Below are 55,191 nucleotides of genomic sequence, written 5' to 3' on the forward strand. Positions count from 1 at the left end.
CTCGGGCCACGGCAGGGTGCTCCTCGTCCGTGCAGGTAGGCGATACCTTTCGAGGGTAACCGAGCCGGCGCTGGCGGGGCCGAGGAGCCCCCGACGCCCCTCGGCCCCGCCGGCCGGTGTTCAGCGGACCGGTGTCACCGGACTGGTGTCACCGGACGACCTGGACCACCTCGCCCGGCTGCAGCTCGGCGAAGAACGTCTTCGCGGCCTCGTGCCGCAACCGCACGCAGCCGTGCGACTCCCGGCTGATGTCGCCCTCGTGGAAGGCGATGCCGTTCTTGGTGAAGAACACGGCGTAGGGCATCGGCGCGTCGTAGGCCTTGCTCCAGTGGTCCTTGTTCTTCCAGGTCACGGCGAAGGTGCCGGGCGGGGTTCGGTAGCCGGGCTTGCCGGCCGACATCGGCACCGGCCCGTAGGTGACCTTCCCGTCGGACATCAACCAGGCGCGCTTGGCGCTGAGGTCGACGCAGGCCGCCGCCTTCGGGCCACACGGCGCCCCGGTGGTCTCCGCCGAGGCCGCCGGTGCGGCGGCGAGACCGGCCGCGGCGATCGCGACCGCGCCGGCGAGCACTCCTGCCGCCCTGCCGGTCTTCGTGCTGGTGTTGCTGCGCAGCGTCCCCATGAGGGCCTCCCATCCGCCCGCGGGTCGCGGGCTCGTGTTCGGAGCTGCCACGTGGGTCACACCCGGAAGACGGACGTTGACGCGGGGCCGTTGCGTGCGGCGGGGAAGTTGGGGCGATCGGGGGACAAATGGGCGTACCACTTCCCCGTAATGCCGTAATCGAGCAGGATGGACACCGGAAGATGTTGGCGCTGTGCCAATAGGACTGTCAACGAGGTGCTGTATCGACACCGGGAGGCGGCGTGGCCGATCGGGAGAGCTGGGACTACGTCATCGTCGGCGCGGGCAGCGCCGGGTGCGTCTTGGCGAACCGGCTGAGCGAGGACCCCGCGGCGCGGGTGCTGCTGCTGGAGGCGGGCGGCGAGGACACCGCCGACGAGTTCCGCATCCCGGCGGCGTTCCCCGCGCTGTTCCGCACGCAGTGGGACTGGTGCTACGAGACCGTGCCGCAGAAGCACCTGGACCGGCCGGCGTACTGGCCACGCGGCAAGGTCCTCGGCGGGTGCTCGTCGATCAACGCCATGATCTACATTCGCGGAAACCGGGCCGACTACGACGGCTGGCGCGATGCGCACGGCGCGACCGGCTGGGGATTCGCCGACGTGCTGCCGTACTTCGCGCGTGCCGAGGGCAACACCCGCCTGGGTGAGCCGCTGCACGGCACGTCCGGGCCGCTGCGGGTGGAGGACCGGGTGTTCACCCACGAGCTGTCCCACGCCTGGGTGGAGTCGGCCGGCGCGTGGGGGATGAAGCGCACCGAGGACTTCAACGGCGAGTCGCAGGAGGGTGCCGGGTACTACCAGGTGACCTGCCGGAACGGCCGCCGGTGGTCCACCGCGGACGCCTACCTGCGGCCGGCGCTCGACCGGCCGAACCTCACCGTGCGCACGCGAGCCCAGGCCACCCGGGTGGTGCTGCGCGGGACACGAGCGGACGGCGTGTCCTACCTGGACGCCGGCGAGGAGCGCACCGTGCACGCCGACGCCGAGGTGCTGCTGTGCGGCGGCGCGATCAACTCGCCGCAGCTGCTGATGCTCTCCGGCATCGGACCGGCCGAGCACCTGCGGGAGCACGGGATCGACGTCGTGGCGCACCTGCCGGGTGTCGGTGACAACCTGCACGACCACCCGGCCGCGCCGGTGATCTGGTCGACCAGGGACACCAGCGACCTGGTCGACTCGGCGACCCCGTTCGGGATGCTGCGGTGGAAGGCCACCCGGCGCGGGCCACTGGCCTCCAACGTGGGCGAGGCCGGCGGCTTCCTGTCCACACGGGATGGTCTACCAGCGCCGGACATGCAGTTCCACGTGGCGCCGACTCTGTTCTATGACAACGGGTTCCGGGAGCCGTCGGTGCCGGGGTTCACCTCGGCGACGACGCTGGTGGACGTCGCCAGCCGGGGGCGGCTGCGGCTGCGGTCGGCGCATCCGCTGTGGCGGCCGGAGATCGACCCCGCGTACTACACCGACCCGGTGGACCTGGACGCGACGCTGGCCGGGCTGCGGATGCTGATGGAGATCGGCCGGAGCGGGCCGCTGGCGCGCTACCTCGACCGGCCGTTCCTGCCCGACCGGACCGACCTCGACTGGTCCGATCCCGACAGCGAGGCACTGACCGAGCACGTCCGGCGGCACACGCAGACGCTGTACCACCCGGTGGGAACGTGCGCGATGGGCAGCGGTGAGCAGGCGGTGGTGGACCCGGACCTGCGGGTGCGCGGCGTGGAGGGGCTGCGCGTGGTGGACGCCTCGGTGATGCCCGTGGTGCCGCGCGGCAACACCAACGCCCCGACGATCATGGTCGCGGAGAAGGCCGCCGACCTGATCCGCGGCCGAGCACCGGCCAAGACCGCCTGACACGACAGCAACTGTCGTGTCAGCGCGATATGCGCGCGTGTCGGCGCCGTACGACGCGGACACCCGTGCAGGGAACGCGGACACGGGTGCACGGAGCGCGGACACGGGTGCGGGGTCAGCGTTTGCCGTGGAGGATGGCGGTGAGCTTGGCGACCAGTGCGTCGGTCTTCTCGGTGCGGGAGAAGGTGGTGAGCTTCAGCGGCGCGGCGAAGCGCTGCCGGGCGATCGCCTTCGGCCGGGCGAACTCGCGCAGCCCCTCCGGGCCGTGGATGCGGCCGAAGCCGGAGTCGCCGACGCCACCGAAGGGCAGCGACGCGATCCCGGCGAACGACAGCGGCGCGTTGATCGCCGTCTGCCCGGTGCGCAGCCGGCGGGCCAGCTCCATCGCGCGCCGCTTGGCGAACACCGTCGAGCCGAGCCCGTAGGTGGAGTCGTTGGCCTTCTCGACCGCCTCGTCCATGTCCGCGACCTTGCCGATGGTGACCGTCGGGCCGAAGGTCTCCTCGCGTACGGCGACCGAGTCCTCCGGCACGTCGACCAGCACGGTCGGCTGGACGTACCGGTCGCCGACCGCGTTCTTCCCGCCGACCAGCGCGCGGCCGCCGCGGGTGAGCGCGTCGGTGATGTGCCGCCGGATGACGTCGAGCTGCGCGGGCATGGTCACCGGCCCGTAGTGCGCGCCGGGGTGCGAGCCGGGCCGCACCTCCTCGGCCCTGGCCACCACCTTCGCCACGAACTCGTCGTAGACCTTCTCGTGCACGTACACCCGCTCCACCCCGACACAGGTCTGGCCGGAGTTGGAGAACGCGCCCCACACCGTGGCGTCGGCGGCGGCCTCCAGGTCGGCGTCCTCGTCGACCAGCACCGGGTCCTTGCCGCCGCCCTCGATGAGCACCGGGGTGAGGGTCTCGGCGGCCGCGGCCATGATCTTCTTGCCGGTGGCCGCCGAGCCGGTGAAGGCGATCTTGTCCACGCCGGAGCGGACGAGCGCGGCGCCGGTCGCGCCGAACCCGGTGACCAGCTGCAGCACCGGATGCTCGGGCACCACCTCGCGGAAGGCGTCGACCAGCCACCTGCCCACGCCCGGGGTGTACTCGCTGGGCTTGAACACCACGGCGTTGCCGGCGGCCAGCGCGTAGCTCACCGAGCCGAGCGGGGTGTACACCGGGTAGTTCCACGGCCCGATCACCCCGACCACGCCGAGCGGCTGGTACTCGACCGTCGCCACCTGGTTGGACAGCAGCAGGCCGGGCGAGCGGCGCTGCGAGCCGAGCACCTTGCGGGCGTGCTTGGCCGCCCACGCGATGTGCTCGATGGCCAGCACCGCTTCCAGCTGGGCGTCGGCGTGCGGCTTGCCGGTCTCCTCGTGCACGACCTGGCACAGCTGGGCCAGCCGGCGGGCCAGCACGCCCTTCCACCGGCGCAGCCGTTCGGCCCTGCCGGCGAAGCCGAGGTCGTTCCACCAGCCCGCCGCCGTGCGTGCCCGCGCGACGGCCGCCTCGACGTCCTCGGCGGTGTGCACCGGATAGGTGCCCACGACCTCGTCGGTGGCCGGATTCAGCGAGTCGAAGGTCTCCCGGGCCTCCGCCTGGCGCTCGGTGGGCTGCTGGGTCTGCGCGGTGGTCATGGGCACGCTCCCTCGGCTCGGCTGCTGCGACCAAGACTAGACCAAGCCTAGAGCGCTGCTGGCGATCTGCCAACAGCGTCGGCGGGCCTTCTTCTCCCAGCGAGCAGGGCGCAGACGAATGCCGCGCTGCCCGCGCCGAGCGCCGGGCCCGCCCACAGCGGCAGCAGGCCTACGCTCAGTGAGCCGAGCGCGAACCCGGTGCCCTGGACCACGAACGCGACCGAGAAGCCCTCCGCCCGCCGGCATTCCGGCAGGAGTGCCTGCAGCCGCACCGACGCGGTGGTGAGCAGCGGCCCGGTGCACCCGCCGACCAGCGCCACGCCGGCGAGCAGCCCCGGCCAGCCGAGGTCGACCGCGACCAGCAGTCCGCCGGTGACGAAGCAGCCGAGGAAGATCCTGGCCGCGCCGGCCGTCGGTCGGCCGCGCCAGGCGAACAGCGCCCCGCCGAGGACGCTCGCCCCGCACAGCACGGCGATCACCACGGCGGCGGCGCTCTCCGGGGCACCGAGCCGGAGCGCCAGCGGGAGCGCCGCGACCTCGATGGACGCGAGCAGGTGCCCGATGACGAACAGGCAGGCCAGCCACCCGAGCGCGGCGCGCAGCGGCAGCCGTGCCGGGGCCCCGGCCGGTGCCGGCGACGAGGTGCCGCGCACCCGCGGGACCAGTGCGGCGGCCAACAGGAACGCGACGGCCATGCCGGCCACCGGGGCCAGCGCGTGCGTGGACCCCAGCAGCACCACGACGGCGGGCCCGGCGAGCAGCACCCCCTCGAGGATCATCGCGTCGACCGCGACCGCCCTGGGCAGCAGCGCGCCGTCGACGGTGCCGGCGAGCAGGCTCCGGAAGCCGCCGGACAGCCCACCGGCCACCAGCCCCGGCACGATCACCAGCACCACCAGCACGGCCGGTGCGGCGCCCGCCGCCGCGGCCGTGGCCAGCGCCGCGATCGCACCGGCCGCGGCGACCAGCAGCAGCACGAGACCGCGGGCCGAACCGATCCGGTCGAGCAGCCGGCCGGCCGGCACCGCGCCGGCGATCTCGGCGACCACGAACACCGCCATCAGCACGCCGCCGAGCCGGTAGGACCCGGTGAGCGCGGTGGCCAGCAACGTGAACGCCAGTGGCGCCATCGCCGACGGCAGCCGGGCCGACTGGACACCGGCCGACCAGCGCCAGTACCCAACGTGCCGGAGGAGGGTCACCGGCCGGTCGGGGGAAGAAACGACTCCACGCATGGCCACCACGCTCGTGGCTCCGGCGGTGACCGCGACAATGATTCGGCCAGAACCGAATTCGCAGGCCAGGAGCGAAGCCAGCACACCCGAGGTCGGTCCAACCGCCCTACACGGGAGGCCGGGAGCGCCCTTCCTCAGAGGCCGGAAGCGGCCCTACCCAGCAGCCCGGAAGCACCCTTCCGCGCCAAGCCGGAAGCAACCAAGGAAAGGCCCTTCCAGGCCAAGCCGGGCCAGCAAGCCTGTCCAGCGGTCACGAAGACCCCTTCCACGCCAGCCGTGAAGGCGACCACCCACCCACCCACCCACCGCGGCCGCCCCTCAACAGGCACCCCATAGCCCCCACCTCCCCGAGGTGACCGCCGATTCCGAGCCGGACGGGTGATTCCGTGGCGACCACCCAAGCAAGACGACCCGTGGGTAGGAACCACCCGTCCGGAACCGTTTCTGAACCCAGCCACCTACGGACCCACCCCAAGCAGTGTCCCCACCATCCGACGCACCACGGACACCGACACGAACAGCAAACACACCGCCGCAGCCGACAAACACAGCGACGGGAACGGCGAACATGCTGGAGCGACACGTCACCAAGGCCCCCTTGGTGGCGCTGCTGGGGCGGGTGAGACGGGAGAGACGGGTGCGGAGGTCGGTCCGGGGTGAAGGGAGGTACACGTGATCGAGTTGGTGCTCACCGCGGCGGGTGCCCAGCGGGTGCGGTTCGCCGTGTCGCCGCTGGAGGAGGCGCTCGGCGCGGTGCGGGTCGCGCTCGGTGTGCGCGACCACCCCACCCACCTGCCGTGGCTGGCCGACCACGCCGGCCACACCGTTCACGACCTGGAGATCCCCGAGCTCGCCAGTGTCCTCGGCGCACCGCGCTACATCACCGACTTCCTCAGCCCACCCCCCGAGGGGCCGCGGACGACGGCGGAGGCCCAGTTCGCCGCGATCCGGCATACCCCGCCGGACCAGGTGGCCGCGGAGCTGGCGCTGGTCGACGCCGACCTCGGCCCGCTGCCCGACGACCCGGCCCGCGCCCGCGACCTGCTCGCCGACCAGCTGGAGCTGGCCTGGACCACCCTGGTGGCGCCGCACTGGCCGCGGATCCACCAGGTGCTGCTCGCCGACATCGAGCACCGCTCCACTCGGCTCGCGGAGGGCGGCCTGCGCGCGGCGCTCGCCGGCATCCACCCGCGGGTGCGGCCCGGCGAGCGGGCCGTGCTGGTGGACATCGCCGCGCGCGAACGGGTCGAGCTGGACGAGCGGGGCCTGTTGCTCCTGCCGAGTGTGTTCGCCTGGCCGCAGCTCGGGGTCATCACGATGCCGCCGTGGCAGCCGGCGCTGGTCTACCCGGCTCGGGGCGCCGCCGCGGTGTGGGAGTACGACCGGCCCGCCCCGGCCGCGCTGGCCGCCGTGGTCGGCCGCACCAAGGCGGCCCTGCTGGCCGCCTTGGTGCGGCCGAGCCGGCGACCACGACCGAGCTGGCCCACCGGCTGGGGCTCGCGGCCGGCACGGTGTCGGAGCACCTCACCGCGCTGCGCGCGGCGGGACTGCTGACCACCACCCGGAGGGGGCGTCGCGTGCGGTACTCCCGCACGCACCTTGGCGACGCCCTCACCGAGCAGTAGGCTGAGCGTCGACACCGCGTCACGCAGGGAGAACGCCGATGCGTATCGTCCATTTCGGACACTCGTGTGTGCTGCTCGAGACCGACGGCGCCCGGATCCTGGTCGATCCCGGCGCGTTCTCCTCCGGGTTCGAGGGCGAGCGCGACCTCGACGCCGTGCTGATCACCCACCAGCACTACGACCACATCGACGCCGAGAAGCTGCCCACGCTGCTCGCCGCCAACCCGGAAGCGCAGCTCATCACCGACCCCGGCTCCGCCGAGACGGTGGCCAAGCTCGGCCTGGCCGCCCGCACCGCCCAACCCGGCGACGCCTTCACCTTCGGCGGCACCAAGATCAACGCGGTGGGCGGTCAGCACGCCACCATCCACGCCGACATCCCGGTGGTGCCGAACGTGGGCTACCTCCTCGACGGCGGTGCCTTCTTCCACCCCGGCGACTCGTTCTTCGTCCCCGAGCAGGAGATCGACGTGCTCGGCCTGCCCACCGCCGCGCCCTGGCTGAAGGCCGCCGAGGCGGTCGACTACCTGCGCGCGGTCCGCCCGCGGCTGGCGGTGCCGATCCACGAGGCCGTGCTGGCCAACCCGGCCATGCACTACGGGCTGTTCACCAACCTCGCGCCGGAGGGCACCGAGGTCAGGGTGCTGCCGAAGAGCGAGCCGGCGTCGCCGTAGCCGGTACCGCCGAGTACGTCGCCCCGACCGCGCCGGCCTCCAGCGCGGCGTCCACCGCGTCCAGGAACGCCTGCCGCCGGCTCGGGTAGGCCAGGTCCGCCGCGTCGACGCCGAGCCGCACCAGCCCGCCGCGCCGGGCGGCCCGAGCGGCGACCAGCACCAGCGCGAAGCAGCGCACGGTCTCGGTGAGCTGTCGCGTGCTGCCGAACCCGTGCACCCTCGCCCGGTGCACCACCCCGGTCCGCAGGTCGCGCACCGCGGACAGGTCGGCGCACAGCGCGAACCCGTGCTCGCGCAGCGCCGCCAGGGTGCCCCGGGAGACCAGCCAGCGGGGCGGCGCGAAGCCGTCGGCGCGCAGGCCGGCCCGGTCCAGTACGGCGGTCGCGGCGATCAGCCGCAGCCGGGCCTCGTGCGCGGGCAACGCGGCGAACTCCGCCCTGCGCCCGAGCCGCACCGCCTGGTGGCTGGGGGCGACCCGGTGGTCGTACCCGTGCAGCAGCACGTCGTCGCCCCGGCCGGCGCGGGCGCGCATCCATCCGGTCGCCGGGTCGGCACCGTCGCGGGGGACGAACAGCATGGACAGTGGCACCGCCCGGCGATCCAGCTCGGCGGCGAGCTCGACACAGCGGGGCAGCGCCCGGTCGGTGATCCCGGACAGCGAGACGAGCAGGTGTGCGACCACCAGCCCAGTAGGACGGACGCGGGTGACCGGGCCCTTGCGCCGACGTGACGACCGGACGAAATTCGCCGACCGGACGCGGGCGGCGGGCAGCGCGGGTGGGGTGGCTCAGCCGGGCCAGTCGGCCAGCGAGCGGCCGGTGATCCGCTCGTACGCCTCGACGTAGCGGTCCCGGGTGGCGGCCACCACGTCGTCGGGCAGCGGGGGCGGCGGGGTGCCGGCGGACCGGTCCCAGCCGGAGTCGGGCCCGGTGAGCCAGTCCCGCACGTACTGCTTGTCGAACGACGGCTGCGGCCGGCCCGGCCGGTACTCGTCGGCCGGCCAGTAGCGGGACGAGTCGGGGGTGAGGACCTCGTCGGCCAGCACCAGCGTACCGGAGGGGTCGACACCGAACTCGAACTTCGTGTCGGCCAGGATGATCCCGCGGCCGGCGGCGTGCTCGGCGCCCCGCGCGTACACCCGCAGGGTGAGCTCACGCAGCCGCTCCGCGCGCTCCGCCCCGACGGTCGCGGCCACCTCGGCGAGGCTCACGTTCTCGTCGTGCGCGCCCAGCTCGGCCTTCGTCGCCGGGGTGAAGATCGGCTCCGGCAGCCGGTCCGCCTCGGCCAGCCCGGGCGGCAGCGCCACCCCGCAGACGGCGCCGGTGCGCCGGTAGTCGGCGAAACCGGAGCCGGCCAGGTAGCCGCGGGCCACGCACTCCACCGGCAGCATCTCCAGCCGGCGCACCAGCAGCGCCCGCCCGCGCACCTCGGCCGGGATGCGGGGATCGTCGGAGGCACCGTAGGCCACCAGGTGGTTCGGCAGCAGGTCGGCGAGCAGCTCGAACCAGAACACGCTCATCGCGGTGAGCACCCTGCCCTTGTCCGGGATCGGGGTGTCCAGCACGAAGTCGTAGGCGGAGATCCGGTCGGACGCGACGAGCAGCAGGTGGTCGTCGTCCACGGCGTAGAGCTCGCGCACCTTGCCGGCGGCGATCTGCGGGTAGTCGGCGAGTCGCACGCCGAGCACCCTACGGGCGCTCAGGAGCCGACCGCCGCCCGGGACGTCGCCGGGGCGTCGCTCTCCCCGGCCAGGGCGTTGACCCGCCGCTCCTCCCGCACCGAGCGGATCGCCGCGACCAGACCGGCGGCCCACAGCGCGACGATCGCCACGTAGCAGGTCACGGTGAGGGCCGTGCCCGCCTCGGCGGCGCGCAGCAGTGTGCGGGCGTTGGTGAACACGATCAGCCCGCCGGCGGCGGCGCCGAGCACCCGCGGCGGCATCCGGCGGACCAGCCACGCCGCGAGCGGCGCGGCCAGCACGCCGCCGATCATCAGCCCGGCCACGACCGTGTAGTTGAGCTGGTGCTGCTGGGACAGCGTGAAGAAGAAGCCGATGCTGGCGGCCAGCGCGACGATGAACTCCGCGGTGTCCACCGAGCCGACCACCTTGCGCGGCTCCAGCCGGCCCGACGACAGGAGCGTCGTGGTGGCCACCGGGCCCCAGCCCCCGCCGCCGCTGGCGTCGACGAACCCGGCGACCAGGCCGAGCGGGCCGAGGAACCGCGCGCCGGGCCGCTTGGTGGTGATCAACTTGCCCAGCTTGAGGAACGCGAACCGGATCAGCACGTACAGCCCGAGGACCAGCAGGACCGTGGTGATCCACACCGCCGCGGACGTGGTGGTCAGCGAGGTCAGCACGTACGCGCCGAGCACCGCGCCGGCCGCGCCGGGCAGGGCGAGGATGCCGACCGTGCGCCAGTCGATGTTGCGGAACCGCCAGTGCGACACCCCCGAGGCCAGCGAGGTCCCCACCTCGGCGAGGTGCACCGCGGCGGAGGCCACCGCGGGCGCGGTGCCCACGGCGACCAGCGTGGTGGTCGCGGTGACGCCGAACGCCATCCCGAGCGAGCCGTCGACGAGCTGGGCGAGGAAGCCGGCCAATCCGAAGAGCAGGAGCGTGTGCATGGGAGCTGACCTCGGGGGTCGGGCCGGCCGCGCGGCGATCGCGGCCACGGCGGTGGCTGGGTCGGGAGCCGGAAGGCCGCTGGAACGGTTACGTCAGCGGCTCAGAAAAGGCGGCACAGTGCCGAGTTGACCCGCAACAGGTCGACATGCCGGCGCTCGACGAGCGGCACGGGGTCGACGAGCAGGACGGGCCCGGTGACCAGCCTCGGGTCAGCGATCCGCGCTCTCGTCCGCACACCGATGATGCTTCCAGACGTCCAGCCCGTGATCCAGTCGTTCCCAGATGCTGAACGAGAGGGGCGTCACGCCCACTCGACGACCCGCACCTCGTCGCCGACGGCGATCCGGCCGGCGCGGAGGACGGCCAGCTTGGCGCCGAACGTCACCCCGCCCTCCGGAGCCCGCCGGTACGTGGCGAGGGTGCGCACCGGCTCCGGCCCGCTGCGCGTCCCGGTCTCCTGGTCCACGGTCGGCACCGCGCAGCGCACGCACTCCCGGGAGTAGGCCAGCTCGACGTCGCCGATCTCCGCGCGCCGGATCCGGTCCTCGGTGTGCGGCTCGTCCCAACCGCCGACGACGACGTTGGGCCGGAACCGGTCCACCGGCACGGGCTGCCCCCCGGCCGCGGCGATCCGCTCGTTGAGCAGGTCCAGCGACGACTCGCCGACGACGAGCAGCGCGTCGCTGTCGGCGAACCCGGCGGTGCCCGGGGTGGCGCCGGTGGTCTCCCGCTGGTGGTCGGGCGGCACGCGGACCAGCCGGGACGGCGCGCCGAGCAGGGCGCCGAACCACTCGGCCGCGGCGTCGCCCTGGTCGACGCCCTTGCCGTCCCAGCGGAACACCGACACCGCCCGCCGCGGGCCGTCCTCGGCGACGGGGAGGTCGAGGTCCGCGCGGCCGGGGGCGCGCAGGACCAGCCGGGTGCCGTCCTCGGTGAGGGTCGGCCGCACGGTGGCGAGGGCGGGGTGCCGGCGCTGGCTGCGGAACCCGCCGTCCTCGGCCACCACCATGAACCCGCGGTCGTTCCGGAGGCCGGCCGGGGTCACCTCGGCGGCGGGCACGGGTGTGCCGGCACACCCCTTGACCGGGTAGTAGACGAGCTGAGCGACGCGGGCGACCACGGCGTTCACCCTATCCGCCGGTGCCGGGGCGGCTCGAGCGCCGTGAACGCCGGAACGTCGAATCGCGGTCCCGAACGCCCATCTCGGCGTCTCGAACGTAGATCTCGGGGATTCAGAGGATCGGTGCGGGGACGTAGTCGGCGGCCTCGGGGAAGCGCTTGCGGATCTCCTCCACCCTGCGCACCACGGCGTCCACCTGGCGGCCGGCGGTGCCGGTGAACGACAGCCGGTCCGCGAGCAGCCGGTCGAGCGCGGCCCGGTCGAGCGGGATGCGGTCGTCGGCGGCGAGCCGGTCGAGCAGGTCGTTGTCGGCCTGCCCCCGTTCCCGCATCGCCAGGGCCACGGCCACCGCGTGCTCCTTGATCGCCTCGTGCGCGGTCTCCCGACCCACCCCGGCGCGCACCGCGGCCATCAGCACCTTGGTGGTGGCCAGGAACGGCAGGTAGCGGCCCAGCTCGCGGTCGACGACGGCGGGGAACGCGCCGAACTCGGCGAGCACCGTGAGGAACGTCTCGAGCAGCCCGTCCAGCGCGAAGAACGCGTCCGGCAGCGCGACCCTGCGGACCACCGAGTCGGACACGTCGCCCTCGTTCCACTGGTCGCCGGCCAGCTCGCCGACCATCGACAGGTGGCCGCGCAGCACCACGGCCAGCCCGTTGACCCGCTCGCAGGACCGGGTGTTCATCTTGTGCGGCATCGCCGACGACCCCACCTGGCCGGGCCGGAAGCCCTCGGTGACCAGCTCGTGCCCGGCCATCAGCCGGATCGTGGTGGCCAGGTTCGACGGCGCGGCGGCCACCTGGACGAGAGTGGACAGCACGTCGAAGTCGAGCGAGCGCGGGTACACCTGGCCGACGCTGGTGAGCACCCGGTCGAACCCGAGGTGCTCGGCGACCTTCGCCTCGAGCAGGTCCAGGGTGGACTCGTCGCCGAGCAGGTCGAGCATGTCCTGCGCGGTGCCGACCGGCCCCTTGACGCCGCGCAGCGGGTAGCGCGCGATCAGGTCCTCCAGCCGCTCGAACGCCACCAGCAGCTCGTCGGCCACGGTGGCGAACCGCTTGCCGAGCGTGGTGGCCTGCGCGGCGACGTTGTGCGAGCGGCCCGCCATCACCAGGTCGGCGTGCTCGGCGGCCAGCGCGGCGAGCCGGACCAGCACGGCCACCACCCGGCCGCGGACCAGCTCCAGCGAGCGGCGCACCTGGAGCTGCTCGACGTTCTCGGTGAGGTCGCGCGAGGTCATCCCCTTGTGCACGTGCTCGTGCCCGGCGAGGGCGTTGAACTCCTCGATGCGGGCCTTCACGTCGTGCCGGGTGACCCGCTCCCGCTCGGCGATCGCGGCCAGGTCGACCCGGTCGAGCACGCGCGCGTAGTCCTCGACCACCCCGTCCGGCACGGCCACGCCCAGCTCCCGCTGGGCCCGCAGCACCGCCAGCCACAGCTCGCGCTCCAGGCGGACCTTGTGCTCCGGGGACCACAGCTCGGCCAGCTCCGCCGACGCGTACCGGGCGGCGAGGACGTTCGGGATGCGCGGCTTCTCACTCACGCCGCGAGCCTAAACGGGCCGTCCGGGGTGGACCGGTGCGCACCCCGGTGCGGTGAATGCGGGGACCGATCTCGGGGTCGAACCTCGTCACTTCGGGTGCACCCCGCCCCCTTCTTGGCCGGCATTGTGTTACGGGCCGGCAAGGACGAGGGGACGGGGAGAACCAAGGGAACAACTTCTGGGGTGGAAAGATCCGGCGCTTCCGCTGGGGAAGGACGGGGGCGTCCGAAGCCGCGAGGCTCACCGGGGCGAGCCCCCAGTACGTACCCACCCAACCCGAGGGGGCCATCCCCGGCTTCCATTCTACCGGTGGGGCCTGACGATTCCGCCGGGAAGCGCTTTCACCAAGGGAGTTGTCCACATTCGCGGAGGGCTGTGGGCAAGTCCGCTACCGCAACGCGTCCCGCAGCATCCGGGCGGCGGCGGATCTCGGGTTGGGGTCGACCGCGATCAGTGCGTTGACCACGGCGCCGTCGACCAGGGCGATCAGCCGTTCCAGCTCGTCGGGGGTCAGCGGGGAGCCGGAGCGGGCGAAGATCTCCGTCAGCAGCTCGCGCAGCTCGGCGTTGAGCTCGCGCATCAGCGGGCGCAGGTAGGGGCGGCGGCCGGTGGCGACCAGCCGCTCGTAGCGCAGCAGCACGGCCTCCGCGTCGGCCTCCCGGTCCGGGTGCTGCGGGCCCAGCAGCGGCTCCAGCACGAGGTCCACCAGCGCGGCCACATCCCGGTCCCGGCTGGACAGGTCGGCCAGGCAACGCCGACCCTGTTCCAGCTCGGCCCGCGCCTGGTGCTCGACGGCCGCGGTGACCAGCTCGTCCAAGGAACTGAAGTAGTACGTGGTGGAGGCCAGCGGCAGCCCGGCGCGCTCGGCGACCGCCCGGTGCCGGACCGCGTCGAATCCGCCCTCACCGAGCAACTCGGCGGCGGCCTCGACCAGCGCGGCCCGCCGGCGCTCGCCCTTCGGCGTACTGGCTGACGTCATGACCAGCCATCCTGCCAGCCCAGCCGCCTCAGAACCTGGCGGCGAGGGCGCCGGCGACGCGCTCCAGCTCGCCGGCGAAGGGGGCAGCGGGGCTGTCCGGGGCGGGCACGCTGAGCACCACGACGGTGCCGCCGGCCGGGGTGCGGGCCTCCGCGATGCGGGTGCCCTCGGGCTGGCCGGCCAGCTGGATCGCGCTGCCCGGCGGGACCACGGTGACGGAGAGCTGCCCCTGCCGCGGCCCTTCGCTCGCCGGGAAGGCCGCCGACCGCCAACCAGGGGCACAGACCCGGCCCGGCTCCGGCTCGGCGGGGGCGGTGACCGGAAGCTCGTCAGCGAGGGCGATGGCGAGCTCCCGGTCACCTCGGTCGCACCCGAAGGTGCTGCCCTCCCGCGATCCTTCGCCCCCCTGCTTGGGCGAGGAATCGGGGAAGTCTGGCGCCGCCGTACCGGGTAGACGCTCGGGCGGCGGCTCGGGTTGCTCCGGCGCGCCGAACGCGGTTGCTTCCGACGGTCCGGTCACCACGTCGCTGGCGCCACCCGCGGCGTTGTCACCGGATCGATCCATGTTTACCAGAACACCGACCATCCCGCCGGCGAGCACGAACACGCTGGCCGCGCAGGCCGCGGCCAGCCGCGCCCGGCGGCGGGCGGCCAGCCGGCGGGACCGCGCGGCGACGTCGTCCGCGGTGAAGGTCGGCGGGGGCGGCTCGCCGGGCGCATCCCGGAACAGTGCGGCCAACCGCTGGTCACGCGAGTCATCCATGGGTCCGCACCTCCTTGAGCACCTCACGCAGGTTCGCCAGCCCCCGAGCGGTCTGGCTCTTCACGTTGCCTTCGCTGCACCCCAGCGCCTCGGCCACCCCGGCGACGTCGAGCCCCTCGAAGTACCGCAGCACCAGCACCGCCCGCTGCCGGGGCGGCACCTTGCGCAACCCGGCGAGCAGGTCGTGCCGGGTGGCCACCAAATCGTCGAGCCGGGCGCCGTCCGGTGCCGGCTCGGGTATCTCGTCCGTCTGTCGCTCCCTTCGCCACGGCCGGCGCGACTCGTCGATCGCCGCCCGCACCAGCGTCGTGCGCACGTAGGCGTCGAGGGCCGCCCGGTCGCGGATCCTCCGCCACCGTCGGTGCAGCGCGACGAACGCCGTCTGCGCGAGGTCGTCCGCGCGGTGCCAGTCACCGCAGAGCATGAACGCGGTCCGCCGCACGGCGTCGCGCCTGGCGGCGAAGTACTCCGCGAACTCCTGCTCGTCGCGCTGGTCCACGCGGTGGGCTCTCCGCTCGGTGGGTTGTCCGCGTCCGCTGGCCACGTTCCTCCCGCCTGCGCTCCTCCCTCGCCGGGGCTCGGTCGATGCTCGGCGGTCGTTCCGCGGCCCGCTCACAGAGACGGAACGGGTGGCTCCCAGGGTTGCACAGCGCCGCCGATCGGCACCCCCGAGCCGGCCGGCACAACCGTTGAACCGGGCGCGACCCGTGTGATGTGATCGAACCGTGACCTCCGGAGAGAGCTCGCCGATCGACTTCCGGTCCGACACCGTCACCCGGCCCGACAAGGCCATGCGGGCGGCGATGGCCGCGGCCGAGGTGGGTGACAACGTCATCGACACCGACCCGACCATGCGCCGGCTCGAGGAGCGGGCCGCGGCCGTGCTCGGCATGCCGGCCGCGCTGTGGACCCCGAGCGGCACGATGGCCAACATCATCGCGCTGAGCCTGCACCTGACCAGGGGCGACCGCTTCCTCGCCCCGCGGGAGGCGCACGTGCTGGCCAACGAGCTCGGGTCGGCGGCGTGGCTGGCCGGCGGCATGCCGGCGCCACTGGAGCACGACGCCGGACCCGGCCGGCCCTCCGCCGGCGCGCTGCGTGCCGCGATCGGCCCGGCCGACCCGCCCTACTACGTGCTGCGCACCACCCTGCTCTGCCTGGAGAACACGCACAACGCCGCGGGCGGCGCGGTGACCCCGCCCGACGAGCACGCCCAGCTGGTCGCCACGGCGAAGGACGCCGGCCTGCGGGTGCACCTCGACGGCGCCCGGTTGTGGCACGCCGCGGTGGCGCTCGACCTGCCGCCGGCCGCGTTGACCGTGGGCGTGGACACGGTGTCGGCCTGCTTCAGCAAGGCGCTGGGCGCGCCGGTCGGGTCGGTGCTCGCCGGCGGCGAGGAGCTGATCGAGCGGGCCCGACGGGTGCGGCAGATGCTCGGCGGCGGCGTGCGGCAGGGCGGGGTGCTCGCCGCGGCGTGCCTGCTCGCCCTCGACCGGATCGGCCAGCTGGGCCGGGACCACGACAACGCCGCGCGGCTGGCCGCCGGCCTGGTGGACCTGGGCTGGGCCGCCGTGCGCCCGGAGACCAACATCGTGCTGGCCGAGGTGCCGGACGTGCCCACCGCGTTGGCGTCGCTGCGGTCGATGGGCATCCTGGCGCTACCGATGGGTGACAAGGTGCGGTTCGTGACGCATCGCGACGTGCCGACCGAGGCCGTCGACGAGGCGCTGCGGCGGATCAAGGCGGGAGCGGAATGACCGGGAACGGCTGGCTGGTCTTCGACTACGGCGAGGTGATCTGCGGGCCGACCACGGCGCTGCCCGACCTGGCGGCCCGGCTCGGCGCGCCGCTGCCCGACGTCGAGCGGGCGTACTGGGCGCGCCGGAACGCCTACGACCGGGGCATGGACGACCTGGTGTACTGGCGAGCCATCGGCGACGCGGTCGGCGTGACCGTCGACCCCGCCACCGCGGCGGAGCTGACCGAGCTGGACGTCGCCGGGTGGTCGCACACCGACCCGGACACGCTCGACCTGCTCGACGAGCTGGCCGGCGCGGGGCGGCGGCTGGCGCTGCTGTCCAACGCGCCGGTGTCGTTCGCCCGGTTCGCCGAGCGGCAGGACTGGGCCCGGCACTTCCGGGAGCTCGTGTTCTCCGCCGACGTCGGGCTGGCCAAGCCGGACAGGGCGATCTTCGACCTGTTGGTGGACCGGATCGGTGCCGCCGCGCCCGACTGCCTGTTCCTCGACGACCGCCCGGAGAACGTGGCCGGCGCGCGGACCGCCGGGCTGCGGGCCGAACGGTGGCCGGGCGCCGCGTCGGCGCGGGCACTCGTTGGTCTGAACTGACTACCGAGCGTCGGCAACCGGGTGGGAATGCCTTAAGCTGACCGCGTCCGTTGCCGGCTGCTCTGGTGGGTGTCGATGTCGGAGACCGATGGGTTGTCCAGCGCCCGAGGGAGGGCGTTGCGGCACGACATGACCAAGCCCAGCGTCGCCCGGCTCTACGACGCGATGCTCGGCGGCAAGGACCACTACGAGGTCGACCGGCAGGTGGTCCGCCGGCTGGAGCAGATCGCCCCCGAGATCCGTGACCTGGTGCGGGAGCACCGGCAGTGGCAGCGGCGGGTGGTGCGGTTCCTCGCCCACCGGATCGGCATCGACCAGTTCCTCGACCTCGGCTCGGGCCTGCCGACCATCGAGAACACCCACCAGGTGGCCCAGCGCAACAACGGTGACGCGAGGGTGGTGTACGTCGACATCGACCCGGCGGTGCAGGCGCACGCGCGGGCGACGCTCGAGGAGAACGACCGCACCTACTTCCTCGCCGCCGACCTCACCCGACCGGCGGAACTTCTCGCCGATCCGGTGATCACCACGCACCTCGAGCTGGACCGGCCACTCGGGCTGCTGCAGTGCGCGACCCTGCACTACATCCCGGACCTCGCCGACGCCAGGGCCGTGTTGGCCGGCTACGTGGACGCGCTGGCGCCGGGGTCGTACGTGGTGCTGACCCACCAGTTCGACCCCGGCGACGGTGGACCGCGCGGCAAGCTCGCCGCGCAGCTGCGGCAGGTGTACGCCGAGACCGTGGGGGACAGCGTGTTCCGGAGCCGCGCGGACATCGAGTCGTTCTTCGACGGCCTCGACCTGGTCGAGCCGGGGCTGGCCTACCTGCACGAGTGGTGGCCGGATGGTCCCCGCTGGCGCCCGCTGACCGACGTCAACTTCACCATGCTCGGCGGGGTGGCCCGCAAACCCTGACCCGGGCGACTCGGGTTACTCGGTCACGAGCGCAGCCGCTTGGTCTCGTCCCTGCCCTTGATCGCGCCGTAGGCCGCGGTGCCCAGGAACAGCACGCCGCCGATCACCGCGAGCCAGAACAGGCCCTTGACCACGGCGCCGATCACGGTGAACGCGAGCCACACGACGATCAGTACGCCGACGATCTTCCAGAACATGTCGCTGCCTTTCTCTCGAGCGCTACCGCCAGGCTCCCAGGTCCGCGGCCGGAACGCCCGTGCCCGCGGGAAGGTTCAGGGAGAAATAGGGGTTACCCGGACCGATGTTCGGATTGGTCCGCTGCTCGGAGCCAGTGGCCAAGGCGGCGCACGCCCTCGTCGAGGTCGGCCGCGGCGCCGGCGAAGGAGAACCGGACGAAACGGCCACCGTCGACGGGGTCGAAGTCGATGCCCGGGGTGATGGCGAGGCCGGTGTCGGCGAGCAGGCGCTGGCACCAGCTGAGGCTGTCGCGGGTGTGCGCGGACACGTCGGCGTAGGCGTAGAAGGCGCCGTCGACCGGGGCGACCCTGTCGAGGCCGATGCCGCGCAGGCCCTCGACCAGGCGGTCGCGGTTGGCGCGGTAGTGCGCGACGTGGCCGTCCAGCTCGGCGTAGGACTCGGGGGTGAACGCGGCCACCGCGGCGTGCTGGGCCAGCGTCGGCGGGCAGATGTTGACGTTGCCGGTGAGCACGTCGACGGCGCGGTGCAGCCGGCGGGGGACGAGCATCCAACCGAGCCGCCAGCCGGTCATCGCGAAGTACTTGGAGAACGAGCCGAGGACGATCGCGTCGCGGGAGCTCTGCCAGGCGCAGCCGGCGCCGGTGTCGTAGGTGATGCCGTGGTAGATCTCGTCGCTGACGAGCTGGACGCCGCGAGCCGCGCACCAGCCGGCGATGGCGGCGAGCTCGCCCTGCGGGAGCACGGTGCCGGTGGGGTTGCTCGGGCTGGCCACGACGAGGCCGTCGAGCGGGCCGAGCTCGTCGAGCAGGTCGGTGGTCGGCTGGAAGCGGGTGGTCTCGTCGGTGGCGAACTCGACGACCTCACAGCCGAGGGCGGCGAGGAGGTTGCGGTAGGCCGGGTAGCCGGGGCGGGCCATGGCGACCCTGGCGCCGGGGTCGAACGCGGCGAGGAAGCCGAGCAGGAAGCCGCCGGAGGAGCCGGTGGTGACGATGACGTCCTGGTCGGTGACGTCGAGGCCGTACCAGCGCTCGTAGTGGCCGGCGATGGCGGCGCGCAGCTCGGGAATGCCGAGCTGGACGGTGTAGCCGAGGTCGCCGTCGCGCAGCGCCTTCTCCGCGGCCTCGAGCACCGGGCGGGGCGCGCGGGCGGTCGGCTGGCCCGCGCACAGCGCGACGACGTCGCCGTGGGTGTGCTGGCGGGCCTTCGCGGCCGAGAGCACGTCCATGACGTGGAAAGGGGCGACGTCGGCCCGTCGCGCCGGCCCGGGGAACGAGGCGTCCATGCGGTGCACTCTAGGCCGCCACCACCGCGCGCCGTGGCCAACGAGGTGCCGGCGAACGCAGTACTGTGGCAGTACTGTCACATAGCTGCCGTGAGGCGAGGAACGAACGACCATGGCCATGCCCTTGCACCGCACCGGGCGGCTGATGACGCTGGACGAGTTCATCGCGCTTCCGGAGGACAACTCCTACCGTTACGAGCTCCAGGAAGGCGTCCTCGTCGTGTCTCCTCGCGCCGTCCGGCGGCACCAGCGGGCCGTGCTGCGGCTGTCCCGTCAACTGCACGACCAGCTGCCGGCCGGGTGGGAGTGCCTGCCGGACATGGAGGTGGTGGTCCGCGCGGAAGACCCCGCCATCGTGCGGGTTCCCGACCTCGTGGTCACCCGGGTCGACGGCCCTGAGGCTCGGCTGACGGCGGCGGACGTGCTCCTCGCGGTCGAGGTCATCTCGCCAGGCTCGCGCAACGTCGACACCCGGCTCAAACCCTTCGAATACGCCGAGGCGGGTATCCCGCACTACTGGCTCGTCGACCTGGACCCACCCGCGCCGTCGATCACGGTCTTCCATAGTGGAGCGCCCGACGAAGGCTACGTGGAGGAACCGGCACTCGCCGGTGAACTGGTCACCTCCGTGCCGTTCAGCCTGCGGATCGACATCCCCGCGCTGGTGGCCACCAGGGCCGAACCGGGTCAGTAGCCCTGGTAGCCGCCGCCGGCGGCCATGGACTTCAGGCCGGGGTGCCCGTCGAAGCCACCGTATCGGGAGAAGGTGTACCGCACGCCGGCGATGATGTTGTCCACCGGGTTGTAGATGTCGTCGTGGCCCGGCAGCTTGTGCGCCTGGAACGTCGGGTCGATGCACTGCATCAACCCCTTGGACGGAATTCCCTTCGCGGCATTGGAATCCCAGAGGTTGATGGCGTGTGGATTCCCGCCGGATTCCTTCTCGATGATGGTCCAGATCTTCTGGATGTCGGCTTCGGTGACGGGGACGCCGTTGGCCTGCAGGATGCGAATGGCCTCGCGGATCCACTGCTCCACGTTGCCGGGCGGCGGGCCGCTGCTCGGCGGGCCACCGCTCGGGCCGAGGCCGCCCACCGCGCCGCCCCCACCCGGGGCACCGCCGCCACCACCACCGCCACCGCCTCCGCCTCCGCCGGAGACGGTCGGTGCCGCGCGGCCCTCGGAACCCACGTGGCTCACCGCGGCCGGCTCGGTGCCGCCGCCGGGCGGTTGGATCCCACAGAAGCCGTCGCCGTCGAGGTCGACCTTGATCCCGCCCATCAACTTGGTGAGCTCGGCTTCCGCCTGCTCCAGCAGCTGCTCGACCTTCTTCTCGACGCCGTCTCGGACCTCCTTGATCTTCCGGTCGGCCTCCGCGCGGATGGCCGCGGGGTCGGGGCCGGCGTCCGGGTTGGAGCGGCGGGCCTCCTCCGCCGCGGCGATGTCTCGCTTGGCCTGCTCGTCGATGCCCTTGGCCTCGGTGTAGGCGTCCGACAGCGCCTTGTCGACCGACTCCTTCAGCTCCCGCAGGCACTCGGCCACGCCGTCCATCGACGTGGCCGCCTCGAGCAACGCGTCCCGGACGTCGTCGCCGGCCTTGGTGTAGCGGTCCATGTAGCCGATGAACGCGTCGGCCGCCTCGCCCTGCCACTTGCCCCGGACGCCCTCGACCGCGTCGCGCACCGCCCTGCCGCGGTCGCCCGCGCTGGTGGCGGCGGTGCGGAACTCGCCGGCGGCCTCGGTCGCCACCCCGCTGTTGATCTTCTCGACTCGGCCGTACAGCCCGCCGAGCCGGTCGCCGCCCGGGCCGGGCAGCTTCGCGAGGTCGGCGATCGCGGTCGCCCCCGAGCTGTCGGTCACCGTGCACCCTCTCGTGGCGTCACCGCAGCGCCGTACTCGTGCTCCTGGTCCTCGAGCCGCTGCGCGATCCGGTCCAGCGCCCTGGCGGCCTCGTTGAGCAGCATCTCTCCCCGGCTGAACTGCTCGGACATCGAGCCGATGAACCCGCCGACGCCGGTGGACAGCTCCCGGGAGGCCGCCATCCCGCCGAACGCGGTGTCGTCGAGGTTCTTCGGAAGGCCGTCGGCGATCTGCCCCACGCCTCCCGCGTTGGCCTGCGCCGCCGACACCAGCGAGCGAATCGCGTCGATCTCGTACTTCGGCACGCCCGTCATCCCCTTCGCACAGCACGGCTGTCGCCGAGTGGGACGCCGCCGGTGTACCGGCGGTTCCCCCGCGGATACTGTACGACTTCACCCATCCCCGCGGCGGGGTTTCCGGCCGTGGATGAAGCTTTCCCCGAATCGCCGACCCCGGCCACGCTCGGTAACATCCGTCACCGGGAAACGGGGGATCCGATGAAGCCACTCGCACCGTCCGATGCCGGGTACATCGGTCGCTACCGGTTGCTCGCCACGCTCGGCGAGGGCGGTATGGGGCGCGTTCTGCTCGGGGTCGCGCCGGACGGGCGGCTGGTCGCGATCAAGCAGGTGCATCCGGGCTACGCGCACGACGGCACGTTCCGTGCCCGGTTCCGGCGCGAGGTGGAGGCGTCGCGGATGGTGGCGGGGGAGTACACCGCGGCGGTGGTGGACGCCGACCTGGACGCGGAGCTGCCGTGGCTGGCGTCGGTGTTCGTGGCCGGGCCGTCGCTGCGGCGGGCGGTGGCGGCCGCGGGATCGCTGCCGGTGGCGTCGGTGTGCGTGCTGGCCGCCGGACTCGCCGCGGCGCTCGCCGAGATCCACCGGGCGGGGCTCATCCATCGCGATCTCAAGCCGAGCAACGTGCTGCTGGCCGACGACGGGCCGCGGGTGATCGACTTCGGGATCGCCCGCGCCGTCGAGGGGCAGGTGGAGCTGACGATGGCCGGCACCGTGGTGGGGTCGCCCGGGTTCATGTCGCCGGAGCAGGCGGAGAGCCGGCCACTGTCGCCGGCCAGCGACGTGTTCTCGCTCGGCGCGCTGCTGGTCATGGCCGCCACCGGGCGGAGCCCGTTCGTCGGGGCGTCCACGCCGCAGACGCTGTACAACGTGGTGCACGTCCACCCGGACCTGCACCGCGTGCCGCCGGAGGTGCGGCACATCGCCGAGCCGTGCCTGGCCAAGAATCCGGCGCACCGGCCGACGCCGGGCCAGATCCTCCGGTTCCTCCGGACCCGCCGGCACGGTTACGCCGCGTGGCCGCCGGCGGTGCAGGCCCTCATCGACGGCGAGCAGGCGGCGGTGCACGACGCCCTCGGCGTGCGGTTGCCGCCGTACGTGCGGCGCTAGCCGCGCCGGGCGAGCTGGTCGAGCTCCTGGTAGGCGGCGAGGAAGTCGCCGATGTCGGCCTGCCGGCGGCGGCGGATCCGGGTCGCCTTGTAGCTCGCCAGGCCGGCGAGCAGGAGCAGCACCACCGGAATGCCGAGGATCACGTACGTGGAGCCCTCGTCCCACTCGGCCTTCCGCGTGGCGAAGAACGCGGCCAGCAGCACGCCGCCCACGATGGTGTAGAAGGTGGCCAGCAACACCTGCCGGTTGAACCGCTTCTCCCAGAACCGATGCCGCTCCCGCACCCGATTCCACTCCGCGCTGGACAGCGGATCGAACCCCCGCTCCCGCTGGATCTCCGCCGCCCGCGCCACCACGGCCGGCACCTTCCGTAACCGCGCCGGCGAATCCCCCTGCACGAACGAGATCCCCGGTCCCCGCAACACGGTCGTCCCCTGCCTGGTCAACCGCAGCCGCGGCCGGCTGCCGCCGTCCTCCAAGCCCGCGACCAGCCACCCTGCGGAGTTCACCGCCTGCTTGATCTCCGGCAGCTCGAGATCGGCGTACCGCTCGGTGTCCAGCAGGTAAGTCCCGTCCACGCCCAGGGTCGCACCGGCCAGCTCCTCGCGGAGGCGGAGGTGCGCGTCCGACCCCACGGCATCGGCCGGCGCGTACGTGAACCGCAGCAACCACTGCTTCCGACCGAGCTCCTCGCCGACATAACGCCACCCGTGCTTGCCCAGCGCCGCCCGCAACTCGCCGTCGGACAGCTCCTTGAACCGCATCCAGTCGATCTCCAGGTCGCGCCCACGCGCCGCCACCCGCACCCGCTCCAACCCCGCCAACTGCTTGCGCCGTCTTCTCTGCGGCACGCCGAGAAGGGTCCCGAAGAGCTTGACGAAGGGAGCGACCAGGAGCACGGCAATACCCAGGGTGGCCGGGATGATGAACCACAGGGCGATCTCTCGCGCGAGTTCCTCAGACATCGATCGACAGCTTCCGCTTCGGCTGCCGTGGGCGGGCGAACCGTGCCGTGGCAGCACCACCTCGGGTCCATCGGCCCCGGTAGGTGAACCCTTCGTCCTGGCCCAACTTCTTGATCATGTGCTCTGAGAGCGGGTAAGTGGACCACAACAGCACGTCGACCTCGTCTCCGTTCACGCTGCGCCCGTAGAGCTGCTTGCGCACCTGCTCCGCCGCCGCCTCCACGCTCTGAAACCTCGACCGCAGAAAGCTGATGGCGAGCCACGCCACGAGCGCGGCCATCACGACGCTCCCGACAAGTACGATCACTTCGCCGTTCCCTCCATCAGCCCAGACCGTCCAACCTCCGCGAGAGCGGGGAACCGCCCGGCGGGTCGAACGACACACTGTGAGCGAGGTCGTTCAGAATTCGCAAGTAACCGTCCCAGTCCGGCAGGTCCTGCGTGGAGACCGCGAGGATCGCGACGCGTCGGCGGTCGGGAAACGCGAACACGATCTGCGCCTGGCGCACCCGCTGTCGTCGGACGACGGGATAGCCGCCGGCCATTGGTGGCAGCTCAACGAGAACTTCTTCCCCGATGACCAGTGCCTCGCCGGCAGGGTACTCATTGAGCACGATCTCGCGTGGTTCGCCAGGTGAGGCCAGCCCACGAGCAACAGCCAGCAGCGGGCGATCGCCGTGCAGCTTCGCCTCCTTGACCAGGATACTGAATTGCCCTGCTGTCAACCGGGTCGGCTCGACTTCCGACCGAGCCACACAGTTGGCGACGTACACGGCGCCTTCGCGCAGCAGTTTGCCCAAGACCAACTCCTGCACGAGCACCATCCGCAAGCGTTGCTCGTCGCTCAGGCCGCGCAAACCCGTGGCGAGCGACTCGTAGGTGCGCCGTATCCGCTGCCCCGGCTCCTCCTCGAGTGGGATCTCCCGGAGCTGCTCGGGCACGGTGAACCGAAGCGGTATTCCGCTGGGTCGGGCCGCATCGTCCAGAACAGCCAGCCTGCTCACGGGATCATCTTCCCTTTCAGCACGTGGTCACTGATCCCGGAAATGGTGCCGAGAACGCCGCCGGCCACGGTGGTGGCATCCTTCGCCGCGGTGGCCTCCGGACCGCTGTCCGCCAACGCGATGCCCTGTGGGATCTGGAGGGACACATTCGCACCGCCTTCGAGCGCCTTCGCGACATTCGCGGTCATCGCCGACATCTCAGCGGTGTCGATCAGTGGGTTCGCGCCCATGGCCTTCTGCGCCACCCACTGTGCTGCCATGCTCGGTTTGGCCATGTCGTCTCCGAAGACCTTGGCGCCCGTGTAGATGGCCTCGCTGGCGGTCTCGGCCATCCCGGACAGCCCTACCCTGGTGACGTCGATCGTCTTCTCCGCTCCGGAAGCAACCCGCATCGCGGTAGCTACTCCGTCGGTCGCGGCGCCGAGGCCGGGCACGAGGCCCACGAGGTCACCGCCGAGCTCGGCCCAGGCCATGGGGTCGTCCCATTTGCCCTCGACGATCATCTCCGTGCCGTGGGCGGCCAGGGCCAGCGCGCCGGTGCCGAGGGCGATCGGGGCCATGATGGGGGTCAGCACCGGGATGAACGCCAGCACGCCGGCGATCGCCGAGACGATGCCGGCGATGTCGCCCAGGTTCTCCGCCAGCCACTCGCCCGCGTCGTTGACGAAGTCACCGATGTCGTCGAAGAGGCCGGAGTCCGGGGCGCCGCCGGCGGCCTCGTTCAGCGCCTCCGCGCAGATCCGCGCGTCGTCCTCCCAGCGGTGCCGCAGGTTCTCCGCCTCCCGGCGGAGGTCCTCCACATTGGCCCACGCGGCACCCGCGGCGCGGTTGGCGTCGGCCGCCGCCGTGGCGTTGGCCTGCGCCCGCCGCTCCGCCGCCTGAGCCGCGGCGGGATCGTTGGCGTCGTAGGCGATCGGCCGGTTGGCCACCGCGCTCGCCTGCCGGGCGGCCACGTCGGCCTGCTCGGCGGCGGCGATCGCCTTCCGCGCCCGCTCCTCCAGCTCACGGGCCCGCCGCTGGTGCGCCTCCAGCCGGTCGGCCCAGATGGACAGCGCACTGCCGGCCGACGTCATCGAGTCACGAGCGCCCTCGAGGAAGCCGGGCAGCTCACCGAGCTTCTCGACGAACGCGGTGGCCGCGTCGCCCGTCCAAACATCCCTTTTGTCCTGAATGGACCTGAGTACGTCGTACGCCTCGCCGGCGTACCGGCCGGTGCCGCTCAGCTCCGTGGCGATCTCCCGAACCCGACCGACGTCGCCGCGCGCCGGGTCGAAGCCGAGCGCCGGGAAGTCCGCGTCGCTCACCGAGCGTTCCCTTCCGCGACCAGCGCGTCGGCCATCTTCCGCAGGTTCTGCCGCAACGCCTCCTCCAACTCGGCGTAGGCGTTCTTCGCCTCGATCAACCCACCCTTGATTCCTTCGACCGCCTCGCGCAGCTCCTCCAGGCCGCCCGACCAGTCGTCCCGGAAGTCGGCGCACGCCTCGTCCAGCACGTCCGGTCCGAGGTCCTCCGGTCCGAGGTCAGCGAGTCGTTTCGTCGCCGTGTCGATGTTCTCCCCGGTGCGGTCCAGATCCTTGCCGAGCGCGTCCAATCCACCGATGTCCACAGTGAAGTCAGGCACGATCCTGCCCCTCCCCTTGGCATTCACTGCACGTCATCGGGACGGTACCAACCGGAGCCGGATCGAGGAGTCGGGTTCGCCGAACATCCGACGAAAGGCGGGCTCAGCGCTCGTCGAGCAGCTCCCACACCCGCTGGGCGAGCAGGTGGTTGTCCGCCGGGGTGATGGTCGCCCACTCGTCGCCGTCGGGGGAACGCTCCACGGCGAACAGGTACCGGCCCGCGTCGGTGTCGTGGAAGGCCACCACCCGCTCGGCCCGCCGGGTCTGCCCGCTTCGCGGCTGCCGCTCCACGCCGACCTGCCCGCGGGCCACCATGCCGACCAGCATCCCGGCCAGCTCCTGCGCCTGCCACAGCACGACGCCACGGTCCTCCAGGGCGGTGACCAGCGCTTTCGCGTCACCGCGGGCCTCGGCGTCGGCCGCGCGCAACACGCCGTACGGCACGCTCACCGACTGCCCCACCCCGGCCGGCAGCTCACCGGCCACGGACACCGCCGCCTCCGGCAGCGCGCTGTCCCGCGCCGGAATGAGCCACACCTCGTCCCCGTCCACGACGCCGAGCAGCGCCTCCCTGCCCACACTCACGGCGAGGCCCCTGATCTCCCGGTCGGCCCACACCCACACGTCGATCCCGACCAGCGGGTGGGCGAACAGGTTCAGCATGTCCACCACCTCGGCGGACGCCTTCCGCCCCCGGGCGAGGCCGCGGTCGGCCAGCGACCGCCACGCCCGCTCCACCAGCGCGGCCCGCTCGCTGTGCGTGACACCCGGGCTGAGCACGTCCAGCGCGGGATGTCGCTCGGGCAACCGCTCGACCTCCCAGAGCATGTCGAACTCGAGTGCGGACAGCACGAGGCTGCCGTGCGGTGCGCCCATCAACGGTGCCCGTCGGGGCGGCCCTCGCCGATCACGTCGGGGGCCACCTCCCGCTGGTCGGTGAACAGGTCCGCGTCGTCCACGCCGTACTTGCGGACGTGCCCGCCGTCGGGGTCGTCGTCCCGCGGCGCGGCCCGCTCCAGCACGCCACCCTGCCCGCCGTCGCGCTTCGGGTTGAGCTTCTCGGAGTTGCGCGCCAGCCGCGCCTCCTCCTCCGGCAGGTCACCGACCGGCAGCTGCTGTGGCGAGCGGGCCGCGAGCGGGGCGCTGCGCCCGACGCCGCGGCCGCGCCGCTCGCCCTCGCCGCTCAGCGCGCCGGCCACCCCGCCGGCACCCAGCGCGGTGACCCCCGCGCCGATGTCGGCGCCCAGGTTCCCCCCGGTCTTCGGCGCCGGTGGCGTGAACACGCTCCCGGAGCCCGGCCCCACGGCGGGGGCCTGCGGCGCCGACCCGAACGACCGGCCCTTGCCGAGGGCCGGCTCGCCACCACCACCGGGGGCGCCGACCTTGCCGACCAGCCCACCGGCCGCGGGCGGAGCCCCGGTACCGCCGCCGGCCCGCCCGCCGGGCTCACCACCACCGACCCGCCCGGCGGCCTCGCCGCCGGCCCGCGCGCCTGTCCCGATGCCGGCACCGCCGACCGGGGCCGCGCCGGCACCGGGACCAGGCGCGACCGCCCCGGGTCCGCCGGTCCCCGGCGCGGCCGGACCCGGTGTCGCGGCGCCGCCGGGGGTGGCCGTCGCCCCGCCACCCGACGGAGGCACCGCACCGGAGCCGGGCGCACCGGAAGGACCGGTCGACCGGGGCGCGGAGCTGGGCGTCGTGGCACGGGAGCCGGGCTCGGAACCGCTGTGCCGGGCCGGCGACGTGGCCGGCCGGACGGGCACCCCGAAGGCCGGGGTCGGCGCGTCGGCGACCGGGGCGCGGCCGGGCAGCGGCGGAGGCGGTGGCGTGGTCGACGCGGCCGGCTGGGCCGGTGCGCTCGCCGCCGTGGTGCCGGCGGGCCGATCCGTGGGCACCGGGCCGCCACCGGCGTTGACCACCTCGGGCAGCCGCGGCCCCTCGGTCATCCGCAGCGCCTCCGGCGGGGCGATCGGCTCGCTCCCGGCCAGGTGCTGCGCGCTCTCCGCAGCGTAGGCGTTGAGCGCGGCCAGCGCCTGCTGCCGGGCCTCCCGCCCGGCCCGCACCTTGCGGGCGTTGTCCGTCTCGTAGCCGATCAGGCTGAGCGCGGTGTCGGCGAGGTCGTAGCCGCCGGCCCCGTCCCGCAGCGTCTGCGCCTCGGGCAGCTTGTGCAACGTCCTGCTGAACGCGGCGGCCTGCGCGAAGAGCATCTCCGCGGCGTGGTCGACCCTCTCCTTGGCCACCGCGGAGAAGCCGGCCTCCCGGTTGACCGCCGCGCCGGCCCGCTCACCGGCCTCGCTCTGCCACTCCACCCCGAGCTTGGCCAGCTCCTCGCGGAGCGTGCGCTCGGTGTCGGCGAGCGCCTCGCCGACGGCCTTCAGCGCGTCGACGGCCGCGATGATCCCGCCGGTGCCCCGGCCCGCGCGGAAGCGGTCCACCTCGTCGGCGAGGCGGATGTTGTCGTAGCCGTCGAACCGGTGCTCACGGATCCGGTCGATCAGCGTCGCGATCTCGGTGCCGCTCACCATCGCGCCGTCCACGTCACTCACCGCTTCCTACTCGTGCTCCGTGCCCTTGTCCCTCAGCCCTTGTCCCTCAGCCCTCGCCCGCCAGCGTCGCCACCGCCATCGCCGCCGCCCGCTCGGCCCGCGCGCACAGCTGCCGCTGGTCGAACGCGCCGGCGCTGATCGGGTACGCCTGGGTGCGCAGCGTCTGCCCGTCCGCGACGCCGACCAGCACCTCGCAGTCCGCGGCCCGGCCGCCCGGGCGGTACCGGGTGACCGCGGGGAAGCCGACGACCTCGCCCGACTCGGTGGCCACCGTCGCGCTGGCCCGATCGCCGTCGAGCCACGCCCGCACGTCCGCGTCCCCGATGACCTCGACGACGTAGGAGTGGAACGGCTCGGCGCGGTCGGCGTCGAACGAGCACGCGGCGCCGTCCCGACGCGGCCGGCTGTTCACGCCCAACTCGTCGAGCTGCCGCTCAGTGAGCAGCGCGCACGGGTCCGCGCCGCGCACCGGCAACTCCCGCGGGCGAGGTGGCAGCTCGGCCGGCTGCCGGGCCCCCGGCGCCGGCACGGCACGCCCACCCTCCGGCCCCCCGCACCCGGCGAGGGCCGCGGCCAGCACCACGAGCAGCATCCCGTTAGCGGGAGGGCAACTGCCGGTCACCGAAGCTCTCCGCCTTCTCCCGCTCGCTGGCCGTGTACTGCTCGCTCGCCGCACGGAGCTGGGCGACCAGCTCCCGTAGGCCCTCGAGGTAGGCCCTGACCCTGCTCTCGTACGACTGCTCGCCGTCCACGGTGATCGCGTTCCACGCCTGGACCGCGTGCACGCTGACGATGTCCTCCGACGGCGGCTCGACGCGCAGCGCGCCGAGCTGGGCCCGCAGCCGGTCCTGCAGCGCGTTGGCCTGCTCCTCGATGACCTTGGCGACGTCGAGCACCCGGCCCGGGTCGACCTGGATGTCGCGGACGGCCGGCGCCTCCGGCACGGCACCGCCCAGCGGGAACGGGACCGGCGCGCTGGAGCCGCCGTGCTCGGCCTGCGACTCGGCGTTCTGGGACATGTGCGCACCCCCGGTTGCGGTTGGTAGCCGGGCGATCTCTCCCCGCAGGCTACCAACGTGCGGGTAACGACGGCCTGAGATTCGACGAAGAATGCCGCTCGCCGGTTCCCGGGTCAGTGCGGGATGGTGACCTCGCCGCGCACCGCGCGCAGCGCGATGTCCTTTCGGTGGTGCGCGCCGGGCAGGTGCACCCTGCCCAGCCGCTCGTACGCCTGCTCACGCGCGGCCGCCAGGTCGGGTCCGGTGCCGACCACGGACAGCACCCGCCCTCCGGACGAGACCACGGCGCCGTCGTCGCGCCGCCGGGTGCCGGCGTGCAGCACGCCCTCGGCGTCGGAGCCGGTGATGACGTCCCCGGTACGCGGCACGTTCGGGTAGCCGTCGGCGGCCAGCACCACGGTGACCGCGGCGCCCTCGGCCCACTCCAGCGGCGGGTGCTCGGCGAGCCGGCCGGTGGCGGCGGCGTGCAGCAGCCCGGCCAGCGGGGTGCGCAGCAGCGCCAGCACGGCCTGGGTCTCGGGATCGCCGAACCGGCAGTTGAACTCGATCACCTGCGGGCCGGCGGAGGTCAGCGCGATCCCGGCGTAGAGCAGGCCGGAGAACGGGGTGTCGCGGGCGGCGAGCTCGTCGACCACCGGCTGCACGATGGTCCGCACGATGTCGTCGACCAACCCGGGCGGCGCCCAGGGCAGCGGGGCGTAGGCGCCCATGCCGCCGGTGTTCGGCCCGGTGTCGCCGTCGCCGATCCGTTTGAAGTCCTGCGCCGGCAGCAGCGGCACCACCGTGGTGCCGTCCACCAGGCAGAACAGCGACGCCTCCGGACCGTCCAGGAAGGACTCCAGCAGTACCGGGTGGCCGCCGTCCAGCAGGGTCATGGCGTGTTTGCGGGCCAGCTCGACGTCCGCGGTGACGACGACGCCCTTGCCCGCGGCGAGGCCGTCGTCCTTGACCACCCAGGTGGGGCCGAACCGGCCGAGCGCGGCGTCGAGGTGGGCGGGGTTGTCCACCACCTCGCTGTGCGCGGTGGGGACCTTCGCGGCGGCCATCACGTCCTTGGCGAACGCCTTCGAGCCCTCGATCCTGGCGGCCTCGGCGGAAGGGCCGAAGCAGGCGATCCCGGCGGCCCGCACGGCGTCGGCGGCGCCCGCGACCAGCGGCACCTCCGGGCCGACGACCACCAGGTCGGCCTTCCAGCCGCGGGCCAGCTCGGCGACCGAGGCCGGGTCGGTGACGTCCACCGCGAGCTGCTCGGCCAGCGCCGCGATGCCGGCGTTGCCGGGCGCGCAACCCAGCGCGGTCAGCGCGGGGTCGGAGGACGCGGCGAGGACGAGGGCATGCTCACGGGCGCCGGAGCCGATAACCAGGACACGCACGCGCCAAGGGTAGCCCCGGAGAAGTTCCCGCCGAGTTTGCGGGCGGGTCACCGGAAGCGGTTACCGTGTCGCGGATCAGGTCCGCTCCTCGCCAGGAGGTATCGACAGTGCACAGACGGCTGACCGGGCTGACCCTGTCCGGGCTCACCGTGCTCGCCATGGCGGTGGTCGCCCCGGGTCCGGTCCACGCGCAGGAGAGCCCCACGGTCGCCGACCGGGGACACCGCGAGGCGGTGGTGATCGGGCACCGGGGCGCGTCCGGCTACCGGCCGGAGCACACCCTCGCCGCCTACGAGCTGGCGGCGCGGATGGGCGCCGACTACATCGAGCCGGACCTGGTGATCACCAAGGACGGTGTGCTGGTGGCGCGGCACGAGCCGGAGATCGGCGGCACCACCGACGTCGCCGACCGGCCGGAGTTCGCCGACCGCAAGACCACCAAGTCGGTGGACGGCGAGGAGGTCACCGGGTGGTTCGCCGAGGACTTCACCCTCGCCGAGCTGAAGACGCTGCGGGCGAAGGAGCGGATTCCGCAGCTGCGGCCGAACAACACGATCTACGACGGCCGGTACGAGGTGCCGACCCTGCAGGAGGTCATCGACCTGAGCCGGCGGCTGTCCCGGGAGCTGCGCCGGGACATCGGCATCTACCCGGAGACCAAGCACCCGACGTACTTCCGGCGGCAGGGGCTGCCGCTGGAGCCGGCGCTGGTGCGGACGCTGACCCGCAACGGGCTGAACCGGCCGGGCGCGAAGGTGTACGTGCAGTCGTTCGAGGTGGGCAATCTCGAGAAGTTGCGGCGGAGCCTGCGGGTGCCGTTGGTGCAGCTGATCGGCTCCAGCGGGGCGCCGTACGACTTCGTCGTGGGCGGTGACCCGCGAACCTACGACGACCTGGTGACCCCGGAGGGGCTCGCCGAGATCGCGACCTACGCGCGCGGCATCGGCCCGGCCAAGGACCGGATCATCCCGCGGGACGCCGGCGGGTACCTGACCGAGCCGACGTCGCTGGTGCGCGACGCCCACCGGCACCGGCTGGTCGTGCACCCGTGGACCTTCCGCGCGGAGAACGCGTTCCTGCCGGCGGACTTCCGCTCGTCGACGGAGCCGGGGGCGTGGGGGGACATCCTCGGCGAGCTCGAGGTGTTCCTGGCCACCGGCATCGACGGGGTGTTCGCCGACCATCCGGACATCGCGGTGGAGGCCCGCGCCGCGCGGCGCGCCCCCGTGGGGGCCGGCGCCCGAGGGTGAACCGGTCGCCGGGCGCTGCCGTACGGCGGTGGCGGCGCCCGGCACCCGGGCCCCGACGCCAGGCGCGCCCGACACCGGAGCCCGACACCGGAGCCCGGCGCCAGCACCCGGCGCCAGCACCCGGCGCCAGCCAGGACCCGACACCCCGGATCCCCGGATCCGGGGTCAGTGCCCGACACCAGGGGATGGACGAGTCCGCCGAATTGTCCACATCACCCATTGGTGATCCACAGATTTCGCGAGTGTCCTTCGCGAGACCCCCGCGCCGATAGACTGGACTCAGGGGCGCCGTACCCCGGGAGGGTGGGCCCCGCGCTGGTCCACGGTCCGCGCGAGTGGACCGTTCGCTCCGGTGTGGTCGTTCCGGCCGTGGTGCTCCGGGCCGGCTGAGTCTGAGCCTGCTGGAGGTGCCGTGGCTCGGTGACGCGCTCAGGGCCGTCCCGGGATGCCGTGGCTCGGTACGCGCTCCGGATCGTCTCGAGGTGCGGTGGCTCGGCGGGGAGATCCGGCGACGTCGTGCGAGACCGGCCGGCTACAGGAACTCGTGGCGGACGATGGTCTGCTCCCGGCCGGGGCCGACCCCGATCGCCGACACCCGCGCGCCGGACAGCTCCTCGATCCGCTCCACGTAGGCCCGCGCGTTGGCCGGCAGCTCGTCGAACGTGCGGCACTGGCTGATGTCCTCCCACCAGCCCGGCAGCTCCTCGTAGATCGGCGTGGCGTGGTGCACGTCGGTCTGCGTCATCGGCATGTCCTCGGTGCGGAAACCGTCCACTTCGTACGCCACGCACACCGGCACCCGCTCCAACCCGGACAGCACGTCCAGCTTGGTGAGGAAGTAGTCGGTGATGCCGTTGACCCGCACCGCGTAGCGGGCGATCACCGCGTCGAACCAGCCGGTCCGCCGGGAACGGCCGGTGGTGACACCGAACTCGCCGCCGGCCTTGCGCAGGTTCTCACCGGACTCGTCGTGCAGCTCCGTCGGGAACGGACCCGAGCCGACCCGGGTGGTGTAGGCCTTGAGGATGCCCAGCACGGTGGTGATCCGGCCCGGCCCGATCCCGGAGCCCACGGCGGCACCGCCGGAGGTGGGGTTGGACGACGTGACGAACGGGTACGTGCCGTGGTCGACGTCGAGCAGGGTGCCCTGGGAGCCCTCCAGCAGCACGGTCTCCCCGCGCTCCACCGCCTGGTTGAGCAGCAGCCGGGCGTCGGCGATCCGGTGCGCGAACCGCTCGCCCGCGGCGAGCACCTCGTCGGCCACCTGGTCGGGGTCCAGCGCCTTGCGGTTGTAGACCTTCACCAGGACCTGGTTCTTGAACTCCAGCGCCGCCTCGACCTTCTGCCGCAGGATCTTCTCGTCCAGCAGGTCCTGCACGCGCACGCCGACCCTGGCGATCTTGTCCTGGTAGCACGGGCCGATGCCGCGCCCGGTGGTGCCGATCTTCTTGGCGCCGAGGTAGCGCTCGGTCACTTTGTCGATGGCCACGTGGTACGGCATGATCAGGTGCGCGTCGGCGGAGATCAGCAACCGCTCGGTGTCGACGCCGCGCTGCTCCAGCCCGTCGAGCTCGTCGAGCAGCACGCCGGGATCCACCACCACGCCGTTGCCGATCACGTTCGTCACGCCGGGGGTGAGGATCCCCGACGGGATGAGGTGCAGGGCGAAGTCCTGCCCGTCGGGCAGCACCACGGTGTGCCCCGCGTTGTTGCCACCCTGGTATCGGACCACCCACTGCACGCGGTCGCCGAGCAGGTCGGTGGCCTTGCCCTTGCCTTCGTCTCCCCATTGGGCACCGATGAGCACAATGGCCGGCATGTGACACTCCAGGATGTTCGGCGACAAGTCGGGTACGGGCGTCCGGGAGGACAACCGCGGCGCTGGGAAATGCCGGTGCATGACTGTAACGGAGGCGGTCGGAGTGCGCGGACTGGTGCTGGCCTGCGGGCCGGACACACCCGAGCTGCCGGAGGTCGAGGGCGTGCGGGTCGAGCGGCTCCCGGCGCGGCCGGGCAAGACCGATGTGGACCCGCTGCTGACCGACGACGCCGCCGCGCACCTGGTGGTCGTGGGCACCGACGCCGATTTCGCGGCCGTGGTGCTCCGCCTGCTGCGCCGGGACCGGCTGGCCGACACCACCGTGGGCTACGTCCCGACCGAGCGGTCCTCGGCGGTGGCCGCGCTGTGGGGCCTTCCGGGTGACCCGCGCCACGCGCTGGCCCTCGCGCTCGGCGGCGAGGTGGACCCGGTCCCGCTGATCCGGGACGACGCCGGCGGGGTGCTCGTCGGCCGGGGTGTGCTCGGCCCGGTGCGCGGTGTGGCGTACTGCGACGACGAGGTCGCGCTGCGCGGCCTCGCCCGGCGGATCGAGGTGGAGCCCGACCCGCACTCGGCTGGCGGCGGCCCGGGGCTGGTGGTGCGGGTGAGCCGGGGGCTGCTGTTCCGGCGGCAGATCACGTACACGGGCCGGGCGGTGCAGCTCGGCTGCGTGCCGGTGACGCCGGTGTCCGACGGCGTGCCCTACCCGCGGCCGATGTCGCGCTGGACCTGGTACAAGCACACCGAGCCGCTCCGCCTCGTCCGCGGCCTGGCCTGACCCGACGCGCAGGGCCAACGCGGCGACGCGAGCGGCGAACACAGCGACGCGAGCGAACATGCGGGAGCGCCAGGCCACTGGGTCAGGTGAGGCGGGTGAGGATGTCGGCGCCGTGCTCGCGGAGGCGTTGGACGCCGCCGATGGTGAACTCGGTGAGCAGGTCGATCAGCGCCTCCCGGGGCGGCGGCTCGGCCTCCCACGCCTGGTTCACCAGCGCCTCGGCCATCGCCATGGACATCGTCACCAGCGCGACGTCGGTGCGGCCGGGCTCGATGCCGTGCTCCGCCCAACGCCGCCGGCTCGCCTCGGTGTAGAGCCGGGCCAGCCGGGCCCGCACCCGGCTCAGTGCCGGGTCGCCGGCGCGCTCGGCCTCCTGCAGCACGGGCAACGCCGCCGGGTGCTCGGCGACGAACTCGAACATCGCCGCGAAGTTGCTCCGCGCCCACGCCCGCAGATCCTCGGTGCCGTCCCGCGCCCGCGCCCCGATCCAGTCGACGGCGAGCTCCTCGACCTCCGCGACCACCGCGGCGAACAGCGCCGACTTGTCACCGAAGTGCTCGTACACGCTCTGCCGGGTTAGCCCCGCCGTACGAGCGATCTGCTCGACGGTCGCGGCCGTCGAGCCCTGGGTCGCGAACACCTCACGCGCCGCGACCAGCAGGGATGCTCGCTGCTCCTCCGCCGGAACCTTCCGGGGGCGCCCCGGCCCCCGACGGAAGTGGGTTGACATTGTGTGTCACCTCACTCGCATACTTTTCCGACACTGCTGTCGGAAACCTTCCCTCCCGAGGAGCGAGTATGCGCCCACCCGGTCGGCTTCGCCGGACCCTCGCCATCCTGCTCGCCGGCACGGCCAGTCTCGCCGTGCTGACCGCCACCACCACACCGGTCGCCGCCGAACCCGCGACCGAGGTCGCCAGCGCGGCCGACGACTTCTACGACCCGCCCTCACCGCTGCCCCCTGGCCGCAACGGCGACCTCATCAAGCACGAGCCGTCCGAGTTCTACCTGGACCCGCTCAAGCTGCTGCCCGCGCCGGCCGAGGTGCGGCGGATCATGTACCGCAGCACCGACACGCACGACCGGCCGATCCCGGTGACCGGGGTGGTGCTCACCCCGCACGTCCCGTGGATCGGCGCCGGGCCCCGCCCGATCATCGGCTACGCCCCGGGTACCCAGGGGATCGGCGACAACTGCGCGCCGTCCAAGGCACTGGCCGCGGGCCTCGAGTACGAGGGCCCGTTCATCGACGGCCTGCTCAAGCGCGGCTACGGCGTCGTGGTCACCGACTACGAGGGCCTGGGCACCCCGGGCATGCACACCTACGTCAACCGGGCGGCCGAGGGGCACGCGCTGCTCGACGCGGTGCGCGCGGCGCAGCGGCTGGCCGAGGCGAACCTGCCGGACGCCGGCCCGGTCGCGGTGGTCGGCTACTCGCAGGGCGGCGGCGCCTCGGCGTCGGCCGCCGAGCTGCACCCCGAGTACGCCCCCGAGCTGGAGCTGAAGGGCGCCTACGCCGGCGCCCCGCCGGCCGATCTCGCCGTCATGGCGAGGAACCTGGACGGCCACTACGCCGCCGGCTTCATCGGGTACGCGCTGCACAGCCTCGACTACGCCTACCCGGAGCTGAACATCATGGACCTGCTCAACGAGAAGGGCCGGCGGATGGCGGAGGAGATCATTCCCAAGTGCACGCCGCAGGCGATCATCGACTACGCGTTCACCAAGTCGACCACGCTGACCAAGGACGGCCGCCCGCTCGAGGCCTACCTCGACGAGGAGCCGTACGCGTCGCGGGTGGCCGAGCAGCGGATCGGCGAGCGCCGGCCCACCGTGCCGACGCTGGTGGTGCACAGCAAGCTGGACGACATCGTGCCCTACGACCAGGGCCGGCGGATGGCACTCGACTGGTGCGCCAAGGGCGTGACCGTGCAGCTGAGCAGCTCGCTGGTGCCGACCCACGTCGGCGGCGCGATCCGCGCCTTCCCGGAGATGTTCGCCTGGCTGGAGGGCCGGTTCGCCGGCCTGCCGGCGCCGAGCAACTGCGGAAAATTCTGAGCTGACCCGGGTGCGGCGCCCCGCGCGGGGCGCCGCACCCGGTCGGCTCACGTCAGCCCGGTGGCCTCCGCCGCCGCGGGGTCGGAGTCGGCGAGGAACTGCCGGCAACGCTCGTACTCCTCGGTCTCGCCGATCCGGCCGGCGGCCTTGCCGAGCACCGCGAGCGAGCGCAGGAACCCCTGGTTCGGCCGGTGCCGCCAGGGCACCGGCCCGTGGCCCTTCCACCCGGCGCGGCGCAGCTGGTCCAGACCACGGTGGTAGCCGGTGCGGGCGTAGGCGTAGGCGGCGACGATCTCGCCCGCGGCGAGGGCCCGCTCGGCCAGCGCCGCCCACGCCTCGCTGAAGTCGGGGTGCTCGGCGGCGACCTCGGCCGGGTCGGTCCCGGCGTCGAGGGCGGCCTGGGCGTCGGGTCGGTCGGGCAGGTGGGTCGGCGCGGGGCCACCCAGCAGGTTGGCGTCGGTCATGCGGCCATTACAGCAGCACGGCCAGCACGGTGCTCGCCCCCAGCAGCACGAGCGCGGCGACCAGCACGGCGGCGACCACACGTTTGGGCATCATCGCGGACACCTTGCCGCGCGCCGCCCCCGCGAGGCAACCCGCGACCCCTTACGGGTGAACCCTGGCTTTTCCTCCCCTTTTCCGGGATTCGGCCCACCGGGCGAGACATTCGGGAGAGGATGTCGCGGTGAGCCAGGTCGCGCCCCTTTCACCCGTTCCGCCCCAGCCGCCGACCGGGGCGCTCGACGACATCGACGTGCCGCGCGGTCCGGTCGCGAAGACCAGGCTGTTCTTCCGGCGGCACTGGGAGCGCGGGGAGCCGGGCCGGGAGACGCCGGAGTGGGTGGTGCGGTACTGCTACCGCACCTGGCTGGTGGCGTTGCTGTTCAAGGTGCTGGGCTCGTCGTGGGACATGTCGTGGCACTTCAAGTGGCTGCGCGACGACCTCGCCCCGCCGCACCTGCTGAACTCGGTCGGCACGGTCATGGTGTGCGTGCTGGTGGCGATCCACTCGTTCACCGGCATGGCCTGCGACCGCCGCTCGCTGCGGCTGATGCAGGCCGGCACCGTGATGTTCCTCGTCGCCGCGCCGCTGGACGTGATCAACCACCGGGTCAGCGGGCTGGACCTCACCGCGTGGAGCGCCACGCACGGCCTGCTCTACCTGGGCACCGCGATCATGATCCTCGGCGCGATCGACGGGTGGCGGAAGATCGCCCCGCCCGGCCCGGTACGCGCGTGGACACTCACCGCGCTGTGGATGTTCTTCCTGGAGAACGCGTTCTTCCCGAACGGGCAGCAGGAGTACGGCATCCTCGAGCTCCGCTCCTGGGAGCGCGGAGAGCCCTACGCCGAGCCGTCGCTGCTGGAGTTCGCCGCCCAGGACATCGGGCGCGCGGTGGACCGCGAGGCGGTGATCCACTTCGCGCTGCCGATCGGGGACTGGGTGTACCCGCTGTGGGGCATCGGCGTGATGGCGCTGATCCTCGGCGCGGCCCGGTACACGGTCGGCAGGGCGTGGACCGCGACGACGGTCGCCGCCGGCTACGTCGCGTACCGCGCGCTGATCTGGCCGCTGCTGACGTGGGCCGACTTCCCGACCTCGACCGTGCCGTTCTACCTGGTGTTCGTGGGCCTGGCGGTGGACGTCGCGTGGCGGGTCGGTCGCGGGCGGGCCACGGCAACCGCGGGGGCGGCGGCGGTGCTGGTCACCGCGTTCGGCTACGGCGCGCTGTGGACGCAGGCCCAGCTGCGGCCGTGGCTGCTCGGTGACGCGCCGACGGAGACCGCGCCCCCGGTGGCGTACTGGACGGCCGCCGTGGTGCTGGCCGGCACCGCGGCCCTCTGGACGGCCGCCGGCCCACTCAGCCGCCGCTGGTCAGCCCGAACGCCATGAAGGCCATCTTCATCGCACTGAACGCGATGAAGGTGGCCTTCATGGCACGGTACGGACCGGCTCAGCTCATCTTCGTGCCGGCGGACTTGAGGGCCTCGGCGGCCTCGACGACCCGCTTGGCCATCGAGCCCTCGGCGACCTTCATGTAGCTGCGCGGGTCGTAGACCTTCTTGTTGCCGACCTCGCCGTCGATCTTCAGCACGCCGTCGTAGTTCTTGAACATGTGGTCGGCGATCGGGCGAGTGAAGGCGTACTGCGTGTCGGTGTCGACGTTCATCTTCACCACGCCGTAGGACACCGCCTCGTGGATCTCCTCCAGCAGCGAGCCGGACCCGCCGTGGAAGACCAGCTGGAACGGCTTCGAGCCCTCGGGAAGGCCGAGCTTCTCCGTGGCGACCCGCTGCCCGCCCTTGAGCACCTCCGGGCGCAGCTTGACGTTGCCCGGCTTGTAGACGCCGTGCACGTTGCCGAACGTCGCGGCCAGCAGGTAGCGGCCCTTCTCGCCGGCACCGAGGGTCTCCACCGTGCGGACGAAGTCGCCCTCGGCGGTGTAGAGCTTCTCGTTGATGTCGTGGGCGACGCCGTCCTCCTCACCGCCGACGACGCCGATCTCCACCTCGAGGATGATCTTCGCGGCGGCCGCCCTGTCCAGCAGCTCGGCGGCGATCTCCAGGTTCTCCTCGAGGTCGATCGCCGAGCCGTCCCACATGTGCGACTGGAACAGCGGGTTCTCGCCGCGGTTCACCCGCTCCTGGGACAGCGCGATCAGCGGCCGGACGAAGCCGTCGAGCTTGTCCTTCGGGCAGTGGTCGGTGTGCAGCGCCACGTTGATCGGGTACTTCTCCGCCACGACGTGCGCGAACTCCGCCAGCGCGCGGGCCCCGGTGACCATGTCCTTGACCTTCTGCCCCGACGCGAACTCGGCGCCGCCGGTGGAGAACTGGATGATCCCGTCGCTCTCCGCCTCGGCGAAGCCGCGCAGCGCGGCGTTCAACGTCTCCGACGAGGTCACGTTGATGGCCGGGTACGCGAACTCGCCTTCCTTGGCCCGGTCCAGCATTTCCGCGTAGACCTCGGGGGTGGCGATGGGCATCGGTGCTCCTCCTTGCGGAAGCGGGCGGAAAACGGCCTTCGCCCGGCATCCTACGAGGCCGGGCGAAGGCACACATGCTCGCTACGGGGAGGCCGGGAACGGTCAGGAACCCAGCAACACCTCCGCCAGCGCGCGGTACCCGGGGAGCGGGTCGCCGCCCCCGGCGCCGACCACCACCTGGACGGCCACGTGGTCGGCGCCGGCGTCCAGGTGGGCCCGCACCCCGGCGGCGACGGTCGCCGCGTCGCCGTGCACCACCAGGTCGTCGACCAGCCGGTCGCTGCCGCCATCGGCGAGGTCGGCGTCGCTGTAGCCCAGCCAGCGCAGGTTGCGCTGGTAGTTGCGCAGGGACAGGTACGGGTCGCGGACCGCCGGCCTGGCGAGCTCCCTGGCCTTCGCCGGGTCGGTCTCCAGCACGACCTTCTGCTCCGGGGCGAGCAGCGGGCCGGTGCCGAGGATCTCCCGGGCGCGGCGGGTGTGCTCCGGCGTGGTGAGGTACGGGTGCGCGCCCGCGGTCCGCTCGCCGGCGAGGGCGAGCACCTTCGGGCCGAGCGCGGCCAGTGCCCTGCCGGCCACCGGCACGCCCGCGGCGTCGAGCTCGTCGAGGTAGGAGACGATCCTGTCGTAGGGGCGCTGGTAGGTCGCGGTCGCCTCGGGATGACCGATGCCGACGCCGAGCAGGAAACGGTCCGGGTGGCGGGCGGCGATCCGGTGGTAGGACTCGGCGACGGTGGCCGCGCCGTCGGACCACATGTTGACGATGCCGGTCGCGACCGCGATCGAGCCGGTCGCGTCGAGCAGCTCCTCCACCAGCCGCAGGTCACCGGACGGGGACCCGCCGACCCAGACCGTGCCGTAGCCGAGCCGCTCCGCCTCGGCGGCCAGCTCGGGCGTGAGCCCGTAGCCGGGGAAGGCGGGCAGCCAGATTCCGATCTTTCCCAGGTTCACCATGCCGGTGGCAACCCACCGATCCCCGCCACAATTCCCTACCGACCAGTAGCCTACCGGCGGTAGGTTGAGCTACCGTCCACCACGGACCGGCGGCGAAGGCGGGACGAGGAGGCGGCGATGGTGAGGACGGTCGCGGGCAAGGTGGTGCTGATCACGGGCGCGGCTCGGGGCATCGGCGCCGGGCTGGCCGAACGGCTGGCCGGTCACGGGGCGAAGGTCGCGCTGGTCGGGCTGGAGGCCGAGGAACAGGAGAAGGTGGCCGCCCGCATCGGCCCGGCCGCGCGGTCCTGGACCGCCGACGTCACCAGCTGGACCGATCTGGAGCGGGCCACGGCCGAGGTGGTCGAGCACTTCAGCGGGATCGACGTCGTGGTGGCCAACGCCGGCATTGCCACCACCGGGTTCGTCCGCTCGGTCGACCCGGTCGCCTTCGAGAAGGTGATCGAGGTGGACCTGCTCGGCGTGTGGCGGACGTTCCGGGTGACCATGCCGCACGTGCTGGAGCGCCGGGGCTACCTGTTGGCGATCTCCTCGCTCGCCGCGATCGCGCACGCGCCCGGCATGGCGAACTACGCGGCGGCCAAGGCCGGCGTCGAGGCGTTCTCCAACAGCCTGCGGGCCGAGCTGGCCCACCTCGGCGTGCGGGTCGGGGTGGCGCATCCCACCTGGATCCGCACCGACCTGGTGGAGAGCGCGGACGCGCACCCCGTGTTCGGCAAGCTGCGCACCGGGATGCCGGGGCTGCTCGGCAGGACCTACCCGCTGGAGGTCGCGCTCGACCTCCTCGAGGCCGGGATCGCCCGCCGCGCCCGCACGATCCACGTGCCGCGCTGGGTCGGCGCGCTGAAGTTGATCCGGTCGTTCCTGCCGCCGATCGTCGAGCTCAGCGGCCGGTTCCAGGGGGTGCCGGCGGCCGACCGGGCCGCGCTGGCCGACATCGCCGAGCGAGGCGCCCGCGCGGCCGCGGTCACCGGACCCGGGGGCCGGGCCGCCACCGGGGACTCCTGAACGTCAGGCGCCGGACAGCCACGACCCGAGCAGCGGGGTGAACTCGCGTACCGTGCGGTCGGTGATCACGCCCTCGACGTGGTAGGGATCGGCGTCGATGATCCGCTGCAGCTCGGCCCGGTCCTCGGCCTGGAACAGCGCGACGCCGCCGGTGCCGTCGGCGAGCGGGCCGGCGACGCCCACCGCGCCCCGCTCGGCGAGCCCGCGGAGGTACTCCCGGTGCCGCGGCCGGACCTCGGCGAAACTCTCCGGCACGTACCGGAACTCCACGATGAACCAGGCCATGCACCCTCCCGATATCGGTTCCGCGGGTCGCACCGACCTCGTTCGGCGGCGTCCGCGAACCCCATCCAACCCGATACGCTGATCGCACGTGGGTGCCGGTCGGGGGCACGGTCACAGGAGGAGACGGGGTAGCGATGCAGGGCAGCGCGGAAAGCAGCGTGGAACGGACGCTCGGCCACCTGCGCACGTTGGACGCGCCGGCCCGACCGCCCCGTCAGGAGGCGCCGCTCACCCTCGAGGACCTCTACCGGACGCACCGGATGCGCCTGGTCCGGCTGGCCATCCTGCTGGTCGACGAGCCGGCGACCGCGGAGGACGTGGTGCAGGAGGCGTTCACCGGGCTGCACCGCAACTGGGGCAAGCTGCGCGACGCCGCGGCCGCCGTCGGCTACCTGCGCACGGCCGTGGTCAACGGCTCGCGCAGCGTGCTGCGGCGGCGCCGGACCGCGCGCGAGTACGTCCCGCCGCACGCGGTGAACGCGCGCTCGGCGGAGAGCCTGGCGATGCTGTCCACCGAGCACCAGTCGGTGGTGAACGCACTGGCCAAGCTGCCACCGCGGCAGCGGGAGGTGCTGGTGCTGCGGTACTACGGCGGGCTGTCCGAGGCCGAGATCTCCGAGGCGGCGGGGATCTCCAAGGGCACCGTCAAGTCCACCGCGAGCCGGGCGCTGGAGGCGCTGCAGAAGGTCATGCGGGAGAACAACCGCTAACTGGTAACCGAGTTACGAGATAACGGGTACATAGGTTGGTTGCCAACACCCTGGTCTGGACCAATATGATGGCATGGTGAGTGCCGAGAACTTCGTGGTCACGGGCGGCCGGATCGCCGGCCCGGACGGTGTCGCCCCGGGCTGGGTCGCGGTCGCCGGCGGGAGGATCGCCGGGGTCGGTGGCGGCCCCGCGCCCGCCGGCCGGCAGGTCGACGTGGCCGGGGCGCTGGTCGTGCCCGGGTTCGTCGACACCCACTGCCATGGTGGTGGGGGCGGCTCGTTCTCCGCGGCCGACCCGGCCGAGGCGGCCACGGCGATCGCCGCGCACCGCCGGCACGGCACCACCACGATGCTGGCGAGCCTGGTCTCCGACCCGGTGCCGGTGCTCACCGACCAGATGGCCGCGCTGCGCGAGCTGGTGGAGGACGGCGAGCTGGCCGGCATCCACCTGGAGGGGCCGTTCATCGCCCGCTCCCGCTGTGGCGCGCACGACCCGGGCGCGCTGCGCGAGCCGGACACCGACACCGTCGACGCGCTGCTGCACGCCGGCCGCGGACACGTCAGGATGATGACGCTCGCGCCGGAGCTGCCCGGCGGGATCAAGGCGGTCCGCCAGCTCAGCGAGTCCGGGGTGATCGCCGCGGTCGGGCACACCGACGGCGTCGACGAGCAGATCCGCCCAGCCATCGAGGCCGGCGCGACGGTGGCGACCCACCTGTTCAACGGGATGCGCCCGCTGCACCACCGCGAGCCCGGCCCGATCGGCGCGCTGCTCGACGACGAGCGGGTGACCATCGAGCTGATCTGCGACCTCGTGCACGTCCACCCGACCGTGCTGCGGCTGGCCGCGCGGTGCGCCGGCGCCGGCCGCACCGTGCTGATCACCGACGCGATGTCGGCCACCGACGCCGCGGACGGCACCTACAACCTGGGCACGCTCGAGGTCGACGTTCGGGAGGGGGTGGCGACGCTGGCCAGCAACGGCTCGCTGGCCGGGAGCACGCTCACCATGGACGTGGCCTTCCGCAACCTGGTGCGCGGCGCCGGGCTGGACATCGCCGAGGCGGTGCGGGCCACCTCGGGCCGGCCGGCGGAGCTGCTCGGCATCGCCGACCGGACCGGCGCGCTGCGCGAGGGGCTGGACGCCGACCTGGTGGTGCTCGACGACGACCTGTGCCCGCGCCGGGTGCTGCGCCGCGGCGAGTGGGTCCCCGGCGTGGGCGACTAGGAACCACCCGGCGCCTTGCCCATCGTGGCCAGGAGGTTCGCGACCAGGGGGTCGTCGTCCCCGCGCCAGGCGACGGTCCTGCGCCGGTACTTCGGGGAGGTCCGACCGGCCGCCACGACGCTGGTGTGCGGACTCGCCGATCCGCGGACGAGGATCGAGATCGAGGTGTACGCCCGGCGCGGGGCCATCGGGTAGGCGATCGGATCAGCAGGTCAGAAGCAAGAACGATCATGGGCTCCCCGGGTGTCGGGGTGGGCTCCTAGACTGCACTCCTGATGAACTCTGGGGCCGTGACCGAGTACCGGGTCGACGAGCTGGCGCGTGTGGCCGGCACCACGGTGGGCAACGTCCGGGTGTACCAGGACCGAGGGCTGCTGCCACCACCGCTGCGGCGCGGCCGGGTCGCGGTGTACACCGAGGCACACCTCGCCCGGCTCCGGCTGGTCCTCGGGATGCTCCGCCGCGGGTACACCTTCGCGCAGATCCGGGAGATGATCTCAGCCTGGGAGTCCGGCCGCGACCTCGCCGACGTGCTGGGGCTCGAGGAGGTGCTCACCCAGCCGTGGACCGACGAGGTGCCACAGCGGCTCGGCCGGGACGACGTGGCGCGCGAGCTCGGCGGCGCGGAGCTCGTCGAGCGGCTGTGCAAGCTGGGGGTGCTGGAGCCGGAGGACGACGACGTGCTGGTGCGCAGCCCGCGGCTGCTGCAGGCCGGGCGGGAGCTGCTGGCCGCCGGCGTGCCGATGCCGGCCGTGCTGGACATCGCCGAGCGGATGCGCCAGCACACCGACGAGCTGGCCGCGCTGTTCCTCCGGATGGTCGACGACCACGTGCTGCCCGACCGGGAGGGGTGGACGCCCACCGCGGAGGAGGTGCCCGCGTTGACCGAACACGCCAAGCGGCTGCGGCCGCTGGCGCAGTCCGCGGTGGCGGCGTCGCTGGCGCGGTCGATGAGCGAGGCGCTCGCGGCGTGGCTGGCCGACCGGTTCGGCCCGCTGCTGCGTCCACCGGACCCCGCCGAACGGGGCGCTACGCTGCGGGAGTGAGTGACGACGCGGACCCGGAGCGCCTGCTGGCCGAGGCGCTGCGCGCCCAGGCCCGCTCCGCGCCTGCCGACCCGGCGAGGAGCGTGGCCCGCGACGTGCCCGGAATGACCGACGACGGCGCCGACGGTGCGGGCGGCGCCGAGGACGCGACCGCCGGGAAGGCCCCCGTCGGGAAACCCACTGTCGGGAAACTTACTGGTGGAAAGCCCACTCACGGAAAACCCCCAGCGTCGCCGGACGCGGCGGGCGGCGTCGGCGATTCCCACCGGTCGAGCCTTCCGGTGGGCGCGGCCGGGCCCGGTGGAGCGGCGGGTGCGAGTGGGCCGGAACCGGCGGCCCCGGCCGAGCCGAACGGGTCGGCCGTGGTCACCGGCGAGGGGGCCGAGGTGCCGGCCAGCTACGGCCTGCTCTCCGGTGCCGAGCCCGGCTCGCTGGAACGCGAGCGCGCCGCGCTCGAGGCGACCACCCCTCCGGCCATGGCCGAGCCACCACCGGAGGCGGCGACCGTCGAGCAGCCGGCGCGGCCGGCCGGCGGACCCCTGCCGGTGGGGTGGATCCTGCTGCTGGCCGTGCTGCTCGGCCTCGCCGCCGGCTCGGTGGTCGGCCTGCTCAGCCTCCACTGACCGCCACGGCCGCCAGCCGCCAGCCGCCAGCCGCGACGAGCCGCCCCGAAAGACGAACTCGCCGCCCGAACGTCGAACTCACGATCCCCGAAGACCTACATCGAGAACATCGAGCCCGGGTTGAAGATGTTGTCCGGGTCGAGCGCGGCCTTGATCTGCCGGTGCACCCGCATGCCCACCGGGCCGATCTCCCGCTCCAGCCACTCGCGCTTGATCTTGCCGACGCCGTGCTCGCCGGTCACCGTGCCGCCGAGCGCGAGCCCGACCTCCAGGATCTCGTCGAACGCGCGGCGGGCGCGGGCGAACTCGTCCTCCGAGGCGGGGTCGTAGACGATCGTCGGGTGCATGTTGCCGTCGCCGGCGTGCCCGACCACGGCGATCCGCAGGCCCACCTCGTCGCTGATCCGCCGGCAGCCGGAGATCAGGTCGGCGATCCGCGTGCGCGGCACGCACACGTCATCGGTGAGCCAGGTGCCGTACAGCTCCAGCGCGGTGAGCACCACCCGGCGGGCCTGGAGCAGCATGTTGCCCTCGGCGAGGTCGTCGGTGGCGTAGGTCATGTCCGCCCCGCAGTCCTGGCAGATCTGCTCGAGCGCGGCCAACTCCCGCCGGGCGACCTCGCCACCCGAGTCCGACTGGCACAGCAGCAGCGCCTCGCAGCCGGAGCCGGCGCCGATGTCGGTCTTCAGGTACGCCTCGGCGGCCTTGATCGACGTCGCGTCCATGATCTCCATCAGCGACGGCACCAGGCCCTCGCGGACCACCCGCGCCACCGCGGAGCCGGCCGCGGCCGTGCTGGGGAAGCCGGCGACCAGCGTGCCGGGCGCCTGCGGCAGCGGCTTGAGCGCCAACGTGGCCTGGGTGATCACACCGAGGGTGCCCTCGCTGCCGACGAACAGCCGCGCCAGGTCGTAGCCGGCGACACCCTTCACCGTGCGCCGGCCGGTGCGCAGCAGCGATCCGTCGGCGAGCACCACCTCGAGGCCGAGCACCGAGTCGGTGGTCACGCCGTACTTCACGCAGCACAACCCGCCGGCATTGGTGGAGAGGTTGCCGCCGATGGTGCACCAGTCGTAGCTGGACGGGTCGGGCGGATAGAACAGCCCGTGCTTCTCCACGGCGTCGCGCAGGTCGAGGTTCACCACGCCGGGCTGCACCACGGCGAGCCGGTTGCCCGGGTCGACCTCGACGATCTCGTTCAGCTTGGTGAGCACCAGCACCACGCAACCGTCGATCGCGTTCGCCGCGCCGGACAGCCCGCTGCCGGCGCCGCGCGGCACGATCGGCACCTTCGCCTCGGCGCACGCCCGCACGGTCGCCCGCACACCCGTGACGTCCTCGGGCAGCACCACCGCCAGCGGTTGGCCGGACGGCGCCAACGGCATCATGTCGCGCGCGTAGCTGCCGGTGATGTCAGGATCCGTGCGGACCGCGTCCTTGCCGAGGTCGGCGCGGAGCCGGTCCAGCAGGGCCTCAGTGCTCATGCCGCTCATGGGCACCACGGTAGTCGCGGCAGGGGCCCGTAGGGGCAGGTCAGCCGGACAGCGTCCCCGCGAACCGGCCGCTCTCCTCGGTCCGCCGCCGCTTGGTCCGCCGCTCCAGCAGCAGCGCGGCCACCACGACCGCGAACCCGAGCGCCATCAGCCCGAAGATCATCGGTGCGTTGTCGCCGGGGGCGAGCAGCGTTCGCTGCTCGTCCTGCCACGGCCACAGCGCGCGCAACGACCCGAGCAGCAGCCCGGTCATCACCACCAGCGTCAGGTGGTGGTGCCGCTCCAGCAGCCACTGCAGCAGCTTCACGAAGAACGCCAGCCCGAGCAGCGCCCCGAGCGCGAAGGTGCCGAGATAGCCGAGGTCACGCGCGTTGACCGCGTCCATCGTGGCCGTGTACAGCCCGAGGGTGAGCAGGATGAACGAGCCGGACACCCCGGGCAGCACCAGCGCGCAGATCGCCACGGCCGCGGCGGCCAGCACGATCAGCGGGTTCGGGTCGACCTGGGCCGGCGGCAGCCCGGTGAGCACGAACACCACCACGGCGACCGCCAGCGCGAGCAGATAGTGCCCTGTCCGCCACCGCTCGCCGGACCCGGAGTAGGGCACCCACAGCGACGCCAGCACCAGACCGAAGAACACCGCGTACGACGGCTCCGGGTGCTCCTTGACCAACGGGGAGAGCAGCCTCGCCGCGGTGAGCACGGCCACCGCCATCCCGGCCAGCGCGGCCAGCACGACCGGCCAGCGCACCAGAGCGAACTCGGCCTTCGCCCGGCCGGATCCGCGGCCCCGGGGCAGGTCGGTCACCGCGGCGCGCAGCCCGCTGACCAGATGGCCGGCCGAGATGATCAGGTCGTCGTAGATGCCGACGACCAGCGCCACCGTGCCGCCACTCACCCCGGGGACGACCTCGGCGGTGCCGATGAGCCCGCCACGGAACGCGTTGAACAGATGGGTGCCGACTGACCTGGCCATCGCCCGCCTTCGGAGTCCTCGAGCCGCTGGGACACGGCCCACGTTACTCAGGCGGGGACGCGGGCCATCCGCGCGGGTCGTAGCAACAGCGCCGCCTGCACCCCGGCATAGAGCAGGATCACGGCCCCGAACACCGCGGTGATCCGCAGGCCGTGCACGAACGCCGCGCCGGCCGGCGCGAGCAGCGCCTCGGCGAGCGGGCCGGGCAGCTCGTGGGCCGCGGCCACCGCGCCCGCCATGGTCTCCCTGGCCGCGCCGACCGCCTCGGCCGGCACCCCGCCGGGGGTGCCGAGCCCGGTCCGGTAGACCCAGGTCGCCGCGCTGCCCAGCACCGCGATGCCGAGGGCGCCGCCGAGCTCGTAGCCGGTCTCGGAGATCGCCGACGCGGCACCGGCCCGCGCGGGCGGCGCGACCGAGATGATCAGATCGTTGGTGAGCGTCTCCGCCAGCGCGATCCCGCCGCCGATCAACACGAACGACACGGTGAGCACGGCCAGTCCGGAGTGGACGCCGAGCTGGGTCAGCGCGGCGTACCCGGCCGCCGCCAGCAGCAGCCCGATGGCGATGATCCGGGAGGACGGGAACCGCCGGGCCAGCCGGGCGGCGAGCAGCGCGCCGGCGACGCCGGCCACCGTCGCCGGGAGCATCCACAGCCCGGCCACCATGGGCCGCAGCCCGAGCACCAGCTGGAGGTACTGCGGCACCAGGAACATCACCCCGGCCAGGGCGAACACGCCGAGCACGTTGGTCACCACCGAGACGCTGAACGCCCGGTGACCGAACAGCCCGAGGTCGAGCATCGGCTCGGCGAGGGTGCGCTGCCGGTGCACGAACACCCAGCCCAGCACGAGCCCGGCGACCACGGCCACCACCGCGGTGGCGGTGAGCCCGTCCGCGGCGACCTTCTTGAGCCCATAGACCAACGGCAGCATCGTCGCCAGTGCGAGCAGCGCGGACAGCGGGTCGAACCGGCCGGGCCGCGGATCGCGGGCCTCGGGCAACAGCGCCGGGCCGAGCACCAGCAGCAGGACCATCACCGGCACGTTGATCAGGAACACCGAGCCCCACCAGAAGTGCTCGAGCAGCCAGCCGCCGAGCACCGGGCCGAGTGCCATGCCACCAGCGAAGCCCGCGCTCCACACCGCGATCGCGACCCGGCGCTCGCGCGGGTCGAGGAAGACGCCGCGGATGAGGGCGAGCGTCGAGGGCATCAGCGTGGCACCGCCGATCCCCAGCAGGGCGCGGGCCACGATCAGCAGCTCCGCGCTCGGCGCCCAGGCGGCCAGCGCGGAGGCGGCGCCGAACGCCGCCGCGCCGGCGAGCAGCAGCCGCCGGCGGCCGATCCGGTCGCCGAGGGTGCCCATCAGCACGAGCAGGCCGGCGAGCAGGAACGAGTAGATGTCGACGATCCACAGCTGTTGCGCGCTGGTCGGCGCCAGGTCGGCGGCGAGGTAGGGCAACGCGAAGCCGAGCACGGTCATGTCGACGCTGATCAGCAGCACCGGCAGGACCAGCACCGCGAGCGCGACCCAGCGGCGGTGAGCCGAGGCCACCATGGAAGCTCCCCTTGACTAAACAGTCCAGACGGTACAGTTTCCGCCCTCTGCCGAGGGTAGACCGTCCGGACGGTATAGTCAAAGCCATGCCGAAGCCGTCCGCCCGCGAGCGCATCCTGGACGCCTACGAGGAGCTCCTCGTCGAGCACGGCCCCGCGGCCGTGACGCTGGACGCGGTCGCGGCCAGATCAGGGGTGTCCAAGGGCGGGCTGCTGTACCACTTCGGGTCGAAGGAGGCGCTGCTCCACGGCCTGCTGGACCGGCTGCGCGCGCTGAACGAGGCGGACATCGAGCGCGCCACCGCCGCGCCGGAGGGCGTGGCGCGGTACTACCTGCGCTCGTCGGTCAGCGACGTCACCGAGGATCGGCCGCTGCACCGCACCAGCCTCGCCATCATCCGGCTGATGACCGAGCCGGAGGTGCGCGCGGCGGTCGCGGCCTGCACCGGCCAGTGGCGGGAGCTGCTCGGCCGGCAGCTGACCGACCCGCTGGCCGTGGAGCTGGTCCTGGCCCTCGGCGACGGCCTGTACCTGCGCGCGGCGCTGGACGAGCCGAGCGAGTCGATCATGGACAACCTCACCGAGGTGCTCCATCGCATCGGCGCCCCCACCTGACACTTCCCACCCCGCGTGTTCGCCCTCTGCGTCGGTGTGTTCGCCGGTGGGCGTCAGCCGGCCATGCCGTAGACGCGCTCGACGCGCAGGCGGAGCACCAGCCGCTGCTCCCGCACCATCGCGGCGCGGTAGTCGGCCCAGTCCGGGTGCTCGCCCTGCAACGTCCGGTACAGCTCGACGAGTTCCTCGACCACGGCGTCGTCCGGCGCGGTGGCCACCGGGGTCAGCTCGGCCGTGCCCTCGGCGACCGCGTACGACCAGCCGCCGTTGCCGCTGACGTGCAGGCTGGCCCGCGGGTCGCGGCGCAGGTTCCGGGTCTTGGCCCTGGTGTCGGTGATCGACACCCGGATGACGCCGGCGTCCCGGTCGTAGGCGTGCACCACGTTGGAGAGCTGGGGGCGGCCGTCCCGCCGGATGGTCGCCAGCACCCCGATCATGCTGCCGGCCACTAGGTCGTACAGAGCTTGCTCCGACTGGTGCGCTGCCATCACTCGACCTCCTCGTCGCGGCGTCGTCCGCTGCAACGAAGCAGATCGATCGACCATTCCCGTGTGACAGAATCCGCCGGTGCCCACGCTCGTCCTCGTCCACAGCCCGCTGGTGGGGCCGTTGATCTGGCAGCAGGTGGCGGAGCGGTTGCGGCGCCGCAGCCACCAGGTGGTGGTGCCGAGCCTGCTCGACGCACCGGCGACGCACCGGGGGCTGGCCAGCGCGGCCGCCGCGGACGTCACGGGGCCCGCCGTGCTGGTCGGGCACAGTGGGGCGGGCGCGCTGCTGCCCGCCGTCGCGCAGGTGGTGGGGGACGTCCCGGCAATGGTCTTCGTGGACGCCCTGCTGCCCCACCCGGGGGTGAGCTGGTTCGACACCGCGCCGGCCGAGCTGCGGGAGCGGCTGCTCGAGCTGACCGAAGGGGCGCGGCTGCCGCCGTGGAACGAGTGGCTGCCGCGGGGGACGCTGGAGCGGCTGCTGCCCGACCCGGCGCTGCGGGAACGGTTCGTCGCCGAGTTGCCCAGGATGCCGTTGACCTACTTCGAGGAGCCCGCCCCCGCGGTGGCCGAGCCGCTCCAGCGCAGGCACGGGTACCTGTTGCTCAGCGAGCCGTACGCGCAGACGGCCGAGCAGGCGGCGCGGCGGGGCTGGCTGGTGCGCCGGGAGGTCACCGACCATCTCGCGCCGCTCACCCGGCCGGATCTCGTGGCCGACCGGCTGGAGGACATGGTCCGGCAACTCCTCGCCGGCTGAACGAGTCATACCGTCCCCAGAGTTGTCCACAGGAGGCTGTGGACAACAGCAGGGTTATCCACAGCTTGTGGGTCACCGCGTCTCGTCCTCTTGGCCACACTCCTCCCGCCTCCGCCCATGGCCACACTCCTCCCGCCTCCGCTCCTCCCTCGCTGGCGCTCGGTCGATGCTCGACAGTCGTCGTGCGGCCGTACGGGGGCCGGGTGACAGTGGAGCGGGGCCGGGCGCTTGGATGGGACCCGGACGGGGGTGAAAGGACGACGGATCGCATGACCCCAGTCAGGATCGTGCACCATCTGGCGCTGACCGTGACCGACGTCGACCGCAGCGTCCCCTGGTACGTGCGGGTGCTGGAGCTCGAGGAGTTCACCCGCCGCGAGGACGAGGAGACCGGGATCCGCAAGGTGTTCCTGCGGGCCCCCGGCGGCTTCACGCTGGTGCTGGTGCAGCACCCGGACACCGAGCGGCCGGGGTTCGACGAGCGGCACACCGGACTCGACCACGTGGCGTTCAAGGTCGAGTCGCCCGCCGAGCTGCGGCAGTGGGAGCAACGGCTGGCCGACTACGGGGTGACGTTCACCCCGGCGAAGCCCTCCCGCAGCATGCCCGGCTCGAAGGTCGTCGTGTTCCGCGACCCCGACGGCATCCAGCTCGAGGTGTGGGCCGACGCGGCCAGCTGAGCGGCGCTCCCGGCGGCTACGGGGCGGATGCCTCGGCGGGGCGGGCGAGCACGTCCGCCGTGTCGTCCACCGGGCGGCGCATCTCCTGCCGGTAGCGCCACCAGCCGTAGGCCGTGCCGACCACGAAGAACACCACGCTGCCCCAGACCAGCCCGGTCTTCAGCCAGGGCAGCACGTCGAGCAGGCCGGCGCCGTAGTAGCCGAGCAGCACCAGCGTGGGCACCCACAGCAGCCCGCCGGCCGCGGTGGCGAGCATGAACCGGCGCGGGTCCATCCGCGCCGCGCCGGCGATCAACGGCGCCAGCGTGCGCACCCAGGGGATCCACCGGGCCGCGACGATCGCCAGGAAGCCCTTGCGGTCGAGGAACGCCCTGGCCCGTTCCAGGTTCTGCCGGTTGAGCACCCGCCCGCCGCGCCGCGCGATGAACCGGGTGCCGGTGTGCCGGCCGATGTAGTAGCCGACCTGGTTGCCGACGATCGCGACGACCAGCGCCGCCACCGACAGTCCCCAGGCGTGGCCGTCCGCACCGTGTTGGGCGAGCACCACGCCGGCGCCGAACAGCAGCGAGTCGCCGGGCAGGAACAGGCCGACGATCAGCGCGCACTCGACGAACACGAAGCTCAGCACGATGACCCACACCAGCAGCGGGCCGGCCGTCTCCAGCCAGCCCAGCCCGAGCCCCGCCGTCGCGGCGGTGGCGTGCGTCGCAGTCACGACCGCGAGCCTACGTCGCCCGAACGGGCGCTGTCCGCCCGGTGGCGAATCTGGTTCGGATACCCACCGTTGCCGGCCGGGTCAGCCGACGCAGAACTCGGTGCCCTCCGGGTCTCGCAGCACCACGCAATAGTAGTCGCGGCCCGGCTCGTCCATGGTCCGCAGGACGGTGGCGCCGGCCGCGGTCAGCCGCTCCACCGCCGTGTCGACCCGCCGGGTGCGCTCGGCCAGAGGGACGTCGCGGCCGCCACCCATTTTCAGGTCCAAGTGCATTCGGTTCTTCGTCACCTTGGGCTCCGGCACCTGCTGGAACCAGATCCGCGGCCACCGGCCGGTCGGGTCGACGAGTGACTCCGGCGCCTCCCCGGTGCCCGGTGGTAGCTCCTCCGGCGGCACCCCCACGGCCTGCCAGTACGCCCGCCACGTGGCGAACCCGCTCGGCGGGGGCTCGGGCACATACCCCAGTTCCCGTAGCGCCTCGGCCCAGAAGGCCACCATCCGTCCGGGGTCGGCGCAGTCGACCGTCAGCTGCAGCTCCACACCGCGAGGATGGCAGGGAGCACCGACGAAAACCGCTAGCCGGGCGGCTCCGGGAGGTGCTCGCCCCGCACCGCCTGGATGTCCAGCTCCACCCGCACGGTGGTGCCGACCGCCGCGACGCCGGCGCGCACCATCGCGTTGTAGTTGATCGCGAAGTCCTGCCGGTGCAGCAGCGTCTCGGCGGAGAAGGCGGCGCGGACCCCGCCCCACGGGTCCGGTCCGACGCCGCCGTAGCGCAGGTCCAGCTCCACGTGCCGCCGCTGCCCGTGCAGGGTCAGCTCCCCGCTCAGCGTCCAGGTGTCGGTGCCCTCCCGGCGCAGCCCGGTGCTGGCGAACTCGATCCACGGGTACGCCGCGACGTCCAGGAAGTCCGACGAGCGCAGGTGGTCGTCGCGCATCGCGACGCCGGTGTCGATCGTGGCGGCCTCGATGGTCGCGAGCACCGACGACCGCTCCGGCGGCCGGGCCACCTCGATCCGGCCGGACACACCGGTGAACCGGGCCTTGATGCTCGAGATGCCGAGGTGGCGGGCGGTGGTCACCACCGAGGAGTGCGCGGGGTCGATCACCCACGGCCCCGCCGGCGGGAGGGGGAGGGCGCCCGCGGCCGGTTCGAGGACCACATCGCCGAGCGAGCCGCCGCCGTCGGCGCGGATCAGCGCGGTGCGGGCGACCGGCAGGTAGCCGGGCGCGGTCACCACCGCGGTGTAGGCACCCGGCGGCAGTGACGTACCGGGCTGGCCGGCGACCACGCCCGCGGCGTCGGCCGGCACCCTGGCGACCTGCTTCCCGGCCGGGTCGGTCACCGTCAACACGGCGTGCCCGACCGGGAAGCCGTCGGTGGAGCGGATCCGGCCGCCCAGTCCCTCCTCGCTCACGCCCGCGGACCTCCGATGCCGAGCTCGTCCAGTGCCTGGTCGTACCCGAGGCGGACGTCGTGCGCCACCTCGCCGGCGGCCAGCTCCACGCGGCTCGTCGCCGGCGGATAACCGCTGGCCACCACGGTGTACGCGCCCTCGGGCAGGTCGTCGACCTGGTACCGGCCGGACTCGTCAGTGGTGGTCACCGCGGCCACGGTGCCGCCGGCGTCGAGCACGGTGACCCTGGCGTCGGGCACCACCCGGTCGCCGGTGCGGGCGACCCCGGTGAGCCGCACCGCGCCGGTGAGCTCCAGGTCGTGCCGGAGCACCGCGCCGTCGGCCAGGGTGAGCGGCACGGCCACCGGCCGCAGCGCGGTACCGCTGGCCACCAGGGTGTAGCCGCCCGCGTTGACACCGGAGAAGGTGTACCGGCCGGACGGGTCGGTGACCTGGGCCGAGGTCACCTCGCCGCGCTCGTCGGTGAGGGTGACGGTGACGTCGGCCAACGGCTCACCGGAGCCGGCCTTGCGGACCGTGCCCGTCACCTCGCCCGAGCCGGTGA

Annotated in this window: 63 protein-coding genes (2 of these 63 cut by a window edge); 21 read left to right on the forward strand and 42 right to left on the reverse strand. The window is 73.2% G+C overall.

The features are described 5' to 3' along the window. Positions 1-10: the beginning of a phosphoribosylformylglycinamidine synthase subunit PurS gene (purS, locus tag BM051_RS11025; RefSeq protein ID WP_092529982.1), read on the reverse strand. It extends 230 nt beyond the left edge of the window; only the first 10 of its 240 coding nucleotides appear in the window; it begins with the start codon at positions 8-10; the stop codon falls past the left edge of the window. 138 nt (positions 11-148) lie between these two features. Beyond that, on the reverse strand, positions 149-622 hold the full coding sequence (locus tag BM051_RS11030) for a L,D-transpeptidase (protein ID WP_092529983.1): 474 nt from the start codon (positions 620-622) through the stop codon (positions 149-151). 242 nt (positions 623-864) lie between these two features. On the opposite strand from BM051_RS11030, the gene BM051_RS11035 reads away from it, so the two are divergent. Beyond that, entirely contained in the window at positions 865-2,478 is a 1,614-nt protein-coding gene (locus tag BM051_RS11035) for a GMC family oxidoreductase (RefSeq protein ID WP_092529984.1), read from the forward strand. A 115-nt stretch (positions 2,479-2,593) separates the two neighbouring features. Here BM051_RS11035 and BM051_RS11040 read toward each other — a convergent pair whose 3' ends face one another. Together BM051_RS11040 and BM051_RS11045 are read right to left on the reverse strand one after the other, a co-directional pair. After that, positions 2,594-4,105, reverse strand: coding sequence for an aldehyde dehydrogenase family protein (locus tag BM051_RS11040; protein ID WP_092529985.1), 1,512 nt, complete (start codon positions 4,103-4,105; stop codon positions 2,594-2,596). 47 nt (positions 4,106-4,152) lie between these two features. After that, positions 4,153-5,340 (reverse strand): MFS transporter, encoded by a 1,188-nt coding sequence (locus BM051_RS11045; protein WP_243859458.1) that lies wholly within the window; start codon positions 5,338-5,340, stop codon positions 4,153-4,155. A 672-nt stretch (positions 5,341-6,012) separates the two neighbouring features. Here BM051_RS11045 and BM051_RS11050 point away from each other — a divergent pair. The 3 genes from BM051_RS11050 to BM051_RS11055 are packed head-to-tail and all read left to right on the forward strand — an operon-like array spanning position 6,013 to position 7,639. Beyond that, a complete protein-coding gene (locus BM051_RS11050; RefSeq protein ID WP_243859457.1) occupies positions 6,013-6,894 on the forward strand; it encodes a DUF5937 family protein in 882 nt (293 codons plus the stop codon). Continuing rightward, on the forward strand, positions 6,831-6,965 hold the full coding sequence (locus BM051_RS29810) for an ArsR family transcriptional regulator (protein WP_243859488.1): 135 nt from the start codon (positions 6,831-6,833) through the stop codon (positions 6,963-6,965). The genes BM051_RS11050 and BM051_RS29810 overlap by 64 nt, the downstream gene beginning before the upstream one ends. Before the next feature lie 38 nt (positions 6,966-7,003). Continuing rightward, positions 7,004-7,639 carry an MBL fold metallo-hydrolase gene (locus tag BM051_RS11055; protein WP_092529987.1) on the forward strand — a complete coding sequence of 212 codons (636 nt, stop codon included), beginning with the start codon at positions 7,004-7,006 and terminating at the stop codon, positions 7,637-7,639. Here the strand turns inward: BM051_RS11055 and BM051_RS11060 are convergent. From BM051_RS11060 to BM051_RS11095, 9 genes are all read right to left on the reverse strand, one after another. Then, positions 7,602-8,321, reverse strand: coding sequence for a DUF2334 domain-containing protein (locus BM051_RS11060; RefSeq protein ID WP_243859456.1), 720 nt, complete (start codon positions 8,319-8,321; stop codon positions 7,602-7,604). The two genes, BM051_RS11055 and BM051_RS11060, sit on opposite strands and share 38 nt — an antisense overlap. A 105-nt stretch (positions 8,322-8,426) precedes the next feature. After that, a complete protein-coding gene (locus tag BM051_RS11065) occupies positions 8,427-9,317 on the reverse strand; it encodes a phosphoribosylaminoimidazolesuccinocarboxamide synthase (protein ID WP_208325904.1) in 891 nt (296 codons plus the stop codon). Positions 9,318-9,337: 20 nt separating this feature from the next. Continuing rightward, a complete protein-coding gene (locus tag BM051_RS11070; protein WP_092529989.1) occupies positions 9,338-10,264 on the reverse strand; it encodes a sulfite exporter TauE/SafE family protein in 927 nt (308 codons plus the stop codon). Positions 10,265-10,365: 101 nt separating this feature from the next. Further along, the gene (locus tag BM051_RS30325) at positions 10,366-10,500 is read right to left on the reverse strand and encodes a putative leader peptide (protein WP_279587032.1); all 135 of its coding nucleotides are present in this window, start codon (positions 10,498-10,500) and stop codon (positions 10,366-10,368) included. A gap of 66 nt (positions 10,501-10,566) precedes the next feature. Then, positions 10,567-11,385 carry an MOSC domain-containing protein gene (locus BM051_RS11075; protein ID WP_092530373.1) on the reverse strand — a complete coding sequence of 273 codons (819 nt, stop codon included), beginning with the start codon at positions 11,383-11,385 and terminating at the stop codon, positions 10,567-10,569. Positions 11,386-11,497: 112 nt separating this feature from the next. Further along, on the reverse strand, positions 11,498-12,928 hold the full coding sequence (gene purB, locus BM051_RS11080; protein ID WP_092529990.1) for an adenylosuccinate lyase: 1,431 nt from the start codon (positions 12,926-12,928) through the stop codon (positions 11,498-11,500). 388 nt (positions 12,929-13,316) lie between these two features. Beyond that, the gene (locus BM051_RS11085; protein ID WP_092529991.1) at positions 13,317-13,907 is read right to left on the reverse strand and encodes a TetR/AcrR family transcriptional regulator; all 591 of its coding nucleotides are present in this window, start codon (positions 13,905-13,907) and stop codon (positions 13,317-13,319) included. 28 nt (positions 13,908-13,935) lie between these two features. Beyond that, the gene (locus BM051_RS11090) at positions 13,936-14,670 is read right to left on the reverse strand and encodes a hypothetical protein (protein ID WP_092529992.1); all 735 of its coding nucleotides are present in this window, start codon (positions 14,668-14,670) and stop codon (positions 13,936-13,938) included. Then, entirely contained in the window at positions 14,663-15,169 is a 507-nt protein-coding gene (locus BM051_RS11095) for a SigE family RNA polymerase sigma factor (RefSeq protein WP_092529993.1), read from the reverse strand. Before BM051_RS11095 ends, BM051_RS11090 begins: the two co-directional genes overlap by 8 nt. 226 nt (positions 15,170-15,395) lie before the next feature. Between BM051_RS11095 and BM051_RS11100 the strand changes: the two genes are divergently transcribed. From BM051_RS11100 to BM051_RS11110, 3 genes are all read left to right on the forward strand, one after another. Further along, the gene (locus BM051_RS11100) at positions 15,396-16,427 is read left to right on the forward strand and encodes a threonine aldolase family protein (RefSeq protein ID WP_092529994.1); all 1,032 of its coding nucleotides are present in this window, start codon (positions 15,396-15,398) and stop codon (positions 16,425-16,427) included. Beyond that, the gene (locus BM051_RS11105) at positions 16,424-17,017 is read left to right on the forward strand and encodes an HAD family hydrolase (protein WP_092529995.1); all 594 of its coding nucleotides are present in this window, start codon (positions 16,424-16,426) and stop codon (positions 17,015-17,017) included. Before BM051_RS11100 ends, BM051_RS11105 begins: the two co-directional genes overlap by 4 nt. A 75-nt stretch (positions 17,018-17,092) precedes the next feature. Then, complete coding sequence (locus BM051_RS11110) at positions 17,093-17,932, forward strand: SAM-dependent methyltransferase (RefSeq protein ID WP_092529996.1); 840 nt, start codon at positions 17,093-17,095, stop codon at positions 17,930-17,932. A 23-nt stretch (positions 17,933-17,955) separates the two neighbouring features. Here the strand turns inward: BM051_RS11110 and BM051_RS28990 are convergent, their stop codons facing one another. Next, entirely contained in the window at positions 17,956-18,129 is a 174-nt protein-coding gene (locus BM051_RS28990) for a hypothetical protein (RefSeq protein WP_166677671.1), read from the reverse strand. A gap of 92 nt (positions 18,130-18,221) precedes the next feature. Then, complete coding sequence (locus BM051_RS11115) at positions 18,222-19,412, reverse strand: pyridoxal phosphate-dependent aminotransferase (RefSeq protein ID WP_092529997.1); 1,191 nt, start codon at positions 19,410-19,412, stop codon at positions 18,222-18,224. 112 nt (positions 19,413-19,524) lie between these two features. Here BM051_RS11115 and BM051_RS11120 point away from each other — a divergent pair, with 112 nt between their 5' ends. Continuing rightward, a complete protein-coding gene (locus BM051_RS11120) occupies positions 19,525-20,106 on the forward strand; it encodes a Uma2 family endonuclease (protein ID WP_243859455.1) in 582 nt (193 codons plus the stop codon). Here BM051_RS11120 and BM051_RS11125 read toward each other — a convergent pair. Both BM051_RS11125 and BM051_RS11130 read right to left on the reverse strand, forming a co-directional pair. Then, complete coding sequence (locus BM051_RS11125) at positions 20,100-21,272, reverse strand: transglycosylase SLT domain-containing protein (RefSeq protein ID WP_243859454.1); 1,173 nt, start codon at positions 21,270-21,272, stop codon at positions 20,100-20,102. The genes BM051_RS11120 and BM051_RS11125 overlap by 7 nt on opposite strands. After that, on the reverse strand, positions 21,269-21,586 hold the full coding sequence (locus BM051_RS11130; RefSeq protein WP_092529998.1) for a hypothetical protein: 318 nt from the start codon (positions 21,584-21,586) through the stop codon (positions 21,269-21,271). Before BM051_RS11130 ends, BM051_RS11125 begins: the two co-directional genes overlap by 4 nt. A gap of 183 nt (positions 21,587-21,769) precedes the next feature. Between BM051_RS11130 and BM051_RS11135 the strand changes: the two genes are divergently transcribed. Next, a complete protein-coding gene (locus BM051_RS11135) occupies positions 21,770-22,681 on the forward strand; it encodes a serine/threonine-protein kinase (RefSeq protein ID WP_134046088.1) in 912 nt (303 codons plus the stop codon). Here BM051_RS11135 and BM051_RS30330 read toward each other — a convergent pair. From BM051_RS30330 to purD, 10 genes are all read right to left on the reverse strand, one after another. Then, positions 22,678-23,646 carry a hypothetical protein gene (locus BM051_RS30330; RefSeq protein WP_134046086.1) on the reverse strand — a complete coding sequence of 323 codons (969 nt, stop codon included), beginning with the start codon at positions 23,644-23,646 and terminating at the stop codon, positions 22,678-22,680. The genes BM051_RS11135 and BM051_RS30330 overlap by 4 nt on opposite strands. Further along, entirely contained in the window at positions 23,639-23,926 is a 288-nt protein-coding gene (locus BM051_RS11140) for a hypothetical protein (RefSeq protein ID WP_134046084.1), read from the reverse strand. The genes BM051_RS30330 and BM051_RS11140 overlap by 8 nt, the downstream gene beginning before the upstream one ends. Before the next feature lie 43 nt (positions 23,927-23,969). Beyond that, a complete protein-coding gene (locus BM051_RS11145) occupies positions 23,970-24,650 on the reverse strand; it encodes a hypothetical protein (RefSeq protein WP_092530000.1) in 681 nt (226 codons plus the stop codon). Continuing rightward, positions 24,647-25,954, reverse strand: coding sequence for a hypothetical protein (locus BM051_RS11150; protein WP_092530001.1), 1,308 nt, complete (start codon positions 25,952-25,954; stop codon positions 24,647-24,649). The genes BM051_RS11145 and BM051_RS11150 overlap by 4 nt, the downstream gene beginning before the upstream one ends. Continuing rightward, positions 25,951-26,271, reverse strand: a complete 321-nt coding sequence (locus tag BM051_RS11155; protein ID WP_134046082.1) for a hypothetical protein — start codon at positions 26,269-26,271, stop codon at positions 25,951-25,953. The genes BM051_RS11150 and BM051_RS11155 overlap by 4 nt, the downstream gene beginning before the upstream one ends. A 103-nt stretch (positions 26,272-26,374) precedes the next feature. Further along, entirely contained in the window at positions 26,375-27,148 is a 774-nt protein-coding gene (locus BM051_RS11160; RefSeq protein WP_092530003.1) for an ESX secretion-associated protein EspG, read from the reverse strand. Then, complete coding sequence (locus tag BM051_RS11165; protein WP_092530004.1) at positions 27,148-28,818, reverse strand: hypothetical protein; 1,671 nt, start codon at positions 28,816-28,818, stop codon at positions 27,148-27,150. The genes BM051_RS11160 and BM051_RS11165 overlap by 1 nt, the downstream gene beginning before the upstream one ends. A gap of 46 nt (positions 28,819-28,864) precedes the next feature. After that, a complete protein-coding gene (locus BM051_RS11170; RefSeq protein WP_243859453.1) occupies positions 28,865-29,410 on the reverse strand; it encodes a DUF3558 domain-containing protein in 546 nt (181 codons plus the stop codon). A 4-nt stretch (positions 29,411-29,414) separates the two neighbouring features. Continuing rightward, positions 29,415-29,837, reverse strand: a complete 423-nt coding sequence (locus tag BM051_RS11175) for a PE domain-containing protein (protein WP_092530005.1) — start codon at positions 29,835-29,837, stop codon at positions 29,415-29,417. A gap of 113 nt (positions 29,838-29,950) precedes the next feature. Then, positions 29,951-31,210, reverse strand: a complete 1,260-nt coding sequence (gene purD, locus BM051_RS11180) for a phosphoribosylamine--glycine ligase (protein WP_092530006.1) — start codon at positions 31,208-31,210, stop codon at positions 29,951-29,953. Positions 31,211-31,368: 158 nt separating this feature from the next. Here purD and BM051_RS11185 point away from each other — a divergent pair, with 158 nt between their 5' ends. After that, positions 31,369-32,460: a glycerophosphodiester phosphodiesterase gene (locus BM051_RS11185; RefSeq protein ID WP_424923273.1), complete on the forward strand. Its 1,092-nt coding sequence runs from the start codon at positions 31,369-31,371 to the stop codon at positions 32,458-32,460. A gap of 532 nt (positions 32,461-32,992) precedes the next feature. Here the strand turns inward: BM051_RS11185 and BM051_RS11190 are convergent. Then, positions 32,993-34,279 (reverse strand): adenylosuccinate synthase, encoded by a 1,287-nt coding sequence (locus BM051_RS11190; RefSeq protein ID WP_092530008.1) that lies wholly within the window; start codon positions 34,277-34,279, stop codon positions 32,993-32,995. A gap of 103 nt (positions 34,280-34,382) precedes the next feature. Between BM051_RS11190 and BM051_RS11195 the strand changes: the two genes are divergently transcribed. Next, positions 34,383-35,057 (forward strand): hypothetical protein, encoded by a 675-nt coding sequence (locus BM051_RS11195; RefSeq protein ID WP_092530009.1) that lies wholly within the window; start codon positions 34,383-34,385, stop codon positions 35,055-35,057. 82 nt (positions 35,058-35,139) lie between these two features. On the opposite strand, the gene BM051_RS11200 is transcribed toward BM051_RS11195, so the two are convergent. Next, positions 35,140-35,718, reverse strand: a complete 579-nt coding sequence (locus tag BM051_RS11200) for a TetR/AcrR family transcriptional regulator (RefSeq protein WP_424923272.1) — start codon at positions 35,716-35,718, stop codon at positions 35,140-35,142. A gap of 137 nt (positions 35,719-35,855) precedes the next feature. Here BM051_RS11200 and BM051_RS11205 point away from each other — a divergent pair, with 137 nt between their 5' ends. After that, a complete protein-coding gene (locus tag BM051_RS11205) occupies positions 35,856-37,115 on the forward strand; it encodes an alpha/beta fold hydrolase (RefSeq protein ID WP_092530011.1) in 1,260 nt (419 codons plus the stop codon). 47 nt (positions 37,116-37,162) lie between these two features. Here the strand turns inward: BM051_RS11205 and BM051_RS11210 are convergent, their stop codons facing one another. Next, entirely contained in the window at positions 37,163-37,579 is a 417-nt protein-coding gene (locus BM051_RS11210; protein ID WP_092530012.1) for a DUF3151 domain-containing protein, read from the reverse strand. Positions 37,580-37,863: 284 nt separating this feature from the next. Here BM051_RS11210 and BM051_RS11215 point away from each other — a divergent pair, with 284 nt between their 5' ends. After that, complete coding sequence (locus BM051_RS11215) at positions 37,864-39,009, forward strand: hypothetical protein (RefSeq protein WP_092530377.1); 1,146 nt, start codon at positions 37,864-37,866, stop codon at positions 39,007-39,009. 61 nt (positions 39,010-39,070) lie between these two features. On the opposite strand, the gene fbaA is transcribed toward BM051_RS11215, so the two are convergent. Further along, positions 39,071-40,102, reverse strand: a complete 1,032-nt coding sequence (gene fbaA / locus BM051_RS11220) for a class II fructose-bisphosphate aldolase (RefSeq protein WP_092530013.1) — start codon at positions 40,100-40,102, stop codon at positions 39,071-39,073. A 102-nt stretch (positions 40,103-40,204) separates the two neighbouring features. After that, positions 40,205-41,053 carry an LLM class F420-dependent oxidoreductase gene (locus tag BM051_RS11225; RefSeq protein WP_092530014.1) on the reverse strand — a complete coding sequence of 283 codons (849 nt, stop codon included), beginning with the start codon at positions 41,051-41,053 and terminating at the stop codon, positions 40,205-40,207. A gap of 117 nt (positions 41,054-41,170) precedes the next feature. On the opposite strand from BM051_RS11225, the gene BM051_RS11230 reads away from it, so the two are divergent. Next, complete coding sequence (locus BM051_RS11230; protein ID WP_092530015.1) at positions 41,171-42,061, forward strand: SDR family oxidoreductase; 891 nt, start codon at positions 41,171-41,173, stop codon at positions 42,059-42,061. Between the two features lie 3 nt (positions 42,062-42,064). Here BM051_RS11230 and BM051_RS11235 read toward each other — a convergent pair whose 3' ends face one another. After that, entirely contained in the window at positions 42,065-42,346 is a 282-nt protein-coding gene (locus tag BM051_RS11235) for a YciI family protein (RefSeq protein WP_092530016.1), read from the reverse strand. Positions 42,347-42,480: 134 nt separating this feature from the next. Here BM051_RS11235 and BM051_RS11240 point away from each other — a divergent pair, with 134 nt between their 5' ends. Together BM051_RS11240 and nagA are read left to right on the forward strand one after the other, a co-directional pair. After that, positions 42,481-43,056 (forward strand): SigE family RNA polymerase sigma factor, encoded by a 576-nt coding sequence (locus BM051_RS11240; protein WP_092530017.1) that lies wholly within the window; start codon positions 42,481-42,483, stop codon positions 43,054-43,056. A gap of 73 nt (positions 43,057-43,129) precedes the next feature. Next, positions 43,130-44,284: an N-acetylglucosamine-6-phosphate deacetylase gene (gene nagA, locus BM051_RS11245; RefSeq protein WP_243859451.1), complete on the forward strand. Its 1,155-nt coding sequence runs from the start codon at positions 43,130-43,132 to the stop codon at positions 44,282-44,284. Here nagA and BM051_RS29400 read toward each other — a convergent pair. After that, entirely contained in the window at positions 44,281-44,472 is a 192-nt protein-coding gene (locus tag BM051_RS29400) for a hypothetical protein (RefSeq protein ID WP_208325903.1), read from the reverse strand. The genes nagA and BM051_RS29400 overlap by 4 nt on opposite strands. Positions 44,473-44,559: 87 nt before the next feature. Between BM051_RS29400 and BM051_RS11255 the strand changes: the two genes are divergently transcribed. Continuing rightward, positions 44,560-45,330, forward strand: a complete 771-nt coding sequence (locus BM051_RS11255; protein WP_092530018.1) for a MerR family transcriptional regulator — start codon at positions 44,560-44,562, stop codon at positions 45,328-45,330. After that, the gene (locus BM051_RS28435; RefSeq protein ID WP_134046080.1) at positions 45,327-45,953 is read left to right on the forward strand and encodes a hypothetical protein; all 627 of its coding nucleotides are present in this window, start codon (positions 45,327-45,329) and stop codon (positions 45,951-45,953) included. The genes BM051_RS11255 and BM051_RS28435 overlap by 4 nt, the downstream gene beginning before the upstream one ends. 95 nt (positions 45,954-46,048) lie before the next feature. Here BM051_RS28435 and BM051_RS11265 read toward each other — a convergent pair whose 3' ends face one another. The 3 genes from BM051_RS11265 to BM051_RS11275 are packed head-to-tail and all read right to left on the reverse strand — an operon-like array spanning position 46,049 to position 49,978. Continuing rightward, positions 46,049-47,437 (reverse strand): FAD-binding oxidoreductase, encoded by a 1,389-nt coding sequence (locus tag BM051_RS11265; protein WP_092530379.1) that lies wholly within the window; start codon positions 47,435-47,437, stop codon positions 46,049-46,051. Between the two features lie 49 nt (positions 47,438-47,486). Further along, entirely contained in the window at positions 47,487-48,422 is a 936-nt protein-coding gene (locus BM051_RS11270) for a DUF368 domain-containing protein (protein WP_092530020.1), read from the reverse strand. Positions 48,423-48,469: 47 nt separating this feature from the next. Further along, positions 48,470-49,978 (reverse strand): MFS transporter, encoded by a 1,509-nt coding sequence (locus BM051_RS11275; RefSeq protein ID WP_092530021.1) that lies wholly within the window; start codon positions 49,976-49,978, stop codon positions 48,470-48,472. Between the two features lie 86 nt (positions 49,979-50,064). Between BM051_RS11275 and BM051_RS11280 the strand changes: the two genes are divergently transcribed. Continuing rightward, positions 50,065-50,592: a TetR/AcrR family transcriptional regulator gene (locus tag BM051_RS11280; protein ID WP_092530022.1), complete on the forward strand. Its 528-nt coding sequence runs from the start codon at positions 50,065-50,067 to the stop codon at positions 50,590-50,592. Between the two features lie 53 nt (positions 50,593-50,645). Here the strand turns inward: BM051_RS11280 and BM051_RS11285 are convergent, their stop codons facing one another. Then, positions 50,646-51,080, reverse strand: a complete 435-nt coding sequence (locus BM051_RS11285) for a PPOX class F420-dependent oxidoreductase (RefSeq protein WP_092530023.1) — start codon at positions 51,078-51,080, stop codon at positions 50,646-50,648. 79 nt (positions 51,081-51,159) lie between these two features. On the opposite strand from BM051_RS11285, the gene BM051_RS11290 reads away from it, so the two are divergent. After that, complete coding sequence (locus BM051_RS11290; protein WP_092530024.1) at positions 51,160-51,834, forward strand: alpha/beta fold hydrolase; 675 nt, start codon at positions 51,160-51,162, stop codon at positions 51,832-51,834. A gap of 269 nt (positions 51,835-52,103) precedes the next feature. After that, entirely contained in the window at positions 52,104-52,514 is a 411-nt protein-coding gene (locus tag BM051_RS11295) for a VOC family protein (protein ID WP_092530025.1), read from the forward strand. 16 nt (positions 52,515-52,530) lie between these two features. Here the strand turns inward: BM051_RS11295 and BM051_RS11300 are convergent, their stop codons facing one another. The 4 genes from BM051_RS11300 to BM051_RS11315 form a co-directional block, all read right to left on the reverse strand. After that, on the reverse strand, positions 52,531-53,229 hold the full coding sequence (locus BM051_RS11300) for a DedA family protein (RefSeq protein WP_092530026.1): 699 nt from the start codon (positions 53,227-53,229) through the stop codon (positions 52,531-52,533). A gap of 81 nt (positions 53,230-53,310) precedes the next feature. Next, positions 53,311-53,769, reverse strand: a complete 459-nt coding sequence (locus BM051_RS11305; protein ID WP_243859450.1) for a VOC family protein — start codon at positions 53,767-53,769, stop codon at positions 53,311-53,313. A gap of 35 nt (positions 53,770-53,804) precedes the next feature. Then, a complete protein-coding gene (locus tag BM051_RS11310) occupies positions 53,805-54,647 on the reverse strand; it encodes a YceI family protein (RefSeq protein ID WP_208325902.1) in 843 nt (280 codons plus the stop codon). After that, positions 54,644-55,191, reverse strand: the 3' portion of a protein-coding gene (locus tag BM051_RS11315; protein WP_092530027.1) for an MFS transporter. 1,984 nt of this gene lie beyond the right edge of the window; only the last 548 of its 2,532 coding nucleotides appear in the window; its start codon lies off the right edge, out of view — the gene reads right to left on this strand; its stop codon occupies positions 54,644-54,646. The genes BM051_RS11310 and BM051_RS11315 overlap by 4 nt, the downstream gene beginning before the upstream one ends.

Source organism: Amycolatopsis arida, from assembly GCF_900115565.1.
GTDB classification, from domain to species: Bacteria; Actinomycetota; Actinomycetes; order Mycobacteriales; family Pseudonocardiaceae; genus Yuhushiella; species Yuhushiella arida.

Coding starts and splice junctions, on each gene's coding strand:
- BM051_RS11135 (WP_134046088.1), top strand. CDS start 21,770: ATGAAGCCACTCGCACCGTCCGATGCCGGGTACATCGGTCGCTACCGG.
- BM051_RS11230 (WP_092530015.1), top strand. CDS start 41,171: ATGGTGAGGACGGTCGCGGGCAAGGTGGTGCTGATCACGGGCGCGGCT.
- BM051_RS11030 (WP_092529983.1), bottom strand. CDS start 622: ATGGGGACGCTGCGCAGCAACACCAGCACGAAGACCGGCAGGGCGGCA.
- BM051_RS11185 (WP_424923273.1), top strand. CDS start 31,369: ATGGCGGTGGTCGCCCCGGGTCCGGTCCACGCGCAGGAGAGCCCCACG.
- BM051_RS11055 (WP_092529987.1), top strand. CDS start 7,004: ATGCGTATCGTCCATTTCGGACACTCGTGTGTGCTGCTCGAGACCGAC.
- BM051_RS11140 (WP_134046084.1), bottom strand. CDS start 23,926: ATGGCCGCGCTCGTGGCGTGGCTCGCCATCAGCTTTCTGCGGTCGAGG.
- BM051_RS11120 (WP_243859455.1), top strand. CDS start 19,525: ATGGCCATGCCCTTGCACCGCACCGGGCGGCTGATGACGCTGGACGAG.
- BM051_RS11090 (WP_092529992.1), bottom strand. CDS start 14,670: ATGGATGACTCGCGTGACCAGCGGTTGGCCGCACTGTTCCGGGATGCG.
- BM051_RS28990 (WP_166677671.1), bottom strand. CDS start 18,129: ATGTTCTGGAAGATCGTCGGCGTACTGATCGTCGTGTGGCTCGCGTTC.
- BM051_RS11110 (WP_092529996.1), top strand. CDS start 17,093: ATGTCGGAGACCGATGGGTTGTCCAGCGCCCGAGGGAGGGCGTTGCGG.
- BM051_RS11235 (WP_092530016.1), bottom strand. CDS start 42,346: ATGGCCTGGTTCATCGTGGAGTTCCGGTACGTGCCGGAGAGTTTCGCC.
- BM051_RS11270 (WP_092530020.1), bottom strand. CDS start 48,422: ATGGCCAGGTCAGTCGGCACCCATCTGTTCAACGCGTTCCGTGGCGGG.
- BM051_RS11295 (WP_092530025.1), top strand. CDS start 52,104: ATGACCCCAGTCAGGATCGTGCACCATCTGGCGCTGACCGTGACCGAC.
- BM051_RS11040 (WP_092529985.1), bottom strand. CDS start 4,105: ATGACCACCGCGCAGACCCAGCAGCCCACCGAGCGCCAGGCGGAGGCC.
- BM051_RS30330 (WP_134046086.1), bottom strand. CDS start 23,646: ATGTCTGAGGAACTCGCGCGAGAGATCGCCCTGTGGTTCATCATCCCG.
- fbaA (WP_092530013.1), bottom strand. CDS start 40,102: ATGCCCATCGCCACCCCCGAGGTCTACGCGGAAATGCTGGACCGGGCC.
- BM051_RS11105 (WP_092529995.1), top strand. CDS start 16,424: ATGACCGGGAACGGCTGGCTGGTCTTCGACTACGGCGAGGTGATCTGC.
- BM051_RS11190 (WP_092530008.1), bottom strand. CDS start 34,279: ATGCCGGCCATTGTGCTCATCGGTGCCCAATGGGGAGACGAAGGCAAG.
- BM051_RS11265 (WP_092530379.1), bottom strand. CDS start 47,437: ATGAGCACTGAGGCCCTGCTGGACCGGCTCCGCGCCGACCTCGGCAAG.
- BM051_RS11275 (WP_092530021.1), bottom strand. CDS start 49,978: ATGGTGGCCTCGGCTCACCGCCGCTGGGTCGCGCTCGCGGTGCTGGTC.
- BM051_RS11210 (WP_092530012.1), bottom strand. CDS start 37,579: ATGACCGACGCCAACCTGCTGGGTGGCCCCGCGCCGACCCACCTGCCC.
- BM051_RS11130 (WP_092529998.1), bottom strand. CDS start 21,586: ATGACGGGCGTGCCGAAGTACGAGATCGACGCGATTCGCTCGCTGGTG.
- BM051_RS11255 (WP_092530018.1), top strand. CDS start 44,560: ATGAACTCTGGGGCCGTGACCGAGTACCGGGTCGACGAGCTGGCGCGT.
- nagA (WP_243859451.1), top strand. CDS start 43,130: ATGGTGAGTGCCGAGAACTTCGTGGTCACGGGCGGCCGGATCGCCGGC.
- BM051_RS11280 (WP_092530022.1), top strand. CDS start 50,065: ATGCCGAAGCCGTCCGCCCGCGAGCGCATCCTGGACGCCTACGAGGAG.
- BM051_RS11175 (WP_092530005.1), bottom strand. CDS start 29,837: ATGTCCCAGAACGCCGAGTCGCAGGCCGAGCACGGCGGCTCCAGCGCG.
- BM051_RS11160 (WP_092530003.1), bottom strand. CDS start 27,148: ATGGGCGCACCGCACGGCAGCCTCGTGCTGTCCGCACTCGAGTTCGAC.
- BM051_RS11170 (WP_243859453.1), bottom strand. CDS start 29,410: ATGCTGCTCGTGGTGCTGGCCGCGGCCCTCGCCGGGTGCGGGGGGCCG.
- BM051_RS11085 (WP_092529991.1), bottom strand. CDS start 13,907: ATGACGTCAGCCAGTACGCCGAAGGGCGAGCGCCGGCGGGCCGCGCTG.
- BM051_RS11285 (WP_092530023.1), bottom strand. CDS start 51,080: ATGGCAGCGCACCAGTCGGAGCAAGCTCTGTACGACCTAGTGGCCGGC.
- BM051_RS11045 (WP_243859458.1), bottom strand. CDS start 5,340: ATGCGTGGAGTCGTTTCTTCCCCCGACCGGCCGGTGACCCTCCTCCGG.
- BM051_RS11115 (WP_092529997.1), bottom strand. CDS start 19,412: ATGGACGCCTCGTTCCCCGGGCCGGCGCGACGGGCCGACGTCGCCCCT.
- BM051_RS11240 (WP_092530017.1), top strand. CDS start 42,481: ATGCAGGGCAGCGCGGAAAGCAGCGTGGAACGGACGCTCGGCCACCTG.
- BM051_RS11225 (WP_092530014.1), bottom strand. CDS start 41,053: ATGGTGAACCTGGGAAAGATCGGAATCTGGCTGCCCGCCTTCCCCGGC.
- BM051_RS11205 (WP_092530011.1), top strand. CDS start 35,856: ATGCGCCCACCCGGTCGGCTTCGCCGGACCCTCGCCATCCTGCTCGCC.
- BM051_RS29400 (WP_208325903.1), bottom strand. CDS start 44,472: ATGGCCCCGCGCCGGGCGTACACCTCGATCTCGATCCTCGTCCGCGGA.
- BM051_RS11070 (WP_092529989.1), bottom strand. CDS start 10,264: ATGCACACGCTCCTGCTCTTCGGATTGGCCGGCTTCCTCGCCCAGCTC.